The sequence below is a fragment of the Streptomyces sp. NPDC008092 genome, from assembly GCF_042957285.1.
Classification (GTDB): domain Bacteria; phylum Actinomycetota; class Actinomycetes; order Streptomycetales; family Streptomycetaceae; genus Streptomyces.
The window spans coordinates 453,812-510,153 of record NZ_JBIBHY010000007.1; the positions used below are offsets into that span (position 1 = coordinate 453,812).

53 protein-coding genes (2 of these 53 running past the window's edge) are annotated in these 56,342 nt (G+C 71.7%); 33 read left to right on the top strand and 20 right to left on the bottom strand.

The annotated features are described in order from the left end of the window. On the top strand, window positions 1-69 hold the 3' end of the coding sequence (locus ACFZB3_RS25025; protein ID WP_391378623.1) for a glycoside hydrolase family 38 C-terminal domain-containing protein. The gene continues 2,943 nt to the left of window position 1, outside the view; the window shows 69 of its 3,012 coding nt (coding positions 2,944-3,012); its start codon lies off the left edge, out of view; the stop codon is at window positions 67-69. Window positions 70-157: 88 nt separating this feature from the next. Here the strand turns inward: ACFZB3_RS25025 and ACFZB3_RS25030 are convergent, their stop codons facing one another. Then, the gene (locus ACFZB3_RS25030) at window positions 158-1,024 is read right to left on the bottom strand and encodes an NAD-dependent protein deacetylase of SIR2 family (protein ID WP_391378627.1); all 867 of its coding nucleotides are present in this window, start codon (window positions 1,022-1,024) and stop codon (window positions 158-160) included. A 38-nt stretch (window positions 1,025-1,062) separates the two neighbouring features. On the opposite strand from ACFZB3_RS25030, the gene ACFZB3_RS25035 reads away from it, so the two are divergent. Next, window positions 1,063-1,989 (top strand): helix-turn-helix domain-containing protein, encoded by a 927-nt coding sequence (locus tag ACFZB3_RS25035; RefSeq protein WP_391378884.1) that lies wholly within the window; start codon window positions 1,063-1,065, stop codon window positions 1,987-1,989. Here ACFZB3_RS25035 and ACFZB3_RS25040 read toward each other — a convergent pair. From ACFZB3_RS25040 to ACFZB3_RS25060, 5 genes are all read right to left on the bottom strand, one after another. Next, entirely contained in the window at window positions 1,959-2,090 is a 132-nt protein-coding gene (locus ACFZB3_RS25040; RefSeq protein WP_391378628.1) for a hypothetical protein, read from the bottom strand. The two genes, ACFZB3_RS25035 and ACFZB3_RS25040, sit on opposite strands and share 31 nt — an antisense overlap. Before the next feature lie 74 nt (window positions 2,091-2,164). Beyond that, a complete protein-coding gene (locus tag ACFZB3_RS25045) occupies window positions 2,165-3,145 on the bottom strand; it encodes a macro domain-containing protein (RefSeq protein WP_391378630.1) in 981 nt (326 codons plus the stop codon). 90 nt (window positions 3,146-3,235) lie between these two features. Continuing rightward, on the bottom strand, window positions 3,236-3,385 hold the full coding sequence (locus ACFZB3_RS25050) for a hypothetical protein (RefSeq protein ID WP_391378632.1): 150 nt from the start codon (window positions 3,383-3,385) through the stop codon (window positions 3,236-3,238). A 166-nt stretch (window positions 3,386-3,551) separates the two neighbouring features. Beyond that, entirely contained in the window at window positions 3,552-4,667 is a 1,116-nt protein-coding gene (locus ACFZB3_RS25055; protein ID WP_391378634.1) for an alcohol dehydrogenase catalytic domain-containing protein, read from the bottom strand. 203 nt (window positions 4,668-4,870) lie between these two features. Further along, window positions 4,871-5,572, bottom strand: a complete 702-nt coding sequence (locus tag ACFZB3_RS25060) for an FCD domain-containing protein (protein ID WP_391378636.1) — start codon at window positions 5,570-5,572, stop codon at window positions 4,871-4,873. A 175-nt stretch (window positions 5,573-5,747) separates the two neighbouring features. On the opposite strand from ACFZB3_RS25060, the gene ACFZB3_RS25065 reads away from it, so the two are divergent. Genes ACFZB3_RS25065 through ACFZB3_RS25100 form a run of 8 tightly spaced genes read left to right on the top strand, consistent with a single transcriptional unit; the run spans window position 5,748 to window position 13,602 of the window. Continuing rightward, window positions 5,748-6,818, top strand: coding sequence for a substrate-binding domain-containing protein (locus ACFZB3_RS25065; protein WP_391378638.1), 1,071 nt, complete (start codon window positions 5,748-5,750; stop codon window positions 6,816-6,818). Further along, window positions 6,815-8,329 carry an ATP-binding cassette domain-containing protein gene (locus ACFZB3_RS25070; RefSeq protein WP_391378640.1) on the top strand — a complete coding sequence of 505 codons (1,515 nt, stop codon included), beginning with the start codon at window positions 6,815-6,817 and terminating at the stop codon, window positions 8,327-8,329. Before ACFZB3_RS25065 ends, ACFZB3_RS25070 begins: the two co-directional genes overlap by 4 nt. Next, a complete protein-coding gene (locus ACFZB3_RS25075; protein ID WP_391378642.1) occupies window positions 8,322-9,347 on the top strand; it encodes an ABC transporter permease in 1,026 nt (341 codons plus the stop codon). Before ACFZB3_RS25070 ends, ACFZB3_RS25075 begins: the two co-directional genes overlap by 8 nt. A gap of 41 nt (window positions 9,348-9,388) precedes the next feature. Continuing rightward, complete coding sequence (locus ACFZB3_RS25080; protein WP_391378644.1) at window positions 9,389-10,729, top strand: enolase C-terminal domain-like protein; 1,341 nt, start codon at window positions 9,389-9,391, stop codon at window positions 10,727-10,729. Continuing rightward, entirely contained in the window at window positions 10,726-11,481 is a 756-nt protein-coding gene (locus ACFZB3_RS25085; RefSeq protein ID WP_391378645.1) for an SDR family oxidoreductase, read from the top strand. The genes ACFZB3_RS25080 and ACFZB3_RS25085 overlap by 4 nt, the downstream gene beginning before the upstream one ends. Beyond that, the gene (locus tag ACFZB3_RS25090) at window positions 11,478-12,464 is read left to right on the top strand and encodes an aldo/keto reductase (protein ID WP_391378647.1); all 987 of its coding nucleotides are present in this window, start codon (window positions 11,478-11,480) and stop codon (window positions 12,462-12,464) included. The genes ACFZB3_RS25085 and ACFZB3_RS25090 overlap by 4 nt, the downstream gene beginning before the upstream one ends. Beyond that, on the top strand, window positions 12,461-12,775 hold the full coding sequence (locus tag ACFZB3_RS25095) for an L-rhamnose mutarotase (protein WP_391378648.1): 315 nt from the start codon (window positions 12,461-12,463) through the stop codon (window positions 12,773-12,775). Before ACFZB3_RS25090 ends, ACFZB3_RS25095 begins: the two co-directional genes overlap by 4 nt. Next, window positions 12,772-13,602 carry an amidohydrolase family protein gene (locus ACFZB3_RS25100; RefSeq protein ID WP_391378651.1) on the top strand — a complete coding sequence of 277 codons (831 nt, stop codon included), beginning with the start codon at window positions 12,772-12,774 and terminating at the stop codon, window positions 13,600-13,602. Before ACFZB3_RS25095 ends, ACFZB3_RS25100 begins: the two co-directional genes overlap by 4 nt. On the opposite strand, the gene ACFZB3_RS25105 is transcribed toward ACFZB3_RS25100, so the two are convergent. After that, window positions 13,590-15,011 (bottom strand): lipase maturation factor family protein, encoded by a 1,422-nt coding sequence (locus ACFZB3_RS25105; protein ID WP_391378653.1) that lies wholly within the window; start codon window positions 15,009-15,011, stop codon window positions 13,590-13,592. The two genes, ACFZB3_RS25100 and ACFZB3_RS25105, sit on opposite strands and share 13 nt — an antisense overlap. 157 nt (window positions 15,012-15,168) lie before the next feature. Between ACFZB3_RS25105 and ACFZB3_RS25110 the strand changes: the two genes are divergently transcribed. Further along, window positions 15,169-17,268, top strand: coding sequence for a SpoIIE family protein phosphatase (locus tag ACFZB3_RS25110; RefSeq protein WP_391378655.1), 2,100 nt, complete (start codon window positions 15,169-15,171; stop codon window positions 17,266-17,268). A gap of 133 nt (window positions 17,269-17,401) precedes the next feature. Next, entirely contained in the window at window positions 17,402-18,265 is an 864-nt protein-coding gene (locus ACFZB3_RS25115; protein WP_391378657.1) for a DNA-formamidopyrimidine glycosylase family protein, read from the top strand. Between the two features lie 7 nt (window positions 18,266-18,272). On the opposite strand, the gene ACFZB3_RS25120 is transcribed toward ACFZB3_RS25115, so the two are convergent. The 3 genes from ACFZB3_RS25120 to ACFZB3_RS25130 form a co-directional block, all read right to left on the bottom strand. Then, on the bottom strand, window positions 18,273-18,929 hold the full coding sequence (locus ACFZB3_RS25120) for a zf-HC2 domain-containing protein (protein ID WP_391378660.1): 657 nt from the start codon (window positions 18,927-18,929) through the stop codon (window positions 18,273-18,275). Window positions 18,930-19,078: 149 nt separating this feature from the next. Then, window positions 19,079-19,594: a hypothetical protein gene (locus ACFZB3_RS25125; RefSeq protein WP_391378662.1), complete on the bottom strand. Its 516-nt coding sequence runs from the start codon at window positions 19,592-19,594 to the stop codon at window positions 19,079-19,081. A gap of 144 nt (window positions 19,595-19,738) precedes the next feature. Beyond that, complete coding sequence (locus tag ACFZB3_RS25130) at window positions 19,739-20,287, bottom strand: sigma-70 family RNA polymerase sigma factor (RefSeq protein WP_384033617.1); 549 nt, start codon at window positions 20,285-20,287, stop codon at window positions 19,739-19,741. A gap of 221 nt (window positions 20,288-20,508) precedes the next feature. On the opposite strand from ACFZB3_RS25130, the gene ACFZB3_RS25135 reads away from it, so the two are divergent. Further along, window positions 20,509-21,657 carry a CapA family protein gene (locus tag ACFZB3_RS25135; protein WP_391378664.1) on the top strand — a complete coding sequence of 383 codons (1,149 nt, stop codon included), beginning with the start codon at window positions 20,509-20,511 and terminating at the stop codon, window positions 21,655-21,657. A 27-nt stretch (window positions 21,658-21,684) separates the two neighbouring features. On the opposite strand, the gene ACFZB3_RS25140 is transcribed toward ACFZB3_RS25135, so the two are convergent. Then, window positions 21,685-22,158 (bottom strand): MarR family transcriptional regulator, encoded by a 474-nt coding sequence (locus ACFZB3_RS25140; RefSeq protein WP_391378667.1) that lies wholly within the window; start codon window positions 22,156-22,158, stop codon window positions 21,685-21,687. A 98-nt stretch (window positions 22,159-22,256) separates the two neighbouring features. Between ACFZB3_RS25140 and ACFZB3_RS25145 the strand changes: the two genes are divergently transcribed. After that, window positions 22,257-23,165: an alpha/beta fold hydrolase gene (locus tag ACFZB3_RS25145; RefSeq protein ID WP_391378669.1), complete on the top strand. Its 909-nt coding sequence runs from the start codon at window positions 22,257-22,259 to the stop codon at window positions 23,163-23,165. Between the two features lie 30 nt (window positions 23,166-23,195). Here the strand turns inward: ACFZB3_RS25145 and ACFZB3_RS25150 are convergent, their stop codons facing one another. Then, window positions 23,196-24,608, bottom strand: coding sequence for an amino acid permease (locus ACFZB3_RS25150; protein WP_391378672.1), 1,413 nt, complete (start codon window positions 24,606-24,608; stop codon window positions 23,196-23,198). A 60-nt stretch (window positions 24,609-24,668) separates the two neighbouring features. Next, window positions 24,669-25,619, bottom strand: a complete 951-nt coding sequence (locus ACFZB3_RS25155; protein WP_391378886.1) for a LysR family transcriptional regulator — start codon at window positions 25,617-25,619, stop codon at window positions 24,669-24,671. Between the two features lie 102 nt (window positions 25,620-25,721). Between ACFZB3_RS25155 and ACFZB3_RS25160 the strand changes: the two genes are divergently transcribed. Then, complete coding sequence (locus ACFZB3_RS25160) at window positions 25,722-26,969, top strand: MFS transporter (protein WP_391378674.1); 1,248 nt, start codon at window positions 25,722-25,724, stop codon at window positions 26,967-26,969. Here ACFZB3_RS25160 and ACFZB3_RS25165 read toward each other — a convergent pair. Next, entirely contained in the window at window positions 26,905-27,360 is a 456-nt protein-coding gene (locus ACFZB3_RS25165; RefSeq protein ID WP_391378676.1) for a universal stress protein, read from the bottom strand. The two genes, ACFZB3_RS25160 and ACFZB3_RS25165, sit on opposite strands and share 65 nt — an antisense overlap. 215 nt (window positions 27,361-27,575) lie before the next feature. On the opposite strand from ACFZB3_RS25165, the gene lysX reads away from it, so the two are divergent. Continuing rightward, a complete protein-coding gene (lysX, locus tag ACFZB3_RS25170) occupies window positions 27,576-30,851 on the top strand; it encodes a bifunctional lysylphosphatidylglycerol synthetase/lysine--tRNA ligase LysX (RefSeq protein ID WP_391378678.1) in 3,276 nt (1,091 codons plus the stop codon). 117 nt (window positions 30,852-30,968) lie between these two features. After that, complete coding sequence (locus ACFZB3_RS25175; RefSeq protein ID WP_391378679.1) at window positions 30,969-31,802, top strand: polysaccharide deacetylase family protein; 834 nt, start codon at window positions 30,969-30,971, stop codon at window positions 31,800-31,802. Window positions 31,803-31,830: 28 nt separating this feature from the next. Here the strand turns inward: ACFZB3_RS25175 and ACFZB3_RS25180 are convergent, their stop codons facing one another. Then, window positions 31,831-32,505, bottom strand: a complete 675-nt coding sequence (locus tag ACFZB3_RS25180; RefSeq protein WP_391378681.1) for a class F sortase — start codon at window positions 32,503-32,505, stop codon at window positions 31,831-31,833. Window positions 32,506-32,840: 335 nt separating this feature from the next. Between ACFZB3_RS25180 and ACFZB3_RS25185 the strand changes: the two genes are divergently transcribed. Next, on the top strand, window positions 32,841-33,671 hold the full coding sequence (locus ACFZB3_RS25185; protein ID WP_391378683.1) for a hypothetical protein: 831 nt from the start codon (window positions 32,841-32,843) through the stop codon (window positions 33,669-33,671). A 65-nt stretch (window positions 33,672-33,736) separates the two neighbouring features. On the opposite strand, the gene ACFZB3_RS25190 is transcribed toward ACFZB3_RS25185, so the two are convergent. From ACFZB3_RS25190 to ACFZB3_RS25200, 3 genes are all read right to left on the bottom strand, one after another. Next, window positions 33,737-34,516 (bottom strand): hypothetical protein, encoded by a 780-nt coding sequence (locus ACFZB3_RS25190; protein ID WP_391378685.1) that lies wholly within the window; start codon window positions 34,514-34,516, stop codon window positions 33,737-33,739. Window positions 34,517-34,722: 206 nt separating this feature from the next. Then, a complete protein-coding gene (locus ACFZB3_RS25195; RefSeq protein ID WP_391378687.1) occupies window positions 34,723-35,487 on the bottom strand; it encodes a DUF4239 domain-containing protein in 765 nt (254 codons plus the stop codon). A 31-nt stretch (window positions 35,488-35,518) separates the two neighbouring features. After that, window positions 35,519-35,647 carry a hypothetical protein gene (locus tag ACFZB3_RS25200; protein WP_385678741.1) on the bottom strand — a complete coding sequence of 43 codons (129 nt, stop codon included), beginning with the start codon at window positions 35,645-35,647 and terminating at the stop codon, window positions 35,519-35,521. Between the two features lie 22 nt (window positions 35,648-35,669). Here ACFZB3_RS25200 and ACFZB3_RS25205 point away from each other — a divergent pair, with 22 nt between their 5' ends. The 4 genes from ACFZB3_RS25205 (at window position 35,670) to ACFZB3_RS25220 (ending at window position 40,685) form a co-directional block, all read left to right on the top strand. Then, entirely contained in the window at window positions 35,670-35,993 is a 324-nt protein-coding gene (locus ACFZB3_RS25205) for a hypothetical protein (protein WP_391378689.1), read from the top strand. A gap of 411 nt (window positions 35,994-36,404) precedes the next feature. Further along, entirely contained in the window at window positions 36,405-37,370 is a 966-nt protein-coding gene (locus tag ACFZB3_RS25210; protein WP_391378691.1) for an SCO0930 family lipoprotein, read from the top strand. 361 nt (window positions 37,371-37,731) lie between these two features. Continuing rightward, window positions 37,732-38,544: an SAM-dependent methyltransferase gene (locus ACFZB3_RS25215; protein WP_391378693.1), complete on the top strand. Its 813-nt coding sequence runs from the start codon at window positions 37,732-37,734 to the stop codon at window positions 38,542-38,544. Next, window positions 38,541-40,685, top strand: coding sequence for an EAL domain-containing protein (locus ACFZB3_RS25220; protein WP_391378694.1), 2,145 nt, complete (start codon window positions 38,541-38,543; stop codon window positions 40,683-40,685). The genes ACFZB3_RS25215 and ACFZB3_RS25220 overlap by 4 nt, the downstream gene beginning before the upstream one ends. A 26-nt stretch (window positions 40,686-40,711) precedes the next feature. Here ACFZB3_RS25220 and ACFZB3_RS25225 read toward each other — a convergent pair whose 3' ends face one another. Further along, a complete protein-coding gene (locus tag ACFZB3_RS25225; RefSeq protein ID WP_391378888.1) occupies window positions 40,712-41,035 on the bottom strand; it encodes an L-rhamnose mutarotase in 324 nt (107 codons plus the stop codon). Between the two features lie 244 nt (window positions 41,036-41,279). Between ACFZB3_RS25225 and ACFZB3_RS25230 the strand changes: the two genes are divergently transcribed. The 6 genes from ACFZB3_RS25230 (at window position 41,280) to ACFZB3_RS25255 (ending at window position 50,022) form a co-directional block, all read left to right on the top strand. Beyond that, the gene (locus ACFZB3_RS25230; protein WP_391378696.1) at window positions 41,280-42,098 is read left to right on the top strand and encodes an FCD domain-containing protein; all 819 of its coding nucleotides are present in this window, start codon (window positions 41,280-41,282) and stop codon (window positions 42,096-42,098) included. A 270-nt stretch (window positions 42,099-42,368) separates the two neighbouring features. Beyond that, window positions 42,369-45,626: a discoidin domain-containing protein gene (locus ACFZB3_RS25235; protein ID WP_391378698.1), complete on the top strand. Its 3,258-nt coding sequence runs from the start codon at window positions 42,369-42,371 to the stop codon at window positions 45,624-45,626. Window positions 45,627-45,679: 53 nt separating this feature from the next. After that, window positions 45,680-46,777, top strand: coding sequence for an enolase C-terminal domain-like protein (locus tag ACFZB3_RS25240; RefSeq protein WP_391378701.1), 1,098 nt, complete (start codon window positions 45,680-45,682; stop codon window positions 46,775-46,777). Window positions 46,778-46,802: 25 nt separating this feature from the next. Continuing rightward, window positions 46,803-48,179: an extracellular solute-binding protein gene (locus tag ACFZB3_RS25245; RefSeq protein WP_391378703.1), complete on the top strand. Its 1,377-nt coding sequence runs from the start codon at window positions 46,803-46,805 to the stop codon at window positions 48,177-48,179. Next, complete coding sequence (locus tag ACFZB3_RS25250; protein ID WP_391378705.1) at window positions 48,176-49,108, top strand: ABC transporter permease subunit; 933 nt, start codon at window positions 48,176-48,178, stop codon at window positions 49,106-49,108. Before ACFZB3_RS25245 ends, ACFZB3_RS25250 begins: the two co-directional genes overlap by 4 nt. After that, on the top strand, window positions 49,105-50,022 hold the full coding sequence (locus tag ACFZB3_RS25255; protein WP_391378708.1) for an ABC transporter permease subunit: 918 nt from the start codon (window positions 49,105-49,107) through the stop codon (window positions 50,020-50,022). Before ACFZB3_RS25250 ends, ACFZB3_RS25255 begins: the two co-directional genes overlap by 4 nt. A gap of 82 nt (window positions 50,023-50,104) precedes the next feature. On the opposite strand, the gene ACFZB3_RS25260 is transcribed toward ACFZB3_RS25255, so the two are convergent. Next, entirely contained in the window at window positions 50,105-50,989 is an 885-nt protein-coding gene (locus ACFZB3_RS25260; protein WP_391378710.1) for a LysR substrate-binding domain-containing protein, read from the bottom strand. 119 nt (window positions 50,990-51,108) lie between these two features. On the opposite strand from ACFZB3_RS25260, the gene ACFZB3_RS25265 reads away from it, so the two are divergent. From ACFZB3_RS25265 to ACFZB3_RS25285, 5 genes are all read left to right on the top strand, one after another. Beyond that, a complete protein-coding gene (locus ACFZB3_RS25265; RefSeq protein WP_391378890.1) occupies window positions 51,109-51,780 on the top strand; it encodes a succinate dehydrogenase in 672 nt (223 codons plus the stop codon). A gap of 1 nt (window position 51,781) precedes the next feature. Continuing rightward, the gene (locus tag ACFZB3_RS25270; RefSeq protein ID WP_391378712.1) at window positions 51,782-53,731 is read left to right on the top strand and encodes a fumarate reductase/succinate dehydrogenase flavoprotein subunit; all 1,950 of its coding nucleotides are present in this window, start codon (window positions 51,782-51,784) and stop codon (window positions 53,729-53,731) included. Then, the gene (locus tag ACFZB3_RS25275) at window positions 53,728-54,477 is read left to right on the top strand and encodes a succinate dehydrogenase/fumarate reductase iron-sulfur subunit (RefSeq protein WP_391378715.1); all 750 of its coding nucleotides are present in this window, start codon (window positions 53,728-53,730) and stop codon (window positions 54,475-54,477) included. Before ACFZB3_RS25270 ends, ACFZB3_RS25275 begins: the two co-directional genes overlap by 4 nt. Before the next feature lie 381 nt (window positions 54,478-54,858). Continuing rightward, window positions 54,859-55,623, top strand: coding sequence for a GNAT family N-acyltransferase (locus tag ACFZB3_RS25280; RefSeq protein WP_391378892.1), 765 nt, complete (start codon window positions 54,859-54,861; stop codon window positions 55,621-55,623). Beyond that, on the top strand, window positions 55,623-56,342 hold the 5' portion of the coding sequence (locus ACFZB3_RS25285) for a 1-acyl-sn-glycerol-3-phosphate acyltransferase (protein WP_391378717.1). It continues 144 nt past the right edge of the window; 720 of the gene's 864 nt are visible here — the first part of the coding sequence; its start codon is at window positions 55,623-55,625; the stop codon falls past the right edge of the window. The genes ACFZB3_RS25280 and ACFZB3_RS25285 overlap by 1 nt, the downstream gene beginning before the upstream one ends.

The window sequence follows — 56,342 nt, forward strand, 5'->3', positions numbered from 1 at the left end:
GCGGGTGACGCGGTGTCGCTGCGGCTGCGGCCCTTCGAGCTGGTGACCCTGCGGTTCCGGCGAGCCTGAGACGACGGAGCGCACGGCCGGCGGGGTCTGCCGGCCGTGCGCTCCGGACCCGCCGGGCTCTCCTTGCCGTGCCGCCGTGCCCCGCGGCTCAGGGGAGGAGCGCGTCGAGGACCGGGCCCGCTCCGCAGGGCAGGGACAGCGCACGGTCGCCGAGGTCGGACGGCACGTCGGGATGGTCGGGGTTCACCCGCACCAGCCGGGCCCGCGGGATACGGCGCACCAGGTTCTCCATCGGCAGCCGGATCACGCCCGGGGTGTTGAAGCCCGCGCCCGTCTCCAGGACGAGCAGCCTGCTGTCCGCGGGCACCGCGCCGAGCCACTCGGACAGCCGTTGCCCCGCGGGAAGGTAGGCGTCGTCGACGAATTCGGGGCCGACCCGGACATTGGGGAAGACGGCGGCACCGCAGCGAGGGCAGCGCGGCAGCGCGGCCGGGTCGGTCACCCGCCCGCTCTCCCGGTCGTACGCCGCGAGGATCCGGTCGAAGTACGGCTTGCTGGGCCAGGTCTCGCGTGTGCAGGGAACCGTGCACTGGAGGCGGCCGTAGTCGCCCTGGGGAGTGAAGACGCGGTCCGCGGCGAAACCGTTGCGGGCGAAGAGGGCGTCGACGTTCGACGTCATGACCCAGTGGTCGCGGTCGCCGACCAGTGCCCGCAGCCGCTGGTAGAGGTCGTTGGGGCCCGGACCGTGGCGGATGTCGTCGATGTGGACGGCCCAGTAGCCCCACATCATGTCGGCCGGCAGCGGGACGCCCAGCAGGTAGCGCGACCGCAGTCCCAGCCGGTGCAGCGCCGGCAGCAGCTCCCGGAACCGCTCGGCGTCCCCGTAGTCGTAGCCGGCGGCCGCGCTGAGCCCGGCGCCCGCCGCGACCAGGACCCGGTCGGCCTCGCCCAGCCAGGAACGCAGCGTCTCGACCGCCTGCGGCGCGGAGGTGTGGGTGTTGGTCGTGGAACTCACGATTCCTCGGTTCCTTCCGGTTAGCCTGATGGCTGATGATGATGGTCAAAAAGCGACACGCCGCCCCACGGGAGATCCCCGAGCTTCCGTTCGCCGCGCCCGCGGGCACCCCCGCCGGTGCCGAGGTCCTGTCGCTGGCCGAGCTGCGCGGCCGCGTGTCACCGGCCGCCCTCGCCCGGCCCCAGCGCCCCGACTTCCACCAGCTGCTCACCCTCACCTCGGGCGAGCTCCGGCAGACCGTGGACTTCACGGACCACACCCTGCGGCCGGGTTCCTGGCTGTGGGTGCGTCCCGGGCGGGTGCAGCAGTGGGGGGACCTCACGCACGCGGACGGCGCGCTGATCCTGTTCCGGCAGGACATGCTGGACGCCGCCACCGCGGCGGCCGCCCGGGTCGACGACCCGTACGCGCCCGTCGTCTGCACCCCGGGCACCGGCGACGCACCGGCGCTGGAGCTGGCCGCCGAGCATCTGCGGCACGAGTTCCGGGCGTTCGGGCAGCTGCCGCTGGAGGCGTACATGGCGGTCCTGCGCCATCTGCTGGCGGTGCTGGTGCTGCGGCTGGCCCATCTGACGGTTCCGGCCGGCGGCCCGGCGTCGGAGCCCGACGAGATCTGTCTCCGCTTCCGTGACGCCGTCGAGCGCAACTTCACCCGCACCCGGCGGGTGGAGGACTACGCCCGGATCCTCGGCTATTCGGCACGCACGCTGGCCCGGGCCACGCTGAACGGCGCCGGGCTGAGCGCGAAGGAGTTCGTCGACCGCCGTGTCGTACTGGAGGCCAAGCGGCTGCTGGCGCACAGCGACCGGACCGCCGCCCAGATCTCGGACCAGCTCGGTTTCGTGAACCCCTCGCAGTTCAGCAAGTACTTCCTGCATCGCGTCGGCCGGTCCCCGATCGACTTCCGCGACACGGTCCGCGGCCGCCAGGCTCCTCATGAGCCGACGGGCGGTCCGAACGGGTAGCGGGCGTACCGGGCGTACCGGGCCGCGAGGGTCGTCCAACGGGTGCTGGAGAACGCGGACACGTCCTTGCCGTCGATCAGCGTGTCACGGGTGCCGGGCATGGTGGGTTTCCTTCGGTACGGGGGTACGGGAGGCGCACGGTGGCCTCGGTGTGCCGAGGCCACCGGGTCGGGGGTCAGGTGGCTGTGCCGAGGGCTCTGCGGTAGGCCGTTTCGTCGTCGGCCCGGAACACGGTGAACACGATCCGGTCGAACCGTCCGGGGTGTGCGGCGAGCCAGTCGGCGACGGTGCGCAGGGCGACCAGGGCGGCCTCGTCCTTGGGGTATCCGAAGACGCCGGTGCTCACGGCGCAGAAGGCCAGGGTGCGGACCGTCCCCACCTCGGCGGCGAGGTCGAGGCAGGCCCGGTAGGAGGCGGCCAGCGCCGCCGCGTCCCCGGTACGGGGCCTGCCGTCGGTGATCGGGCCGACGGTGTGCAGGACGTGACGCGCGGGCAGGTGATGGCCCCGGGTGATCTTGGCGGTTCCGGTGGGTTCGGCGGCGCCCTGGAGCGCCATGACGGTCGCGCAGTCGTCCCGCAGCCGGGGTCCGGCGGCGCTGTGGATGGCGTTGTCGATGCAGGGATGGAACGGCCGGAAGCAGCCGAGCAGCGCGCTGTTGGCGGCGTTGACGATCGCGTCCGCCGCGAGCGTGGTGATGTCGCCCCGCCACAGCGCGGTGTGCGGCGCCGCCCGGTACCGGGTACGGGGGAACTCCTCGCCGATCGAGGGGAGTTGCGCCACCGCGACGGCGGGCCGCAGCCGGCGTTCGGCACCGAGTACGGCGTCGAGCAGCCCGGCGGCGGCGCCGGGCAGCGGACCGGGCGGACGGACCGTGAGGAGGGCCCGCAGGAGTTGCCGGGCGGTGGTCGCGTCGGCCGTGCCGGGATCGGGCGGGGAGCCGGCGCGCACCCCGAGACGTGGCACGGCCGGGTCGCCGCCGAGCAGGCGCAGCACGGTGCGCACGTGGTCGTCCAGCAGGTCGGCGGGTGCCGGGGCCGCCGCCGGACGGAACGGCTCGTCGAGGCCTATCGCCTCCCGGTAGGCGGCCAGCGGCAGTGCGCGGGGCGAGCCGCCGCGCGCGACGAGGCCGTGGGACGGGAACTGCGAGTCGGCCATGGAAGGCTCCGGCGAGATGGTCGGGGGAGTTGCGGAACGGATGTCGGAGAAGGGGCTCGGCGAAGGGGGCGCCGGGTGCCCGGGGGAGGATCAGGCCAGACCGGTCTGCTGGTTGAAGCTCTGGTTGTCCGGCAGGGGCTCGGTGAACGTGCCCTTCAGCACGCCGGTGACCGCGGTCGGGCCCGGCGCGCCGAGCGTGGCCGTACCGGTGCTGCGCAGAAGAGAGCGACGATCCAGCATGTGGGGTTCCTTGAACGAGGAGGTGCCTGGGACGGACCTGCCGATGACGCCACCGGCAGTCGGAAGCGGTGTGTTCAAACTACGGTGTGGTCAACGGGCGTTCCGGCTCAAATCCCGACTTCTCATGGTCAGAAACCGACATGCGCTGAACGGGAGGCGGACACCGTCACGAGCGCATGCGCAGCACCGGCTTGACGACTTCTCCGCTCACCGCGTCGGCGGCGGCGTCGTTGATCTCGTCGGGCGGGTAGAAGCGGATCATCCGGTCGTAGGGCAGGCGCCCCGCCCGGTACAGGCCGACCAGGGTCGGGACGAAGCCCAGCAGGTCGCTGTCGCCCTCGGTGACACCCCGGACGATGCGGCCGTTGAGCAGGAAGTTGACGTCGAAGGTGCCGTCGGTGCCGAGCGGCGGAGCCCCGACCACGGCCACGGTTCCCCGCACGGCGAGCGAGTCGGTGGCCTGCCGCAGCAGAGCGGGAACGCCGCTGCTCTCCAGCGCGTGGGTCACGCCCCGCCCCGCCGTGATCTCCTTCAGCCGGGCGGGTACGTCCTCCTGCGCGCCGTCGACGACATCGGTCGCCCCCAGCTCCCGGGCGAGGGCGAGACGCGAGGGCACGATGTCGACGGCGACGACCCGGGCGGCCGGGGTCAGCGCGGCCGCCATGACCGCGGACAGCCCCACCGCCCCCGCGCCGAAGACGGCGACCGTGTCCCCTGGGCCGGGTCGCAGTTCGTTGAGCACGGCGCCCGCGCCGGTCTGCACACCGCAGCCGATGGGGGCGAGCAGCGCCAACTCGTCCTCGTCGGCGGCCTCGACCGGTACGACACTGCGCTCGTCGGCCACGCAGTGGCGGGCGAAGGAGGACTGGCCGAAGAAGCGCCCGCCCAGCGGGCTGCCGTCGGCGGCGCGGATCGGCGTGCTGCCGTCGGGCCGGGCACCGCCGAAATTGCGCGGGACGAACGTGTCGCAGTAGCCGGGACGGCCGTGCGCGCAGGCACCGCACCGGCCGCAGGAACTGAAGGAGAGCAGCACCTTGTCACCGACGCCGACCCGGGTGACGCCCGAGCCGACGGCCGCCACGACGCCGGCCCCCTCGTGGCCGAGGACGGCGGGCAGCGGGGTGTGGAGCTTCTCGTCCCGGACGGCGAGGTCGGTATGGCAGATGCCCGCGGCCACGACCCGCACGAGGACCTCGTCCGGCCGGGGGTCCTCCAGCCGGACCTGCTGCCAGACGAACCTCCCCGAGCCGGGATGGACCACCGCTGCTCGCGTCTCGGTCATGGTCGCGCCTTCCTGCCGGTGCCCGCGTGGGAGGCGGCGGATCACCCCGGGTGCCGCGCCGCGCTCCCAACCTAGGAGCCGGGTCGGCGGAAGAGCTGACGCAAACGTGACGCCCTATGGTCAGAATCAGACAGCGTGGGCGGCCGGGGCCGGCCGGCCGCAGCGGCGGACGCCGGCCGGGCCGCACCGCACGGGACGACCGCTCAGGCGCCCAGCTGACTCCGCAGCCACTCCTCCACCTCGCCCACATGCGCGGCCGCCGCGGCCCGCGCCGCCTCCGGATCCCGGGCGACGAGGGCCCGGTGGATGGCCGCGTGCTCCCGCCGGGTCCGCGCGAACGCCCCCTCCTCCTCGTAGCCCCGCCACACCCGCGCCCGGAACGTCCGCGACGACAGCCCCTCCAGGATCGCGGCCATCGTGTCGTTCCCCGCGGCGCCCGCGATCACCCGGTGGAAGGCGAGGTCGTGCGCGAGGATCTCCTCGGGATCGTCCGTCGCGTTCATGGCCGTGAGGTGCTTCTCCACCTCGGCCAGCTGGTCGGGCGTGATCCGCGCCGCGGCGAGCGCCGTCGCCGTCGACTCCAGGACCCGCCGCACCTCCAGCAGTTCCACCAGCTGCGGCCCACGAGAGAGGTCGGCGACGACACCGAACGTCTCCAGCAGGTCACCCGCCTCCAGCTGGGTGACGTAGATGCCGGAGCCGTGCCGGGCCTCCAGGACGCCGAGGACCGTCAGCGCGCGGATCGCCTCGCGCATGGAGCTGCGGGACATGCCCAGCTGGGCGGCGAGGTCCCGTTCCGTCGGCAGCCGCTGCCCCGGCTCCAGCCGGCCCTCCGCGATCATCGCCTTGATCCGCTCGATGGCGCGCTGCGTCACCGTGCCCTTCTGTGGTGCCGTCTCGTCCACACCGCTCCTCCTGTCGCCGGTGCGCCGAAGTCTAACCAGCGAGGTGGTCCGACCACTATGGCTCGTTCGACGGTCCATCGACGGAAAATAAGCGTCCGTGGGGTGTTGAATCCGCCGAGTGGTCTGATAAGTATGCGGGCATCTGCTCGAACACGCTCGATGAGGAGCTGCCAAGATGCCCGGCAGAACACTGAGGAAGCGGAACAGGTCCCGGATCATCGCCGCGACGGCCGTGGCCGTCGGAGCCTCCCTCCTGCTCGCCGCCTGCGGCAGCACGAAGGACACCGGCAGCGGCAGTGCCGGAGGCGGCGGCACCGGCAAGGTCGGGGTGATCCTGCCCCTGCTGACCTCGCCGTTCTGGCAGTCGTACAACGACTATGTGCCCAAGATGGCGAAGACCGAGGGCGTGGACACGCTGAAGACGGTCAACTCCAACAGCGACCCCTCGCAGCAGATCACCGACATCAACAACGAGCTGAACCAGGGCGTGAAGGGGCTGGTCGTGGCCCCGCTGGACAGTGCCGCCATCGAGGCGGGCCTCGACCAGGCCGAACGCAAGGGCGTACCGGTGGTCGCCGTGGACGTCGCGCCCGACAAGGGCAAGGTCGCCATGGTCGTACGCGCCGACAACGTCGCCTACGGCGAGAAGGCCTGCGACTACCTCGGCCAGCACGTCACCAGCGGCAAGGTCGTGCAGATCATGGGCGACCTGGCCTCGGTCAACGGCCGGGACCGCTCCGAGGCGTTCCGGTCCTGCGTGAAGAAGAAGTACCCGAAGCTCAAGGTCCTGGAGATCCCCGCCAAGTGGGAGTCCGACACGGCCGCCGCCCAGCTGGGCACCCTGCTCAACGCCAACCCCGACATCAAGGGCATCTACATGCAGGCCGGCGGCGTCTACCTCGCCCCGACCCTGCAGACCCTGAAGTCCAAGGGCATGCTCAAGACGGCCGGGCAGAGCGGGCACATAGTGATCGTCTCCAACGACGGCATCCCGCAGGAGTTCGACGCCATCCGCAAGGGCGAGATCGACGCGACCGTCTCCCAGCCCGCCGACGCCTACGCCAAGTACGGCATGTACTACATCAAGGCGGCGATGGAGGGGAAGACGTTCAAGCCCGGTCCGACCGACCACGACTCCACGATCGTCAAGCTGTCGAGCGGGATCCTTGAGGACCAACTGCCCGCGCCCCTGGTCACCAAGGACAACGTGGACGACCCGAAGCTGTGGGGCAACACGGTCAAATGATCACGCCACTCGTTGAGGCCCGGGACATCGTCAAGCGGTACGGCCCCACCGTCGCCCTCGCCGACGGCCGGCTCACCGTGCTGCCGGGCGAGTCCCACGCCCTCGTCGGCCGCAACGGCGCCGGCAAGTCCACCCTGGTCAACGTCCTCACCGGCCTGCAGGCCCCGGACGAGGGCACGGTCCGCTTCGACGGCGAACCCGCGCCCCCGCTCGCCGACCGGGACGCCTGGCGGCGCAGGGTCGCCTGCGTCTACCAGAAGCCGACCGTCGTACCGGAGCTGACGGTCGCCGAGAACCTCTTCATCAACCGGCAGCCCCTGCACCGGGGTTTCATCAGCTGGCGGCGGCTCCGCAGGGAAGCCGCCGCGCTCCTCGGCACCTGGGACGTCCGGGTCGACCCCGAGGCGCGCACCGCCGACCTCAAGGTCGAGGACCGCCAGATGGTGGAGATCGCAAGGGCGTTGAGCTTCGGCGCCCGGTTCATCGTCCTCGACGAGCCGACCGCCCAGCTCGACAACCGGGAGATCGAGCGGCTGTTCAGCCGGATGCGGGCGCTCCAGGACTCGGGCGTGACCTTCCTGTTCATCTCGCACCACCTCCAGGAGGTCTACGAGGTCTGCCAGACGGTCACCGTGCTCCGCGACGCCCGCTGGATCATCACCGCCCCCGTCGCCGACCTGCCCAGGGCCGCCCTGGTGGAGGCGATGGCGGGGGAGGCGGTGACCGGACAGGCGCAGGGACCGCGGGACGCGGTGGCCACGGGGGCGCCTGTCGTGCTCAGCACCAGCGGGCTCACCTCCGAGTCGTACGACCGCATCGACCTCACCGTCCGCAGCGGCGAGGTCGTCGGCCTCGCCGGCACCAGCGGCAGCGGCAAGATCGAACTCGCCGAGACCATCGCCGGGTTGCGGACCCCGACGGGTGGGACCGCCCAACTGCAGGAGACGCGGCTACCGTTCGGCGACGTGCGGGCCGCGCTGAAGGCCGGTGTCGGTTTCGTGCCCCGGGACCGGCACGACCAGGGCCTGGTCTCCGGCATGAGCATCGGCGACAACGCCACCATGACCGTCCTCGACCGTCTCGGCCGCGGCGGGTTCGTCGGCACGGAACGCAAGCGCGGCCTCGCCACCGCGTTGATCGAACGCCTCGACATCCACGCCGAGGGCCCCGAACAGCCCGTCTCCGACCTCTCGGGCGGCAACGCGCAGAAGGTCGTCATGGCCCGCGCGCTCGCCTCCGACCCCCGGCTCCTCGTCCTGGTCAACCCCACCGCGGGCGTCGACGTGAAGTCCAAGGAGTCCCTGCTGGCCCGCGTGGACAGCGCCCGTGAGGACGGCACCGCCGTACTGGTCGTCTCCGACGAACTCGACGACCTGCGCCGCTGCGACCGCGTCCTCGTCCTCTTCCACGGCCGGATCGTCGCCGAACACCCGGCCGGCTGGCACGACCACGAGCTGATCGCCTCCATAGAAGGAGTGGACTCCATGCCCGAAGGAGTGGACCATGGCTGAGACCAAGGCCCCGCCGCTCACCCCGGTGCGCTCCCCGGACCCGCGCACGGCCCGTACCGTCATCCTGCGCCGGGCCCGTGAACTCGCCCTCGTCCCGGCCCTGTTGCTGCTGATGGTGCTCGGCGCGGTGGTCAACGACTCGTTCCTCACCGAGCGCAACCTGATCTCCATCCTCGGCGCCTCCGCCGCCCTCGCGATGGTGGTGCTCGCCGAGTCGCTGGTCCTGATCACCGGCAAGTTCGACCTCTCCCTGGAGTCGGTCGTCGGCATCGCGCCCGCCGTCGGCGCCCTGCTGGTGCTGCCGTCGGCCGAGTCCGGCTGGGGCACGGAGTTCCCGGCCGCCCTCGCCATGGTGGCGATCCTGGTCGTCGGCGCGGCCGTCGGCGCCTTCAACGGGATCCTGGTCGTCAAGTTCAAGCTCAACGCGTTCATCGTGACGCTCGCGATGCTGATCGTGCTGCGCGGTGTGCTGGTCGGCGCCACCAAGGGCAAGACCCTGTTCGGGATGCCCGACAGCTTCTTCACCCTGGCCACCTCCACCTTCCTCAGCGTCCCGATGTCGGTGTGGCTGGCCGCGGTCGCCTTCGCGGTGACCGGGTTCGTGCTGAAGTACCACCGGGTCGGCCGCGCCCTGTACGCCATCGGCGGCAACGCCGACGCGGCCCGGGCCGCCGGCATCCGCGTCGACCGGGTGATGCTCGGGGTGTTCATGGTGGCCGGGGTCCTCGCCTCCGTCGGCGGGATCATGCAGACCGGGTACGTGGGCGCGATCAGCGCCAACCAGGGCAACAACATGATCTTCACGGTGTTCGCGGCGGCGGTGATCGGCGGCATCAGCCTGGACGGCGGCAAGGGCACCATGTTCGGCGCCCTGACCGGCGTACTCCTGCTGGGTGTGGTGCAGAACCTGCTCACCCTGGCGCAGGTGCCGTCGTTCTGGATCCAGGCCATCTACGGCGGCATCATCCTCGTCGCCCTCATGATCGCCCGTGTCACCACGGGACGGGCCCAGGACTGACCGGCCCGCGTCCCGCACTCCCCCCGACGGAAAGGCAATCCGTGTCCCCGAGCCCCGCCCGCGTCACCGCGGTCGACACCCGCGACATCCGCTTCCCCACCTCGCGCGAGCTGGACGGCTCCGACGCGATGAACCCGGACCCCGACTACTCGGCGGCCTATGTCGTGCTGCGCACCGACGCGGGCGACGGGCACGAGGGGCACGGGTTCACGTTCACCATCGGGCGGGGCAACGACGTCCAGGTCGCCGCGATCGACGCGCTGCGGAACCATGTGCTCGGCCGCCCGGTCGACGAGATCTGCGACGACCCGGGATCCGTCTACCGGGACCTGATCGGCGACAGCCAGCTGCGCTGGCTCGGTCCCGAGAAGGGCGTGATGCACATGGCGATCGGCGCGGTGGTCAACGCCGTCTGGGACCTCGCCGCCCGCCGCGCCGGAAAGCCGCTGTGGCAGCTGCTCGCCGACGCCGAACCCGAGTGGATCGTCCGCCAGATCGACTTCCGCTACCTCACCGACGCCCTCACCCCGGAGGACGCCCTCGCCATCCTGCGCCGGGGCCGGGACGGTGCCGAGGAACGGCGGGCCCGCCTCCTCGATCGCGGCTTCCCCGCCTACACCACCTCCGCGGGCTGGCTCGGCTACGACGACGAGAAGCTCACCCGGCTCGCCGCCCAGGCGGTCGCCGACGGCTTCCGGCAGATCAAGCTGAAGGTCGGCGCCGACCTGGAGGACGACATCCGGCGCTGCCGGGTCGCCCGGCAGGTCGTCGGCCCGGACATCCGGATGGCCATCGACGCCAACCAGCGCTGGAACGTCGACGAGGCGATCCGCTGGACCAAGGCCCTCGCCGGGTTCGACCCGTACTGGATCGAGGAGCCCACCAGCCCCGACGACATCCTCGGCCACGCGGCGGTCCGCCGGGCCGTCGCCCCGGTCAAGGTCGCCACCGGCGAGCACGTCCAGAACCGGATCGTCTTCAAGCAGCTGCTCCAGGCGGGCGCCCTGGACATCGTCCAGATCGACGCGGCCCGGGTCGGCGGCGTCAACGAGAACCTCGCCATCCTGCTGCTGGCCGCGAAGTTCGGCGTCCCGGTCTGCCCGCACGCGGGCGGCGTCGGACTGTGCGAACTCGTCCAGCACCTCTCGATGTTCGACTACCTGGCCGTCTCCGGCACCACCGAGGACCGGGTCATCGAGTACGTCGACCATCTGCACGACCACTTCCTCGACCCGGTGGTGATCCGCGAAGGTCACTACACGGCACCCACCGCACCGGGCTTCTCGGCCGCCATGCGACCGGAGTCCGTCGCGGAGTACACCTATCCCGGCGGCACCTTCTGGGCCGCCGACCCCGAAACGCAGAAGGGACGGGCGGCATGACCGACTTCGAGGGTCTGAGGGCCCTGGTCACCGGCGGCGCCTCCGGCATCGGGCGGGCCACCGCCGAACTCCTCGCCGAGCGCGGCGCCCAGGTCGCCGTCCTCGACCTCGACCCGTCCGCCGTCGAGAAGCCGCTGCTCGGCTTCCGGGCCGACGTCACTGACGACACCTCGGTGCGGACGGCCGTGGAGAGCGCCGTGGAGGCCCTCGGCGGCCTCGACATCCTCGTCAACAACGCCGGCATCGGCGCCCAGGGCACGGTCGAGGACAACGACGACGACGAATGGCGCCGCGTCTTCGACGTCAACGTCCTCGGCATGGTCCGCGCCGCCCGCGCCGCCCTCCCGCACCTGCGCCGCTCCGAGCACGCGGCCATCGTCAACACCTGCTCCATCGCCGCCACCGCGGGCCTGCCGCAGCGCGCCCTGTACAGCGCCACCAAGGGCGCCGTGTACTCCCTGACGCTGGCCATGGCCGCCGACCACGTCCGCGAGGGCGTCCGCGTCAACTGCGTCAACCCCGGTACGGCGGACACCCCGTGGATCGGCCGGCTCCTCGACAAGGCGTCCGACCCGGCCGCCGAGCGCGCCGCCCTGGAGGCCCGCCAGCCCGCCGGCCGGCTGGTCTCGGCCGCCGAGGTCGCCGGCGCCATCGCCTACCTGGCGAGCCCGCTGTCCGGCGCCACCACCGGCACCTCCCTCGCCGTCGACGGCGGCATGCAGGGCCTCAGGCTGCGGCCGGTGGGCCAGTGAACGCCCTCGGCCGCAGCGGCGTCCGGGTCGGCCCGCTGGGCCTCGGCGCCGCCGTGATCGGCAACCTCTACACCGAACTCCCCGACCAGCAGGCGTACGAGACCGTCACCGCCGCCTGGCAGCAGGGCATCCGCTACTTCGACACCGCCCCGCACTACGGCCTCGGGCTGTCGGAGCGGCGGCTGGGCGCGGCCCTGCGCCAGTACGACCGGGACGCGTACACCCTCTCCACCAAGGTCGGCCGCCGGCTGGAGCCGGGGCCAGGGGACGGCGACGACCTCGCCCACGGCTTCGCCGTGCCCGACACCCTGCGCCGGGTCTGGGACTTCACCGAGGACGGCATCCGCCGCACCCTGGAGTCCAGCCTGGAGCGGCTCGGCCTCGACCGGGTCGACGTCGTCTACCTGCACGACCCCGACGACCACGCCGAACAGGCCTTCCACGAGGGCTACCCGGCCCTGGAGAAGCTCCGCGCCGAGGGGATCGTGGGCGCGATCGGCGCCGGCATGAACCAGACGGCCATGCTCACCCGGTTCGTCCGCGACACCGACGTCGACGTGGTGCTGTGCGCGGGCCGCTACACCCTCCTCGACCAGAGCGCCCTCGCCGACCTGCTCCCGGCCGCCGAGGAGCGCGGCACCTCGGTGGTGATCGGCGGCGCCTTCAACTCCGGCCTGCTGGCCGACCCGAAGCCGGACGCCACCTACAACTACGCTCAGGTGTCCGCCGAGTTGCTCTCCCGCGCCCTGCGCCTCAAGGCGCTCGCGGAGGAACACGGCACCACCCTGCGCGCCACCGCCCTCGCCTTCTGCGCGGCCCACCCGGCCGTGGCGAGCGTCCTGGTCGGCGCCCGCTCGGCGGCCGAGATCACGGACGGGGCGAAGCAGTTCGCCACGCACGTCCCCGCCGCCTTCTGGCAGGAGCTGCACGCCACCGGCCTGCTGCCCGCCGACGTCCCCGTACCCGCGGAGGACCGGCCATGAGAGTCGCCCTGCACACCAGGGTCCGGGCCGACCGCGTCCCCGAGTACGAGGCCGCCCACCGCGAGGTGCCCGCCGAACTCACCGACGCCATCCGGGCCGCCGGCGCCACCTCCTGGACCATCTGGCGCAGCGGCACCGACCTGTTCCACGTCCTGGACTGCGCCGACTACGGCCGCCTCCTCGCCGAGCTGGAGAAGCTCCCGGTCAACGTGGCCTGGCAGGCCCGGATGGCCGACCTTCTCGACGTCGTCCACGACTACTCCGAGGCGGGCTCGCAGGCCGGCCTGCCCGTCGTATGGGAGCTGCCATGACGATCGACGCCCACCACCACGTCTGGGACCTCTCGGTACGCGACCAGGACTGGATCGCCGGACCCGAACTCCAGCCGCTCCGAAGGAACTTCACCGTCGAGGACCTGGAACCCGAGGCGGCGGCGGCCGGGGTCACCCGCACGGTCCTCGTCCAGACGATCACGGTCCCCGAGGAGACCCCCGAGTTCCTCGCCCTCGCCGACGCCCACGACCTGATCGCCGGAGTCGTCGGCTGGACCGACCTCACCCGCCCCGACGTCGCCGAGGAACTCGCCCGCCTTGGCGAACTCCCCGGTGGCTCCTACCTGAAGGGCATCCGCCACCAGGTCCAGGGCGAACCCGACCCGGAGTGGCTGCTGCGCCCGGACGTCGGCCGGGGCCTGACCGCGCTCGCCGACGCCGGCCTGGTCTACGACCTGATCGTCCAGCCCCACCAGCTCCCGGCCGCCGTCAAGGCCGCCGAGACCCACCCGGACCTCACCTTCGTCCTGGACCACCTGGGCAAGCCCCCCATCGCCGCCGGCACCCGCGAACCCTGGGCCTCCGCCGTCCGTGCCCTCGCCGCCCTCCCCCACACCGTCTGCAAGCTCTCCGGCATGGTCACCGAGGCCGACCCCGCCTCCTGGACCGTCGACGACCTGCGCCCGTACGCCGACACGGTCCTGGACGCCTTCGGCCCCGACCGCCTGATGTTCGGCTCGGACTGGCCGGTGTGCGTGCTGGCCGGGAGCTACGGCGAAGTCTTCGAGGCGGCGACCGAGCTGATCGCACCGGCCGACCGCATTGCCGTCTTCGAGGCCACCGCCACCCGCGTCTACGGCCTCTGAGCGGCCCCGGCCAGCCGCGTCGGCGGCAGGAACTCCCGTACGTACGTCCGCTCCCAGCACGCGCCCGTCTCCCGGAGCTCCCGCCAGGTGGTGTAGCGGTAGCGGAAGAGGCGGGCGCGGACGAAGTGCGGGGGGCGGTCGGGCGGGAAGGGGGAGCGGCGCAGCAGGCGCAGGGTGTCGCGGTCGTTCTCCAGGAGGCGTTCCACCAGGCCGCCGAACCAGTCGCCGGCGTACGCGGGGGAGAGGGCGGCGAACCACATCAGCCAGTCCAGGCGGAGGTGGTAGGGCGCGAACTGGCGCGGCCAGTACCGGGGATCGCCGGGCTTGCCCCTGAACTCGTACTCCCGCCAGTCCGCGTCCTCGTGCGGCACGGCGTCCAGGGTGCCCTCGACCACCACCTCGTACCGGATCCGGCTGACGCTGCCGAAGGCGCCGTAGGTGTTCACCAGGTGGAGCGGGTCGAAGGAGCGGTTCATGACCTGGCGGCGGGAGACCATGTTCAGCACCGGGTGGTAGCTCAGGTAGAGGAGCAGCGCGGCTACCGCGAGGACGACCACCTCGTACCAGAGCGGGGTGGGCGGTGCGACGGTGCGGTCCGTGGGCAGGCGGAGGGCGGACAGGGCCAGCACGACGGTGATCCAGTTCAGCCAGGAGAAGTTGCCGGAGACCACCAGCCACAGCTGGGTGAGGATCATCAGGGACGCGGCCGCCGTCGCGATCGGCTGCGGGGTGAACAGCAGGACGGGGACCAGCAGCTGGGTGACGTGGTTCGCGGCCACCTCGGCCTTGTGCACCGGCCCCGGCAGGTGGTGGAAGAACCAGCTCAGCGGGCCCGGCATCGGCTGGGTCTCGTGGTGGTAGTGCAGGCAGGTCAGCTTGCGCCAGCAGGCGTCCCCGCGCATCTTGATCAGGCCCGCCCCGAACTCCACCCGGAACAGGATCCAGCGCAGCAGGAAGAGCACGACGACCGGCGGGGCCACCTCGTCGTTGCCCAGGAAGACGGCCAGGAAACCGGTCTCCAGGAGCAGCGACTCCCAGCCGAACGCGTACCAGGTCTGGCCGACGTTGACGATGGACAGGTACAGCGCCCAGGGGACCAGCCACAGCACCATCCCGGCCCACAGCGGGAGTTCGGAGTCCGCGCCCGCCAGCAGCGCCGCCGACACCGCGCAGCCCGTCCAGGCGCAGCCCGCGAAGAGGCGGTCCGAGTAGCGCAGCTGGAACAGGCTCGGCGCCCGCCGGAAGGGGACGCGGGCGACGTACCGCGGGATCGGCAGCATTCCGCGCTCGCCCAGCAGGGCCCGGAACTGGAGCGCCGCCGTCAGGAACGCGACGAGGTACACACCGGCCAGAGCCCGCTGGAAGACCAGCCGGCTCACCCAGTACCCGGGGTCGGTGAACCAGTCCACGGCCGTGCGCTCCTGCCTCTCTCCAGTGTCCCGCCCCCGGACCGGCAGGGGCCTGTCACCCTGTGTACCGCGCATCCCCGCTTGCGTAACCCGAGCGAGTGAAGCAGACAATAGGGGAGGAATTGCCCGCAAGGGGTTCCCCTGGCATGGTGGCCCCATGGCTGACCGGGGAGCGAGCGCTCCGTCACTCCCGGACGACTGGCCCGCCCATCTGGACCACCCGATCCTGGCGCTCAACCACATGGGCACCTTCGACTGGGACCTCGACGCCGGCCTGTTCCACATGGACACCCAGGCGTACGAGGTGTTCGACCTGACCCCCGAGGAGTACGACGGCCGCCCCGAGTCCCTCGCCGTCCGGGTGCCCCCGGCCGAGTCCAGCAGGCTGGACGCGGTGGTGTCGCAGGCCATCAAGGACGGCAGCGAGAACTACGGGACGTACTTCCGCATCCGGCGCCGCGACGGCACTCCGCGCTGGACCCACACCCAGGGCTACATCCGGCGCGACGAGACGGGCCGCCCGCGCCGGGTCGTCGGGATCGTCCGGGACGCCACCCACGAGCTGGAGGACAGTGAGGCCCGCAACCTGCGGGACGCCCAGGGGCAGGCACTGCGCCGGCAGACCGGCGTCGTCCAGGTGGTCACCGCAGCCCTCGCGCACGCCAGCAGCGTCCAGGAGGTCATCGACGTCCTCAAGGACACCCAGGGCATCCCCAACCTGGGCGCCACCAGCCTGGTCATGGGCCTGGTCGAGGCCGGCCGGATCCGGCTGGTCGCCGAGGGACCGGACGGCAGCTTCGTGCCCGGCACCCGGATCACCCGGATAGACGAGCCGTACCCCATGGGCGAGGTGGTGCGGACCCTCAGCCCGTGCTTCATCGAGTCGCCGGAGGAGTTCGCCGAGGGCTACCCGATACTGTGGCCGCACATCACCGACCTGCACATCACCTCGGCCGCCTACCTGCCCCTGATCGCCCAGGCCCGCCCGATCGGCGCCATGGGCCTGCTCTACAACGACCGGCTCGGCTTCTCCAGCGAGGAACGCGCCGTCCTGGTCGCCCTCGGCAGCAGCATCGCGCAGAGCCTGCAGCGGGCCATGCTCTTCGAGCAGGAGAAGGACCTCGCCCAGGGCCTCCAGCAGGCCATGCTGCCGCGCACCATCCCCAGCGTGCCCGGGGCCGACGTCGCCGTCCGCTACCGCTCCGCGGCCGCCGGCGGCTCCCTGGGCCGGGACATCGGCGGCGACTGGTACGACCTCATCCCGCTGCCCGGCGGCCGGGTCGGCGCGGTCATCGGCGACGTCCAGGGCCACGACACGCACGCGGCGGCCGTCATGGGCCAGCTGCGCATCGTGCTGCGCGCCTACGCCGCCGAGGGCCACGCCCCGGCCACCGTGATGGCCCGCGCCTCCGTCTTCCTCGACGAGCTCGACACCGACCGCTTCGCCACCTGCCTGTACGCCGAGGCCGACCTGGCCACCGGCGTCGTCCAGGTGGTCCGTGCCGGGCACATCGACCCCCTGGTCCGCGCCGCCGACGGCGACTGCCGCCGGGTCCCGGTCGAGGGCGGGCTGCCACTCGGCCTGTCCGCCGAGTTCCAGAGCCTGGAGTACCCGGTCTCCACCCTGGAGCTCGACCCCGGCGAGACACTGCTGCTGTGCACCGACGGGCTCGTCGAACAGCCCGGCGCCGACCTCGGGGACGGCATGCGGGCCCTGGCCGAGCAGGTCGCCAAGGGGCCGGAGGACGTGCGTGACCTCGCCGACCTGCTGATCGAGATCGCCGACGAACGGGGCGGCGACGACGACGTGGCCCTGCTCCTGCTGCGCCGCCGCGGCTCCGACACCGCGCAGGCCGTCGGCCGCCTCCAGCAGCACGTGGCCTCCGGCGACCCGGAGGCGCTCGCCCTGGCCCGGCACATGGTCCGCGCCGCCGTCCGCGCCTGGGGCGCCGGGGACCGCGCCGACGAGATCGAACTGGTCGCCGACGAGCTGATCACCAACGCGCTGATGCACACCGAGGGCTCCGCGATCGTCACCCTGAGGGTCCTCGGCGGCAGCGACCGCCGGCTCCGCGTCGAGGTCGAGGACTCCTCCAGTGCCCTGCCACGCCGCCGCGAGGCGGGCGCGGACGGGGTCTCCGGGCGGGGCCTGCTGCTCGTCGACGAGATCGCCGACGTGTGGGGCGTGGAGGCCCGCGGCGGCGGCAAGGCGGTCTGGTGCGAGTTCCGCATGCCGGAGAAACCGGACGAGACCTGATCCCTGGCTGAGCTGCAGCGCCCCGAAGGGGCGCGAGGAACTGCGCGACCAGCCCCCACCGCGCGGCACCCGCAGGACGACCCGATGCGGCACTTCCGGCGGAGCCCAGCGCAGCGGATGGCACTCTGGACGCATGCCCGAACTGCCCGAGGTCGAAGCGCTCAGGGAATTCCTGACCGAGCACCTGGTCGGCCGTGAGGTCGTGCGCGTGCTGCCGGTCGCCATCAGCGTCCTGAAGACGTACGACCCGCCGGTCGGCGCCTTCGAGGGCAGCGAGGTCGTCGCCGTGCACCGGCACGGCAAGTTCCTGGACATCGAGGGCGACCGCGGACTGCGGTTCGTGACCCACCTGGCCCGTGCGGGCTGGCTCCAGTGGAAGGACCGGCTGCCGGACGGCCTGCCCCGCCCCGGGAAGGGCCCGCTGGCCCTCAGGGCGGCCCTGGAGACCGGCGCGGGCTTCGACCTCACGGAGGCCGGCACCCAGAAGAAGCTGGCCGTGTACGTCGTCCGCGACCCGCAGGACGTCCCCGGGATCGCCCGGCTCGGCCCCGACCCGCTCGCCGCCGACTTCGACGAGGCCCGCCTGACGGCCCTGCTGACGGACGAGCGACGGCAGCTGAAGGGCGCCCTGCGTGACCAGAGCCTGATCGCCGGGGTGGGCAACGCCTACAGCGACGAGATCCTGCACGCGGCGAAGATGTCCCCGTTCAAGCTGGCCGCGTCCCTCACGCCCGAGGAGACGCACCGGCTGTACGAGGCGCTGCGCACCACCCTCACCGAGGCGGTGGAGCGCTCCCACGGCCTGGCGGCGGGGCGGCTCAAGGCCGAGAAGAAGAGCGGGCTGCGCGTGCACGGCCGGACCGGCGAGGCCTGCCCGGTCTGCGGCGACACCATCCGCGAGGTCTCCTTCAGCGACTCCTCGCTGCAGTACTGCCCGACCTGCCAGACCGGCGGCAAGCCGCTCGCGGACCGCCGGATGTCCCGGCTGCTCAGGTAGCCGGCGCTCACTCGGGGTCCAGGGTCACCAGGCGCTGCCCGGACGCGTCGCGCACCTCGTAGCGGTCGATCTCGTCGGGGTGCATCGAGGAGCCGCCCGTCATGGTGCTCACCCGGTCGTCGTGGTCGCGCTCCGCCCAGGTGGTCACGATCTGCTCGGAGCCGTCGTCGCCGACGGCGATCAGGCGGCAGGAGCGCGGCCCGTCCGGGTCCTTCACCTCCAGCTCGATCGTGCTGCCGGAGTCCGTGTCCTGCGACTTCACCTGGGCCCAGATGCCGGACTGCGCGTCGGTGGCCGCGGTGACCTGTACGGCCGGGGCGGCGTCGTGGCCGACGTAGGCCGCGATGCCGGGGCCGGCGACCGCGAACACCACCGAGGCGGCGAGGCCGTACAGCAGCTTGCGGCGCTTGGCCCGGTGCCGGGTCGCGACCTCGGCGAGCAGCCGGTCGAGCAGCCGGGGGCCGGGCTGGGCCATGGGGTGCACGAAGCGCGGCGTGGCCCGGCGGTACAGCATCAACTGCCGTGCCGCGGGGCCGAACTCGGTCACGTGTGCCGTACAGCTCGGGCACTCCATGAGATGGTCCTCGAAGCGGAAGGCCTCCGCCTCGTCCAGCACGCCGAGCGCGTACGCGCCGACGTCGCGATGCCTTTCCAGGGACCTCATGCCGAATCCTCGTGCCGATGGGTGCGGGTGGGGGTTACTCGTTGTTCCTTGCTCCCACCCGTACGCAGTCGGCAGCCGTTTCACTCAAGCCACGTACAGAATCGTAATCAACGGATTCGGAGCGGCCGGGCCCGCGGATTGGTCCTGAATCAAAAAAGATGGATCGCGAGGTGTCCGAGGGGCAGACCGAGCCGCCAGGCGGGGGTCCACACCTTCGGTCCGTCGTCCTCGCCGAAGACCGAGGCGCCGCCCGGCACCGCGTCCAGATCGGGCGCGAGCAGTTCGGTCTCCTCCAGCCAGCGCCAGGCGGCCGCGGCCAGATCCAGGTCCGGTGACGGCCCGCCCGACTCGGCGGTCTCGGCCGTCACCACAGCCATACGTTCGCCGACCCAGTCCTGCCACGGCTGGTCGTACGCCGTGAGCGAAAGCCAGTTCTCCAACTGGGACACGACCCGGATGCCCGACAGTTCGCCGTCCGTGTCGGAGAGGAAGATGGTCAGCGCCAGCGCGTCACGGCCGGCCCGGAACTCGAAGGACGTCGGTGGCATGAGATCGCCGGTGCGCAGCAGCTCGTCGGCGATGTACTCGGCGTACAACCAGGCCATCGGGACCGCCAGTTCCCCGCTCCCGGCCCCGCCCGTGCTCTCTTGACCTCTGTGCAGCATCCCGTCCTGCCTTCCTCCGGTGCGCGCGTGGCCCCGACCCCGGGTCCGTCCCTCTCCCGGTGCGGAACACGGATGAAGACAGCTGATTGCTCAAACATGGTCCTCAGCAAGGCGCTTTACCGAGGTTTGACCTGGCTTACGGTTTCATCGCAGGTCGGGTGCATAACCGGGCAGAACCCGGCGCAGGGCGCGCAGCGCGTAGTACGCCCGTGATTTCACGGTACCGGGTGGAATCCCCAGGGTCTCGGCGGCTTCCGCAACACTCGCCCCCTGGAAATACACCAGCACCAGGACTTCACGGTGTTCCGGAGTGAGAGTCTTCACAGCCTCCCGGACGTCGAGCGCCGCGGCGGCGCGTTCGGCGTGGTCGCCGGCGGCCCGGGTGTTCTCCAGGACGGCGTCGTGCACCTCGGCGGGCCGTGCCTGCCGGGCCCGGCGTGCGTCGATGGCGAGCCGCCGGCCGACCGTCAGCAGCCACGGCAGCACGGAGTCGAAGGCGTCGGCGCGCAGCGCCTCGGGATGCTGCCAGGCGCGTACCAGGGTCTCCTGGACGAGGTCCTCGGCCCGCTGCCGGTCTCCGTCGCTGAGCCGGAGCAGCAGCGCGAAGAGCGGCCGGCCGTGGTCGCGCTGGAGTGCGACGAGCTCGTGCTCGGCGGTCGTCGTCCCGTGGGGAAGGGTGGTTCCGGCCGTCATGGCCGTATGGCATCGCAGGGCCCGGCCGGGGGACAGGGGGTGCACAGGCATGTGCGGCGGACGGTCGATCGCGTCGGCGAACGGTGCGACGAACGGTCCGTCACACCCCTTACCCGACCCGGATGGGTCAATCGGGGCGCCTGAGTTGTTTGCGGTCGCCCTCACCTTCGTACCCATTGATCTGTAAATCGGACAAGGCTTGCGACTCTGGGGTGCTCCTGATGATCAATCGCAGACGCCAGGCGGCCCTGGCCCTGACCGCCCTGCTCGCCGCCGCTGCCGCCTGTCAGAACCACGTGCGGGAGGAGAACGCCGCCCCGCCCCCGCACCCGGCACCGGCCGTGCCCGCCACCGGCTTCACCCTCGTCGCCTCCGGTGACGTCATGCCCCTGAACTCGGCGAGCGACCACGCGAACTTCGACGCGGGCGGCAACGGCTACGACTTCCGGCCGATGCTGGCCGGCGTCGGACCCGTCGTCTCCCGCGCCGACCTGGCGCTCTGTCACCTGGCGACCGTCACCGCCGCGGACGGCGGCCACGCCGGCCTCACCTCACCGCCGCAGCTCGCCGACGCCCTCGCCGCCACCGGCTACGACGGCTGCTCCACCGCCTCCGACCGGGCCCTCGACGACGGCGCCGCCGGTATCCAGCGCACCCTCGACGCCCTGGACCGGGTGGGCCTGCACCACTCCGGCACCGCCCGCACCCAGGCCGAGGCCGGCACCCTCACCCTGATGAACGCGGGCCGGGCCCGGGTGGCCCAGCTCTCCTACACCTACGACGTCAACGGCAACTCCCTGCCGCCCGGCCAGCCCTGGGCGGTCGGCCTCCTCGACGAGAACCGCATCCTCGCCGACGCCCGCGCCGCCCGGCAGGCCGGCGCCGACGTGGTCGTCGTCTCCCTGCACTGGGGCACCGAGGGCAAGGACGCCCCCGACCAGCAGCAGCTCACCCTCGCCCAACGGCTCACCGCCGCACGCACCGGCGGCCGCCCCGACATCGACCTGATCCTCGGCACCCACGCGCACATCCCCCAGGCGTACGAGAAGGTCAACGGCACCTGGGTGGTCTACGGGCTCGGCGACCAGCTGGCCGGCGACATGAACAACAGTCAGGGCCGGCCGGACCCGCGCGGCAACCGGTCCACCCTGGCCCGCTTCACCTTCACCCCGCCCGCCGGTCCCGGCGGCCGCTGGGAGGTCGCCAGGGCCGAGTTCATCCCCCAGCTCTACGACGTCGACGCCGGCCGGGTCGTCGACCTCAACGCGGCCATCGGCCAGGGCGCCGACTTCACCGCCGCCCGGGACGCCATCCGCGACGTCGTGCTCAGCCGCGGCGCCGCCAAGGACGGGCTGGTCATGGGGGAGTAGCGGAGGTCCCACCACTCCACCCGGCGTTCACTCCACGTCGACGTGGTCGAACGTCACCAGCAGCTGCTTCAGCACCCGCACGCACGCCGTGATCTCGGCGCCGGTCAGGTCGCCGCCGACCTGCCGGTTCAGGGCGTGCTCGCGGGCGAGGACCGCCGTGACGGTCGCCCGGCCCTCGGCCGTGAGCCGGATCAGGGAGGAACGCTGGTGCGCCGGGTTGGGGGTCACCTCGGCCCAGCCGCGGGCCACCGCGTCGTTCACCATGCGCTGCACGAACTGCCTGCTCAGCGCCATGATCCGGCCCATCTGGGGGACCGTCATGGGCTCGTACCGGCGCAGCAGGTCGAGCACCGAGCGCACGCCGACCGAGGCCCCCTCGATCTGCTCGCCCTGCTCGATCTTGCGGAAGGCGCGCCGGTAGAGCGGGCCGATCAGATCGAACACCTCGGTGATGCGCTCGCCCAGCTCGTCGGGGGCGAGGGGCTTGTCCATGTCGTTCACCCGGCCATCATGCACCGCGCCGTGACGGCAACCGAGGTGTCAAAGGCATCATGACAACCAGGTTGTCAAAGTCTCCCGAAGATGACACCTTGGTTGTCATGAATGCTGCTGCGGACGTCCGCTTCTTCCCGTCCTCCGACGGCGACCTCGCCTACCTCGACACCGGCTCCGGCGACCCGGTGGTCCTGCTCCACTCCGGGTACGTCGACCACCGCTTCTGGCACCGGCAGATCCCGGCGCTGGCCGCCGGGTACCGGGTGATCGCCCCGGACGTGCGCGGCCACGGCTCCTCCGCCAACGCGAGCAGGCACTTCCGCTGGGCCGACGATCTGGCGGAGCTGCTGCGCCACCTGGACGCGGGGCCCGCCGTCCTCGTCGGCCTGTCCATGGGCGGGGTGATCGCCACCGACACGGTGCTGGAACACCCCGAGCTGGTCCGCGCGGTGGTCACCTGCGGTGCGGCGACCGGCGACTTCCGGTACACCGACTGCTGGCACAAGGGACTCCAGTCCGACTACGCCCGCACCCTGGGCGCCGGCGACATCGAGGGCTGGCTCGACGCCTTCCTGCGGGGCGTGGCGGGCGAGCGCCGGGCGGTCGCCGACCTGGACCCGGACATCCCGCGCCGACTGCGGGAGATGGCCCTGCGTACGATCTCCAAGCACACCCCCGGCGAGCCGGACCGGCATGTCCCGGTGACCGACTCCTGGCCCCGGGTGGCCAGGATCGACGTGCCGGTGCTCACGATCAACGGCAGCCTCGAACCCGCCGACCTGCTCACCGCCGCCCAACGCCTCGCCCACGAGGTCCGGAACGGCCGCGCGGAGGTCGTCGAAGGGGTCGGCCACTACCCGAACCTGGAGAAGCCCGAGGAGTTCAACGCCCTCCTGCTCGCCTTCCTCCGCGGCCTCCAAACGGGCTCGTCGAAGTCCGCCGGGCTTCGGGAGCGCCCCGTAGGGGGCGCGGGGAACTGCGCGACCAGCCACGACGGTGCCGCAGTCGGGTGACGGCATTTCGCGGCGCTCCCAGCGAAGCGCTCAGCGTCCGGCCAGCCGCGACCTCTTGTACGAGTAGCCGAAGTAGATCACGCACCCGATCACGAACCAGACCGCGAACCGCACCCAGGTCTCCCACTTCAGGAACGTGATCAGCCAGACCGAGAAGACGACACCCAGCGCGGGCACGAACGGCATCCACGGCGTACGGAAGGTGCGCGGCAGCTCCGGCTGCCGGTAGCGCAGCACGATCACCGCGGCGCACACCACCACGAACGCCAGCAGGATGCCGATGTTGGTGAGTTCGGCGGCCTCGCCGATCGGCACGAACCCGGCGAGCAGGGCCGAGGCCGCCCCGACGATCCAGGTCACCCGGGTCGGCACGTGCCGCGTCGGGTGCGTCTTCGCGAACCATGCGGGCAGCAGCCCGTCCCGCGACATGCTGAACCAGACGCGGGTCACACCCAGCATGAACGTGAACATGACGGTCAGGATGCCGATGATCGCGCCCACCGCGATCACGTCCGCGAGACCGCTCAGCCCCACCGACTTGAACGCCGTCGAGAAGCCGCTCTCCGGGTCGATGTCCTGGTAGTTCTGCATGCCCGTCAGGACCAGACAGGCCGCCACGTACAGCACCATCGAGATCGCCAGCGAGTAGATGATCGCCTTCGGCATGTGCCGCTGGGCGTCCTTCGACTCCTCGGCCGCCGTCGACATCGCGTCGTACCCGAAGACCGCGAAGAACACGGTCGCCGCTCCGGTGAACGCGCCGCTGACGCCGAACGGGAAGAAGGGGTGGTAGTTCGCCGAGCTGATGTGGAAGACGCCGACGCCGATCACCAGCAGCACCACCAGCACCTTCAGCGCCACCACGAAGGTCTCGAAGCGGGCGGCGCTGCGGATGCCCCGGTTGAGCAGACAGGCGATGAGGAGGCAGAGCACGGCGGCGAACAGGTCGACCCGGTGGCCGGACCCGGTGCCGGGCGCGCCGAGCATCCAGTGCGGCAGGTTCGCGCCCATCTCCTCGACCAGGAAGCCGAAGTACCCGGAGATGCCGATCGCGACCACCGCCACGATCGCCGTGTACTCCAGGAGCAGGTCCCAGCCGATGAACCAGCCCGCGAACTCGCCGAGCACCGCGTAGCCGTACGTGTACGCCGACCCCGCCTTCGGGATCAGCCCGGCGAACTCGGCGTACGACAGCGCGGCGCAGGCGCTCGCCAGACCGGCGATGAGGAACGAGACCAGCACGGCGGGTCCGGCCGTCTCGTTGGCGACCGTGCCGGCGAGGGTGAAGATGCCCGCGCCGATGATGCCGCCCACGCCGATCGCGGTCAGTTGCCACAGCCCCAGCGACCGGTCCAGCCGGGGTCCCTCGGTGACCTCGGTCTCCTCGAAGTGTTCGATGGGTTTGCGACGGAGAATTCCTTCACCCATGCGGAGCTTGGCCATGTGCCTCACCTCTTCGCTGATCGCGAACGGCTGACGGCCGATCATGATGGCCCAGGGGCGTCAGGGACGGAAGACGCCACGCACGGTCTCGGCCCAGCCCGGCGTCCAGGTGCGGGCGGCGGTGCGCGGCGGGCGGGTGTCAGCGAGGTGGGTGCGCAGCGCGGTCAGCGCCGGGTGCGGGTTGGCGGCGGCCCACAGCAGCGAGTGCGGGTAGAGGGGGGTCGGGTCCACCAGCGGGATCCGGCGCAGGTCGTGGCCGTCGGGCCAGGTCAGCCCCGTCCGCTCGCTGACGAGGGTCGCCAGGGTGTCGGAGCCCGCGAGCGTGTCCTGCAACGCCCCGCTGAAGTTGGGGCCCGAGGAGTCGATGGCGAGCCCGAACCCGGCCGCGAGGGAGGCGTAGTACGCGGCCCACTCGGTGCCGTCCACGATCCCCGGGATCCAGATCCGGTGCCCGGCCAGCTCCCCGGGTGTCACCGAGGCCCGGTCGGCCAGGGCGTGCCCCGGGCCGGTGAGCAGCTCGACCGGCTCGTCGTACACCCGGGCGGCCTCCACGCCCCTGGGCAGCGGCCGGCCGGGCATGGCGACGGCCCGGAAGGACGCGTCGATCGCACCGGAGCGCAGGGCGGTGAGTGCCGAGTCCACGTCGAAGAGGGTGACGACGTCCAGGGGGAGGTCCGGGTGCGCCTCGTGGAAGCCGCGCAGCAGCGCCGCCGGGGCGAGCCGGGCGCCGACCACGTCGACCCGCAGGGGGCGCCGGCCCCGCCGTACGGAGGCGGCCGCCCGCTCCTCGGCCAGCAGCAGCTCCCGGGCGTACGGCAGGAAGGTGCGGCCGTCGACGGTCGGCTCGGCGCCCCGGGCGGTCCGGGTGAACAGCCGCACCCCCAGCTCCTTCTCCAGCGCCGCGATCCGCTTGGACACCGCCTGCTGGGTGACCGCGAGGACGGCCGCGGCCTCCTGGAACTGCCCGCAGTCGGCCACGGCGACGAAGGTGCGCACGGCGGTGAGGTCCACGTCCACACCGTACAACCGCTGGTTGTGGCAGCGGGCCCGGGGGTTGTTTGATTCGGCGGCCACCTGCGGGTTCTCATGTCCCGGGTCAACGGGAGGTTGTGCATGGGGCGGCGGTTCGGGTGGCTGTGGGCCGCGTACTCGGTGAGTGCGCTCGGCACCTATCTCGCCTTCGACGCGTTCTCGGTGATCGCGGTCATCGCGCTGCACGCGGGGTCCGCCGAGGTGGCGCTGATCGCGGCGATCGGGCCCGCCGTGGGCGCGGTGGCGGCGGTGCCGCTCGGTCCGTGGGTGGAGTTCCGGCGCAAACGGCCGGTGATGGTGGCGATGGACCTGGTCAGGTTCGCCGCGCTGCTCACCGTCCCGGCCGCGTACGCCCTCGGCGCCCTGGGCCTGGGCCAGCTGCTGCTGGTCTCGGTGGTCGTCGCGGCCGCCGACATCACCTTCGGCGCGGCCTCCGGCGCCTTCCTGAAGTCCCTCGTCCCGGCCGACCGGCTGCTCACCGCGAACGCCCGGTTCGAGTCCACCAACTGGACCGCGCTGGTCCTCGGCCCGCCCCTCGGCGGCGCCGCGATCGGCCTGTTCGGCCCCGTGACGACCGTCGCGGCGAACGCGGTCAGCTTCCTGCTGTCGGCGCTCGGCATCCGGGCCGTCGGCGGCGGCGAGCCCCGCCCCGCCCCCAGGGACACACAGCGCCTGCGCGCCGCCGACCTGCTCGACGGCTGGCGGTACATCCTCACCAGCCCGGCCCTGCGGCCCCTCTTCTTCAACAGCCTCGCGGGCAACGCCCTGATCATGGTCGCCGCGCCACCGCTGGCCGTCCTCATGCTCGGCCGGCTCGGCTTCGCCCCCTGGCAGTACGGCCTCGCCTTCGCGGTGCCGTGCCTGGGCGGCCTCCTCGGCGCCCGGCTGGCCCGGCCGCTGGTCGCCCGGTACGGGCAGTGGCGGGTACTGCGCACCGCGAGCGCCCTGCGCGCCGTCTGGCCCCTCGGGCTGGCGTTCGTCGGGCCCGGGCTGCCCGGACTGCTGCTGGTGATGGTCCTGGAGTTCGGGGTGATCACCTGCTCGGCCGTCTACAGCCCCGTGTACGCCACCCGCCGCCTGGAGCACACCCCCGACGACCGGGTCGCCCGCACCCTGTCCGCCTGGTCGGTCACCGGCAAGGCCACCACGGCCGCCATGACCGCCCTGTGGGGCCTGCTGGCGAGCCTCACCGGCCCGCGCACCGCGATCGCCGCCGCCGGGATCCTGCTCCTCGCGACCCCGCTGCTGCTCCGCCGGGAGACCGCTACGGCACGACCGTCACCGGCCACCGTCCCGCCTTCACCAGACGGATCGCGACCGAGCCGATGAACCGGTGGCCGGCCTGCTCGGAGGCGCCCACCACGACCGCGTCGGCCTTCAGCTCGTCGGCCGCCTTCACCATGCCGCTGTAGGCGTCGCCGCGGAAGGTGTGGAACTCCCAGCGCACCTCGAATATCCCCTTGAGCCGCTCGGCCGCCTCCCGGATCTGCGCGACCAGCTCCTCGGCGATCTCGTCGGTGGTCTCCGCCACCGGCGCCCCGAGCACCGCGCCGGCCGCCAGCACCGGCTGGACGTACACGACGGCCAGCAGCGCGTGCTGCCGCCGGGCCAGACCGGCGGCGTAGGAGGTCGCGCGCCACGAGGAGTCCGAGCCGTCCATGCCGACCACGATGACCTTGGGGCCGTCCGTGCCCCGCTCGAACTGGTGTTGTTCCGCCACGATCCGAGGCTATCGGAATTCGCAGGTCCGGTGAGGGTCCGGGACGCGCCGACGTTCGGCCGCGGGCCGTGGGTGGTTGCTCGCGCAGTTCCCCGCGCCCCTAAAAGCAGGGGGCTGCACGGCGCCCCGTAAGGGGCGCGGGGAACTGCACGACCAGCCCCCACCGGCCCGCAGCTCGACGGGCGGGCCGAGCCAGGGCTTTCTACAGTCGGAGCATGAGCGCCGCCGTGGAGCCCGCCACGGGCAAGGAGCCGGCGGGCCCGATACGCCCGCCCCGCGGCGGGCGGCTGACCTGGGTGCCGGAGGCCTTCGGGACCTTCTTCGGCACCCTCGCCCTGCTGTGCGCCCTGCTCTCCGTCATCGCCCCGCTGCGCGTACTGCTCCGCCCGGTCGTGCACTTCCTCAACGCCGTCCTGGTGCCCGTCAGCCCCAACCTGGCCTACGCGGTCTTCCTGTTCCTGCTCGGCGGCGCCACCGCCGCCCGCAAGAAGGTCGCCTGGTGGCTGGTGGTGATCTACCTCGGCCTGCTGGTGCTGGCCGACGTCCTGACCGTCGCCTTCGGCTTCGGCTGGTACCCGTTCAGCTCACTGGTGGTCTGCGGACTCGCCCTGGCCCTCCTGATCGTGGCCCGCCGGGAGTTCTACGCCGCCTCCCGCCGAGCCGCCGTACGCCGGGCCCTCGGCGTCCTGCTGATCGGCCTGCTGGTGGCGATCCTGGCCGGCTGGGGCCTGGTCTCGCTCTTCCCCGGCTCGCTCCCGCACGGCCAGCACCTGGCCTGGGCCGCCGACCGGGTCTGCGGCGGCCTGGTCTCCGGCGGCAGCTACGGCGGCCGCCCGCCCCGCTTCGTCGCCTTCCTGCTCGGCCTCTTCGGCGCCCTCGCCCTGCTCAACGCCGCCGCCACCCTGTTCCGTTCGCAGCGCCTGGAAGCCGCCCTGCACGGCGACGAGGAGGCCCGCATCCGCGCCCTCCTCAAGGCCTACGGCGACCGGGACTCCCTCGGCTACTTCGCCACCCGCCGCGACAAGGCCGTGGTCTTCTCGCCCAGCGGCAAGGCCGCCGTCACCTACCGGGTCGAGGCCGGCGTCTGCCTGGCCAGCGGCGACCCCGTCGGCGACCCCGAGGCCTGGCCGCACGCCATCGCCGCCTGGCTGGACGTGGCCCGCCGGCACGCCTGGGTGCCCGCGGTGATGGGCGCCTCCGAGGACGGCGCCAAGGCCTACGTCCGCGCCGGCCTCGGCGCCCTCCAGCTCGGCGACGAGGCGATCCTGCACGTCGCCGACTTCGACCTCGGGGGCCGCGAGATGCGGGTCACCCGGCAGGCCGTCAACCGGGTCCGGCGCACCGGCGCCGGCTGCCGCATCCACCGCCACGCCGACCTCACCGAGACGGAGATGGAGGAGGCCGTCGACCGGGCCGACGCCTGGCGCGACACCGAGACCGAGCGCGGCTTCTCCATGGCCCTGGACCGGCTCGGCGACCCCGCCGACGGCGACTGCCTGCTCGTCGAGGCGATGGCGGAGGACGGCCGGCTGCTCGCCCTGCTCTCCTTCGTGCCCTGGGGCGCCGACGGCATCTCCCTCGACCTGATGCGCCGTGACCGCACCGCCCCCAACGGCGTCATGGAGTTCATGGTCGCCGACCTGTGCGCGGCCGCCCCCAAACTGGGCGTGCGCCGCATCTCGCTGAACTTCGCGGTCTTCCGCTCGGTCTTCGAGGAGGGCGCCCGCATCGGCGCCGGACCGGTGCTGCGGCTGTGGCGCCGGCTGCTGCTGTTCTTCTCCCGCTGGTGGCAGCTGGAGGCCCTGTACCGCTCCAACGCCAAGTACCGCCCCGAGTGGTACCCGCGCTTCCTCTGCTACGGCGACGCCGGCTCCCTCGCCCGGATCGGCCTCGCCTCCGGGATCGCCGAGGGCTTCGTCTCCGTACCGTCCCTGCGCAAACTCTGGGGAAAGGGGCACCCGCAGACCGGACCGCCGCTCGTCGAGGCGACGCCGCCGTCCGCGCCGGTGCCCGGTGCCGTCGGAGCGGACGAGGCCGGGACCGGCGCACCCGGCGCCGGCCTGCCGGACCAGTTCCGGGTCCGGCGCCGCAAGCTGGACCGGCTGCGGGCGGCGGGCGTCGACCCCTACCCGGTGGCCACCGGCCCACCGCCGCGCGCCCTCGCCGGCGTCCGCGACGGCGAGACGGCCACCGTCGCCGGGCGGATCATGCTGGTCCGCGACTTCGGCGGCATCGTCTTCGTGACACTGCGCGACTGGTCCGGCGACCGCCAGCTCGCCCTCACCCGCACCGGGTCGGGACCCGCCCTCGACCGGTTCACCGCCGACACCGACATCGGCGACCAGATCACCGCCACCGGCCGCATGGGCGTCAGCGACACGGGCGAACCGACCCTCTTCGTCACCGACTGGCAGCTCACCGCCAAGTGCCTGCGCCCACTGCCCGACAAGCGCCGCGGCCTCGCCGACCCCGAGGCCAGGGTCCGCCGGCGCTACCTCGACCTCGCCACCAGCCCCGCCGCCCGCGCCGTGGTCCGCACCCGCTCCGCCGCCGTACAGGCGCTGCGCCAGGGCCTCCTGGACCGCGGCTACCTGGAGGTCGAGACCCCGGTCCTGCAGCAGATCCACGGCGGCGCCAACGCCCGCCCCTTCACCACCCACAGCAACGCCTACGACCTCGACCTGCACCTGCGCATCGCCCCCGAGCTCTACCTCAAACGGCTCTGCGTCGGCGGTCTGGAGAAAGTCTTCGAACTCGGCCGGACCTTCCGCAACGAGGGCGTCTCGCACAAGCACAACCCCGAGTTCACGATGCTGGAGGCCTACCAGGCGTACGCCGACTACGACGTGATGCTCGACCTCGCCCGCGAGCTGATCCAGGGCGCCGCGACCGCCGCCTCGGGCGCGCCGGTGGTCCGCAGGGACGGACAGGAGTACGACATCTCGGGCGCCTGGCCGGTCAGGACCGTGTACGGGGCGATCTCCGAGGTGCTGGGGGAGGAGGTCGGCCCCGGCACCGAGCTGCTGCGGCTGCACCGGCACTGCGACCGCGTCGGGGTGCCGTACACCGCCGACGACGGGCCCGGCGACGTGATCCTGGAAATGTACGAACGCCTGGTGGAGGAGCGGACCGGGCCGCCCACCTTCTACAAGGACTTCCCGACCGAGGTCTCCCCGCTCACCCGGCAGCACCGCGGCGACCCCCGGCTCGCCGAGCGCTGGGACCTGGTCGCGTTCGGCACCGAACTGGGCACCGCCTACTCCGAACTGACCGACCCCCTCGAACAGCGCCGCCGGCTCACCGCCCAGTCGCTGCTCGCGGCCGGCGGCGACCCCGAGGCGATGGAACTCGACGAGGACTTCCTGGACGCCCTCGAATACGCGCTGCCGCCCACCGGCGGACTCGGCATCGGCGTCGACCGGATGGTCATGTTCCTCACCGGTCTGACCATCCGCGAGACCCTCCCCTTCCCGCTGGTCCGCCGCCGCTGAGGATTTTTTGGTCTTTTCTTACCGAAACCTTTTGTTGCTGGTCCGTGCGGGTGTTTTCCCACCGCCGCACCGGTGTTGATGTGCTGCGCGGGAGTCCTGCCGGGCGACTGATGAGTCATGCAGAAGGATCAGTTGTTCACCCGCCGCCGGCTGCTGCTCGCCGGCGGTGCCGCGCTGGGAGCCGCGGGTACCGCGGGCATCGTGCTGGCGAGCAGCGCCGAGGAGGCGGCCGGCGGGGCCGCCCCGGCCGCGGGACCGCAGGCCCGCCCGGCGCTCAAGTCCTCCGCCTTCCGGCTCCAGCCGCTCACCGGGTACGGCCCGCCGCGCACCGCCCCGCGCAGGCTCAAGGTCCGCAAGGAACCCATCACGGAGATCTCCCGCAGCGGCAGACGCATGATGCTCACCTTCGACGACGGTCCCAACCCGAACTACACCCCGCACATCCTGGACACCCTCGCCAAGTACGACGTGCGGGCGATGTTCTTCCTGTGCGGCGAGTGCATCGTCGTGAACCGGGAACTGGTCGCGCGGATGGCCGAGGCGGGCCACGTGGTGGGCAACCACACCTGGACGCATCCCCTGCTGACCACCCTGAACCGCCGTGAGATCCGCGACGAGATGACGAGCACCAGCGACGCCATCGAGGACACCTACGGCGAACGCCCGCAGTGGTTCCGCGCCCCCTACGGCGCCTGGAACCGCGCGGCCTTCCAACTCGGCGCGGAAATGGGCATGGAGCCGATGGCCTGGACCGTCGACAGCACCGACTGGACCGAACCCGGCACCCGCACCATCGTCGACACGATCGAGAACGGCGCCGCCCCCGGCGTCGTCGTCCTTTCCCACGACGCCGGGGGCGACCGCTCGCAGAGCGTCCAGGCCCTGCGCGAGTACCTGCCCTACCTCCTGGACAACGGCTACCACCTGACCGTGCCCCGCCGCCGCACGTGAACGACCCCGCGCCCGCCCGGTGGTGGCCTCAGCGGGCCTCGACCAGGCGGGCGAAGACCACGACGTTCCCGTCGTAGCCGTTCTGCTTCGAGAAGCCGCCGCCGCAGGTGATGACACGCAACTCCGGTGCGCCCTTGGAACCGTAGACCCGGTCGCCCGGGAAGCCGGCCTTCGCGAAGACCTCGATTCCGTAGATCTCGAACACGGCCGTCCGGCCGTCCTGGCGGTCGACCTCGATGCGGTTCCCCTTCTTCAGGGAACCGAGCCCGTAGAAAACCGCCGGGCCCTTCGTGTTGTCGACATGGCCCACGACGACGGCCGTGCCCTTTTCCCCGGGCGAGACGCCCCCGGTGAACCATCCGGCCAGGTTCGGGTCGTCCGGCGGCGGCGCCGCGATCCAGCCGTCCGTGTCCAGACCCACCGGCATCACCGGCGCGTCGACCCGGATCGCCGGGATCCTGATCCGGTCCGCCGTGGCGAACGGCAGCGCGGCGGGCGCCGTGGCGAAGGTGCCCGGAATCGTGGTACGGCTGTCCGGGGCGGCGGCCGAGGCCGGCTGCGGCGGACCGACGTCGAACTCTCCCGAACCGTTCCGAATGAGTGCCAGACCGGTCAGCAGAACGAGCGCTATCACGCCCCAGGGGGCACGCTTCCTCCGCCGCTCCTCCTCCTCGGCCAGCTCGGAAAGTTCAGACGCAGACATTCGCCATCCCCTCTCGACGCGGCCGCCTTCGGGTCCGTATCGCGCATGGGAAAAAGCTAAGTCCCCCGCGCGGGTGCGGCGACGGGGCGACGGGCGAACGGGTGGCCCGCAGGTATTCCGGTGCGCCATCCGAGTTGCCGTTCTCAGGATTTTTCTGACAGTCCGTGACCTGCAGCAATATCCGATTGTGCGCTTTTCGCGCGGCGTGTCCCCTCACCAGGACGGACCATTCTCGAAATGCGGGCGTGTTCTGGGCATCTGAGGGTCTATTCGGGAGGTGCTTTCTCGCCGATCCACCGGGGACCGTTCCCGGGGTGCCTTCCGCGGAGGAAGAGATGCGAAACTCACGTGCGCTGGCGGCCGCGTGCACCGTGGTCGCCGTTCTCGGTGCCGCCGCCCCCGTGGCCGTCGCCGACGGCCTGGGCAACCCCGGCGGCCCGCCCAACACCCAGGCCCCGGTCGTCGGCGGGACGGGCGTCGCCCCCGGGACCGGGGTCGGCGGCGTCGGCGCTGTCGGCGGGGTCGGCGGTGTCGGCGGTATCGGCGGCGTCGCAGGTGTCGGAGTGGCTCCCGGGGTCGCGATCCCCGGCGTCGTGGTTCCCGGATACGGGGTGGGCGGGTTCGGCGGCGACGGGCGCTTCAACGGAGGTTACGGCGGGCGGGGCGGTGAAGGCTTCGACGAAGGGTTCGGCGGCCGGGGCGACGGCCGGGGCGACGGTGTGCGCAACATCGTCGTCCAGCCCCGCTCGGTCCGGAGAGGCGATCAGCTGACCGTTACCGTCAACGGCTGCCGCCGCGGCGACATGCGGTCCGGCGCCTTCGGGACGGCGCCTCTGACCCCGTTCGGCGGGGACATGGCGCGCGGTGTCGCCCGCATCCGCCAGAACGCCCGATCCGGTCCGTACGACCTCACCGTCAGCTGCGACGACCGGTTCCTGACCCGGCAGAACGCCTTCACCGTGCTCGGCGACGGGCAAAGCGGCTCCGAGTCCGACGGGTGGGACGACGACGACCGCCAGCTCGGCGGGGTGAAGGCCGGGCTCGGAGGCAGCATCTCCAGCGGGGCCACGCAGGCCGACATGGCGATCGGCGGCGGCCTGGTGGGCGCGTCCGTGCTGGCCGGCTGCGGGTTCTGGCTGCGCCGCCGGAGCGAGAAGCGGTTCTGACCGAGCGTGCCTGTGCCCCGGTCCCGCGGCGGACCGGGACACAGGCCGGGCCGGCCGCACCGCGATCAGGCGCCGTCCTCGCCGGCGTGTCTGCGCGAGCGCCGGTACGCCGTACCGACCGACCCCGCGACGAGTGCCGCGCCGAGACCGATCTCCTTGAGGTCGAACCCGTCGACGCTGCCGCCCTCACCGGCCTGCACACCCCGCCCGGGCGGCAGGGGCTGCGGGTTGAGCTCCTCGCGGCTTCCGGAACCACCGCTGTCCGTGCGGCCGTCGGTGCCGGCGTCGGCACTGCCGTCGCCCGCGCCGTCGCCGGGCGCGTCGGTGCTCTCGTCCGTGCGACCGCTGCTGTGCGCGCCCGTACCGCTGTCGGAGACCCCGTCCGCGTGTCCGGCCGTACCACCGTCCGTACCGCCATCGGTGCGGCCGCTCGCCGCACTGTGCTCGTCCGTCTGCCCGTCACCGTGTCCGGCCGCCGTGCTGCTCGCGATGGCCAGCTGGGTCGACACGCTGGACCCGTCGCAGCTGAACGTCACCCGGTACGAAGCCTGCGACTTCGCCGTCCGGTCGACCGTGGCCGTCACCGAGTCCCGCTCCGACGGGATGCGGACCGTGTCGAACACACCCGAGGTGACCGTCGCGGCGCCCCGGCAGCCGCTGCCGCGGTCCAGGTGCAGACTCACCCGCCCGCCCGCCGCGACGGTGGTGGGCGTGACCCGGAAGCCGAAGTGGGTGCCCTCGTCCCGGCCCGCGTCGCTGGTGTCGCTCGCGAGGATGACCGGAGCGGAGAGGGCGAGGCCGCCGAGGCCCAGCAGTGCGGCCGAAGCAACGCGTATCCCGCGCATGGTGGTTCCTCCGGTCCCCGAGGAGCGGCTTGCGGACCTGTTCCGCCAGTGCCGGGAATGCACCTCGATGATCGGAACGCTAGAAACCTCCGCACATGCGCGCGAACGCTGTAGAGCGAACGGGGGAGAAGAGTGGGCCGTCCGGGGGACATCGGCGGCGTGGCGTGGTGCGGTGCGGTGTCCCCGGGACGACCCCTGCCCCTCGACTACCCCTTGATGTGCGGGAAGAGGTTCAGGAACGGCTGCGCCGTCGCCGTGATGCCCCGGCTGTACGGTTCGTCGAAGTCCCAGATCAGGAACAGCATGAAGGTGATGGTCGCGGAGAACAGACCGGCGAGGACCAGCTCGCGCCGGGTGCGCCTGATCTGCAGCGCGAAGACCATGCCGATGGTGATCGCCGCCCCGGCCAGCAGCCCGATCCACACCACGTTCGGCATGGTCGCCCCGGTCGAGTCGGACCGGGCGCTGCGCGCCTGGTCGAGCGCGGCCACCTGGTCCACCAGCGGCTGGTAGGCCTGCGCCTGGAAGTCGGTCTTCGGCTCGTAGTCGGTGACGTCCTGACGGATCTGCGCGAGCAGTTCGGCACCGTGCTGGGAGAGCCGGCCGTGGTCGGCCATCTCCTTCCACTCCTTGTCGACGACCTGGGCCACGTAGGCGTCGACGTCCGCCCGGATCCGGTCACGCGTGTCGGGCGGATACACCCGCACCCGTTCGTAGATCTCGTGCAGCGCCTGCGCCTCCGCCTGCACATGGTCCTGGGCGGCGCTGCGGGCCTCCCACACCCCGGCCACCGCCAGACCGAGGACGATGGCGTAGATGACGCCGATCCACATGGTCATGTACTCGATGACGTCCGGCGTCTCGGAGGGATCCTCGTCCTCCGCCGCCCTCTTGTCCCGGACGAGGGTGATGATGACGACCACGGCGACGGCCGCGAGCATCGCGAGGACGAGAACAAGCCAATCCGGCAACGGAAGCCTCCAGGAATCAGTGGGCCGGCCGTCAGCGCGCGCGGAACGCGGCGACGGCGATGATCGCGGGTACGGCGATGAGCAGGACGTAGGTGACCGGGGAGGTGCGGTTCGGGGCCGCCGTACCGGTCGACTGGACGTGGTACGGCGGATAGGTCACCGGGGTCGGTGAGGGCCGGGGGGTGGGCTTCGGCGGCGGGGTGGGCGTCGGCGTCGGCTTCGGCCTGGGGCGCGGTGCCGGTGGTGGGGTGGGGGTGGGCGTGGGTTTCGGGGCCGGCGCGCGCCGGGGTGGTGGCGGTGGCGCCGGACGCGGCGCCGGCGGGGTGGTGCGCGGCGGCTTGGGCGTCGGCGTGGGGCTGGGTTTCGGAGTGGGCTTCGGGGTCGGGGTCGGGGTGGGCGTCGGAGTGGGCGTGGGTGTCGGGGTCGGCGTGGGGCAGGGCGGCGGGGTGGGTGTCGGACACGGCGGGGGAGTGGGCCAGGAGCCCCCGGCGACGGCCACCGCGTGAATGCCGTCGGGGCCCGTCGAGGCGGAGGCGCAGGCGTCGGCCGACGCCGTGCCGACCGGGCAGCCCGCCAGGGCCCACGTCAGCGTCAGCAGGGCCAATACCCTTGGGACGGGCGCGAGTCTGGTCGCTTCGGGTGCATGCACGACGGAGATCATGGGGCGTCGAGCGCCGTCGCACGCCGGAGTACCGGGTGATTGGCCCGAACGGGCGACATGTGGCGTAAACCGGTTTGAATCACACCGTTGCGCGAATGGCTCGAAGCGTACGCCCGTGCGGGACGCGGTCCACGGCCACAGTGTGCCGAAAGAAATTTGTGCGCCCGTTGAACACTTCGGCCCCCGGCATCCGTACCTGGTGTCGTGCGGCGGCGCAGAGGCGCTGCAATAACCAGGCGATTATGGGGAGTTGACGATGAAGACCTCGTGGAGGAGCGCCTCGCTGGTGGCCACGGCCGCGGGGGTGATGGTGTTCGCGACGGCGTGCGGTTCGAACAACGCGACCACTCCGTCCTCGGCGGCCCAGAACGTCGGCGCCACGGCGCCGGCCGGCATCGGCAGCATCACCAACCCCTCCGCCTCCACCGGCGCGGGCAACGGCTACGGCGCCGACGGCAGCCAGGCCTCCAGCTCCCCGGCCGCGGTCGCCCCCGCAGGCAAGCTGACCGTTGCCAGCAACCCCGACCTGGGCAAGGTGCTGACCGACGGCAGCGGCCTCACCCTCTACCGTTTCGACGCGGACACCGCCAATCCCCCCAAGTCGAACTGCGACGGCGACTGCGCCACCGCCTGGCCGCCGGTGCCCGCCGACGACGCCACGGCCGGTGAGGGCATCGACAAGTCGCTGCTCGGCGAGGTCACCCGCTCCGACGGCACCAAGCAGCTGACCGTCGCCGGCTGGCCGGTCTACCGCTACGCCAAGGACGTCAACGCCGGTGACGTCAACGGCCAGGGCGTGGGCGGCAAGTGGTTCGCCGCCGCCCCCGACGGCAAGAAGGCCACGCTGGCCTCGCTGCCCGGTCTGTCGGTGCGCAAGGACGCCAAGCTCGGCGACATCATCGTCGACAAGAACGGCATGACGGTCTACCGCTTCATCAAGGACAAGGCGTGGCCCAAGGTCGTCTCGAACTGCACCGGTGACTGCCTGGTGAAGTGGCCGGCCGTCGCCGAGGTCGCCTCCAGCGACACCAAGGGCATCGTGAAGAAGGGCCTGATGGGCTTCACCCGCCCCGACAACGGCGCGAAGCAGCAGACGGTCAACTGCTGGCCCATCTACACCTTCTCCGGGGACGCGAAGGCCGGTGACACCAACGGCCAGGGCGTCGGCGGCACGTGGTACGCCGTCTCGCCGGAAGGAAAGCTGGTCGGCGCGCCGAGCTAGCAGGGATCACCTCCCCAGGGTTGATCGCCCCGCCCGAGTCCACATTCGCGCATCGCGGAAGGGAGGGCAGCGGCCAGCGAGAGTCCCAGGAAGACGACACAACGGCGCACGACCGCCCGCCCCCTCCACACCGCACGGAGGGGGCGGGCTCTTTGGCGTACGTGCGCGGCTCCGCCGCGTGGGTGCGGGCCACCACGAACGACCCGCACCCGGCGCAATGCCCGAACGCCCTCAAACCGAACACTGAATTCCCAGGCAGTGACCAGGAACGGACGGTCAATTTCCGTTTCGGCTCGCCCTGTTCGCAGGCGATCAGTAGCCTCAGCTCGAACACCGGATCGCCTCAGCCTTGGAGAGATACATGGAGCGTCCCGCCTGGGCCCCACGGAGCATCGACATCTCGGTGCCGAGCGTTTCGCGTATCTACGACTACTACCTGGGCGGTTCGCACAATTTCGAGGTCGACCGGGAAGCGGCCCGCAAGGCGATGACCCACCTGCCGGGACTGCCGAAGATCATGCAGGCCAACCGCGCCTTCATGCGCCGCGCCGTCCGCCACGCCGTGGGCGCCGGCATCGACCAGTTCCTGGACATCGGCTCCGGCATCCCCACCTTCGGCAACGTCCACGAGGTCGCGCAGGCGGCGCACCCCGGCGCGCGGGTGGTGTACGTCGACCACGACCCGGTGGCCGTGGCGCACAGCAACGCCGTCCTGACGGGCAACGAGGACGCCGGCGTGGTCGCCGCCGACCTCCGCAAGCCCCAGGAGATCCTCTCCAGCCCCGAGGTGGAGCGCCTGATCGACCTGAATCGGCCAGTGGCGCTGCTTCTCGTTGCCATACTGCACTTCGTGGAAGACGCGGACGACCCGTACGGGGCAGTGGCACAGCTGCGCGACGCACTCGCGCCCGGCAGCCTGCTTGTTCTCACGCATGCCTCGTACGAGGGAATCCCGCTGCCGGCCGAGCGGGCCGAGGGGGCGGTGGACGTATACAAGGACATTCGCAACCCACTGATCATGCGCTCGCGCGACGAGGTCGCGCGGTTCTTCGAGGGGTACGACATGGTGGAACCCGGACTGGTGCCGATGCCGCACTGGCGGCCGGAGTCGGCGCCGGAGGACGAGGATCCGTATGCCTTCGCCGGGTTCGCCGGCGTGGGGATCGCGGCGTGACCGCGGAGCCGGGCGGCCCGGAGGACAGACTGCGCAGGTTCGCGACGATCTGGAGCCGGGCGGTGTTCCCGGTGACGTCGACGTCCCTGACCCGTCCCGAGTTCGAGGAGCAGTTGCTGCCGCTGGCCCGCCGGCTGAGCGAGATCCTGCTGGCGCACGGCTTCGACGCCGACGAGGCCCGGCAGGTGGGCGCCGCGCTGATCGACGCGCACTGCACCGACCCGGAGGCGCTGACCCGCTCCCTCGACTGCGTCGACGCCTACCTGGTCCTGTACTGCGGCGAGGACGGCCCCCAGGACGAGCTGCGGATGCGTTCCTCGCGGATCCAGCACGCGATGGCCGCCGGGTTCGCCCAGGCGCTGCGCGAGCGTACGCTGGCCGAGCAGGAGGCCATCGCCCAGGCCGCGTTGCGCGCCCAGGGCGTGGTCGCCCAGGCGCTGCACGCCAGCGAGGCCCGCTTCCGGGCCGTGTTCGAGGGCGCGGCGATAGGAATCGGCATCGCGGACCTCGAAGGCAACGTGCTCCAGGTCAACGGCGCGCTGCTGCGCATGTTCGGCGGCTCCGAGCAGACCCTGCGCAGCCGCAACGTCCTGGAGTGGGCGCATCCCGAGGACGCGCCGCAGACCTGGCGGCTCTACGAGGAGCTGGTGCGCGGCGAACGCGAGCACTACCACGTCGAGAAGGCCTTCAACCGCTCCGACGGCACGGTCCTGTGGACCAACCTGACCGTCTCCCTGCTCCGGGACGCGGACGGCGAACCGCAGTACCAGCTGGCCCTCATGGAGGACACCACCGAGCGCCGCCTGCTCAACCTCCGGCTGCGCTACGAGGCCACCCACGACGCGCTCACCGGCCTGCCCAACCGCACGCTGTTCTTCGAGCGCCTGGAGAAGGCCCTGTCGGCCGGCGAGGGCCAGCGGTTCGGGCTGTGTTACCTCGACCTGGACGGCTTCAAGACCGTCAACGACAGCCTCGGCCACTCGGCCGGCGACCGGCTGCTCGTGGAGGTCGCCGACCGGCTGCAGTCCTGCGCGACCGCGCCCGGCGAGATGGTCGCCCGGCTCGGCGGCGACGAGTTCGTGGCGCTGACCACCGGACCGGCCACCCAGCGCGAGGTCGACGACCTGGCCGACCGCATCATGAACGCCCTGGTCACCCCGATCAGCATCGACGGCCGCGACCTCATGGTCCGCGGCTCCATCGGCATCGTCGAGGGCCCGGCGGGCGAGCGCACCCCCGCCGAGGTGCTGCGCAGCGCCGACATCACGATGTACCGGGCCAAGTCGGCGGGCGGCAACCGCTCCGAACTCGCCGACCCGGAGGCGGACGCCCGCGCGATCACCCGCCACGGCCTGACCACGGCACTGCCCGCCGCGCTGGACCGCAACGAGTTCTTCATCGAGTACCAGCCGCTGGTCCACCTCGGCGACGGCAGCGTCCGCGGTGCCGAGGCCCTGGTCCGCTGGCTGCACCCGCAGCACGGCGTCCTCGGCCCCGACCGGTTCATCCCGCTCGCCGAACACACCGGTCTCATCGTCCCGCTGGGCCGCTGGGTCCTGGAGGAGTCGATCCGCCAGGCCCGCGAGTGGCGAGAACGCTACGGCGAGCACGACAGCGCCGGCCCGCTGCGGATCAACGTCAACCTCTCCCCGTGCCAGCTCTCCCACCCCGGCCTGGTCCAGGACACGGTGGAGATCCTGGAGCGGACCGGAGTGGCCCCCGACGCCCTCTGCCTGGAGGTCACCGAGTCCGCGCTCATCGGCGCCGACGACGACCTCCTCAAGCCCCTGCGGCGCCTCGCCGAGATGGGCGTGGACATCGCCCTGGACGACTTCGGCACCGGCTACTCGAACCTCGCGAACCTGCGCCGCCTGCCGGTGAGCATCCTCAAGCTGGACCGCTCCTTCACCCAGAGCATGCAGCAGTTCCCCGCGGACCCGGTCGACCTCAAGATCGTCGAGGGCATCGTCACCCTGGCCCACAGCCTGGACCTCGCGGTCACCGTGGAGGGCGTGGAGACGGGTGCCCAGGCCGAACAGCTCCGGATACTGGGCTGCGACACGGCCCAGGGCTGGTACTACGCCCGCCCGGGCCCACCGGAGCGCCTGCACGAGCTGGCCCTGGTGGACGCCACGGGCTGACCCGGACGTCCTGTCGGCAAGGGCCCTCAGTCGAGGTGGAAGACCTCCTCGGCGGGGGCCCACCGTTCGCCCGGGGCCGCGGTGTCCAGCGGCTGCTGACAGGGGTCGGTGAGGGTCCACCACTCGCGCGTCACCGGGTCGGCGGCGATCAGCGCGGTGTCGGCGGCGTAGTCGTTCCCCGAGTACTCGAAGTAGCTGAACAGCAGCCCGTCCCGCAGGAAGATCGAGTAGTTGCCGATGCGGGCCCGTCCGAGGGCGGCCAGCACGCCCGGCCAGGCGGCCGCGTGCAGTGCGCGGTACTCGGCCTCCTTCTCCGGGCGCAATCGGATGACGGCGGCGAAGCGCTGCACCTTGCTCACCTCTCCCTCCTGGGGCGAACGGCGAAGAATCAGTTTCATCCGTCGGGCAGGACCCTAAGGATCAGATCCTTCCCGCGCAATGGCCCGGAAGGATGTCGCTTACGGGTGGTATCACCCTGTCCCGTCAGGCAGTTGAAACGAGTTCCGTCCAACATCTTCCCTCCGTGTAGCGCGGGTGTCATAGTGACCACCGCCGATGAACCTGATTCATCCGACATCGAGGAGGGGGTGCACCGTGGCGGATCCGTCACCGGTCTCCGACGGTCCCTACCGGCCGGGGTACGAACTGGTCGCCGAACAACTGCTGGAGTACATCGCCGAGCAGAACCTGCGGCCGGGCGACCGGCTCCCCACGGAGGCGGGCCTGGCCGAGATCCTGGGCGCGACCCGCAACGTCACCCGTGAGGCGGTCAAGGTCCTGGCGGCGATCGGCCGGCTGAGCGTGCGGCGGGGCGCGGGCATCTTCGTCGCGGAGGCGTCCGGCGGACTGGTGGACGACCATCTCTCGCACTTCCGGCCGACGAGCATGGAGGACGTCCTCATGCTCCTCGACTACCGCACGGTGATCGAGTCGGAGACGGCCCGCCGGGCCGCCGGCCTCGCCAACCCCGTCGAGGTCCGCACCATCCGGGAGGGCGCGCAGAGTTCCCTGACCGCGGCCCAGGCGAACGACGGGCACGCCTTCGCCCGCGCCGACGAGGCCTTCCACGACGCGGTCGGCGCGGCCGCGCACAACGTGTTCCTGCGCTCCAGCGTCGCCGGCGTACGGCGCCTCGCGTCCCAGTCCGACGTGCTGCTCTTCCACGGCGACGCCCCCGGCTCGCTGGAGGTCGCCGCACGACAGCATCTCGCCATCGCAGAGGCGGTCGCCGCGGGGGAGGCCGATCTCGCGAGCGAGCTGATGGTGGAGCACATCGCCACCACGCAGAGCCAGTTCGAGCGGAAGATCCGCGACCGGCTGTTCAACCTCGGCGAACGGGCTGCGCCCGGGCGGCCGACGACGGACAGCGGCCCCGGGGACTCCGGCCTTCCGCCACAGACGTCGGTGTCGTAGGCCCGTCGGCGGGGCGCGGGCCGTGGGTGGTTGCTCGCGCAGTTCCTCCCCCGGCCTTCGGCCGGGGGTACCCCCAGCGCCCCTGAAGGGGCGCCAGGCGAACGCCCCTGAAAGGGGCGCGGGGAACTGCGCGACCAGCCCCCACCGGCCCGCACCCGAACGGCGAAGGCCCGCACCCCGGGAACCGGGCGGACGACCCGGTTCCGATGCTCCATCCCATCAGGCGATTGGATCTCCGTGTCTCTTCTGTCTGTGCGCAGGGGCAGAGCCGTGCCCCTGCCGAGAACCCTCATAGCCGCCCTGCCCCTCGCCCTCGCGGCGGCCCCGCTGGCCGCCACCCCGGCCCAGGCGGCCCCGAAGGCCTCCGGGCTCACCGTCTACGTCTCCCCGGCCGGCAAGGACACCGGCCGCGGTACCGCCGACCATCCGTTCAGGACCCTGGAACACGCCCGGGACTACGTGCGCGACGCCAAGGGCAGGGTCGACGGCGACGTCCATGTCCGGCTGCTGTCCGGCACCTACCGGCTCAGCCGCACCTTCGCCCTCACCGCCAAGGACTCCGGCAAGGCCGGGCAGAAGATCGTCTACGAGGCCGCACCCGGCGCGCACCCGGTGATCAGCGGCGGCAGGCAGGTCACCGGCTGGACGAAGGCCGACGCCGACGGCAAGGTCTACAAGGCCAAGCTGACCGGCCTCGACACCCGCCAGCTGTACGTGAACGGCGAGTTGAGGACCCGGGCCCGCAGCGGGAAGAACCCCTCGGGCTTCACCAAGACGTCCACCGGCTACACCTTCACCGACAGCGGCATCAGCGGCTACAAGAACCCCTCGGACCTCGAAGTCGTCAGCTCCTGGGGCTGGAAGCTGATGCGCTGCCCGGTCGAGTCGGTCTCCGGCAACACGATGACGATGCGGCAGCCGTGCTGGCACAACGCCAACCTCCAGCAGGGCCAGGAGATCCAGAACCCGACCTGGCTGGAGAACGCCCGCGAACTGCTGGACAGCCCGGGGGAGTGGTACCTCGACAAGAGCGCCGGCTACGTCTACTACATGCCCGAGCCGGGCGAGGACATGAGGACCGCGGACGTCACCGTGCCCGCCGTCCAGGACCTCGTCGACCTGAACGGCACCCGTGACCACCCCGTCGCGAACGTGTCCTTCCAGGGCCTCACCTTCTCCTACTCCACGTGGCTGGAACCGAGTTCGTCCGACGGGCTCATCGAGGGCCAGGCCGGCTTCCGGATGGTCGGCGAGGACAACCCGACCTTCGACTCCACGCGCCTGAACTGGAAGAAGACCCCGGGAGCCGTCAACGTCAGCCACGGGCAGGGCGTCGGGTTCACCGGCAACACCTTCACCCACCTCGGCGCCGTCGGCCTGAACCTGAACACCGGCACCCAGCACACCACCATCACCGGCAACGTCTTCCGCCAGATCGCCGCGACCGGCATCCAGATCGGCGGAGTCACCTGGGGCGACGCCCACCCCGACGACCCCCGCGACATCACCGAGGACACCCTGGTCGATGACAACGTCGTCACCAAGGTCGCCGACCAGTACAACGGCTCGCTGGGCATCCTGGCCGGGTACACCGACTCCACGGTGATCACCCACAACAAGGTCCACGACCTGCCCTACAGCGGCATCTCCGTCGGCTGGGGCTGGGGCCTGACCGACCAGGGCGGCAACTCGGCCTACCCGGACAACGCCGGCGTCCCGGTCTCGGACACCCCGACGATCAGCCGTGACAACGTCGTCAGCGACAACGAGATCAGCGACATCATGCAGTCGCAGGCCGACGGCGGAGCGGTCTACACGCTCAGCAGCGACCCCGGCGGCAAGGTCACCGGCAACTACATCCACGGCATCCCGGCCCCCGCCTACGGCGCCGTCTACCACGACGAGGGCAGCCGGCACTGGGAGAACACCGGCAACGCGTTCTGCGACGTCTCCTACCAGTGGCTGCTGATGAACCACGCCCAGGACAACGCGGCGACGGGCAACTTCACCACCCAGCCCGCCTTCAGCGTCCAGTACCTGAGCCAGAACAACGACGTCAGCGGCAACACCACGGTCGGCTCCTGCGACCAGCTGCCCGCCTCGATCGTGAACAACGCCGGTCTGGAGAAGGCCTACCAGCACCTCGACCCGGACCCGGCCGGCACCGACCACCAGGCGCCCACCGCCCCCGGCGACCCGACCTCGGTCACCGACTTCCCGACCGTCGCCGACCTGAGCTGGGGCGCCGCCACGGACGACACCGGAGTCACCGGCTACTCGGTCTTCCGGGACGGCAAGCTGGTCAGCGCCTCCGGCAGGACCTCCGTACGCCTCTCCGGCCTGACGGCGGGACTGACGTACACCTTCACCGTCACCGCCCGGGACGCGGCCGGCAACGAGTCCGCGCCGAGCAGGTCGCTGAAGGTCACCATGCCCGACGGCGCGGACCTGGCGCTGAAGAAGCCGGTCACCGCGTCCTCCGACTCCGAGGGCAACGTCCCGGCCAGGGCGGTCGACGGCGACCTGTCGACGCGCTGGGCACAGGGCCTCGGACTGCCCGACCCGTCCTGGATCCAGGTCGACCTCGGCGCGTCGTACGACGTGACCGGCGCCATCACCACCTTCGAGAAGAGCAGCGGCTACAAGTACCGCATCGAGGTGTCACCGGACGAGGTCCACTGGCAGACCCTCGCGGACCACACCGCCGACAACACCACCGCGCAGACCGACTACGCCGACGCCGGCACCCCGGTCACCGGCCGCTTCGTACGGCTCACCGTCACCGGCTCCAGCGGCAACGGCGGCAGCATCTACGACTTCCAGGTCTACGGCACCGCCCGCGCACCCGGCTCCGACCACACCGCCCCCGCGGCCCCCGGACAGCCCACCGCCAAGGCGCTGCTGCCCGGCCTGGTGGACGTCAGCTGGCCGGCCGCCACCGACGACACCGGCGTGACCAGCTACGTCGTCTACCAGGACGGCACGCGGATCGGTGTCACCGGCGACACGACGTACCGGGTCTCGGGCCTGAAGCCCGGGACGGAGTACTCCTTCACCGTCGTCGCCCGCGACGCCGAGCTCAACGCCTCCGACCCCAGCGCGGCGGCCGAGGTCACCACCCCGGCCGACGACGACCTGGCCCTGAACAAGACGGCGACGGCCTCCTCCGACTCGGAAGGAAACGTTCCTGCCAAGGCCTTCGACGGTGACCTGACGACCCGCTGGGCGCAGGGCCTCGGCCTGCCCGACCCGTCCTGGCTCCAGGTGGACCTCGGCAAGGACACCAGCGTCTCCGCCGTCGTCACCACCTTCGAGAAGTCGAGCGGCTACAAGTACCGCCTGGAGTACTCCACCGACGGCGCCGACTGGTCGACCTTCGAGGACCACACGGCGGACAACACCGTCGCGCAGACCGACTACTCCTTCGCCGACCAGCCCGTCACGGCCCGCTACCTGCGCCTGACCGTCACCGGCTCCAGCTGGAACGGCGGCAGCGTCTACGAACTCCAGGCGTACGGCGGCTTCTGACCCGACCGCCCCCGGGCGCCGCCGTCACCTCACCCACAGAAACGAAAGCCAGGATGAAGATCACCCATGTCGAAGTACACCGGATCGACGTTCCGGCGGCCACCCCGCCCTTCCGCTGGCGGGAGGGTCTGAGCGGCAGCGCTCCGGTCGGCGACGGCGCGGTGCTCCGCATCGGCACGGATGAGGGGGCCGAGGGCGTGGCCCTGTTCGCCCGCCCGGGAGCCTTCACCACCCTCACCGAGCTGGTGGACCGGGTCTTCCGCGAGGAACTGGTCGGGGCCGACCCGTTCCAGCGGGAGTGGCTGTGGCACCGGGTGTGGGAGCTGGACCGTATCCACGAACTCCCGCTCCCCACCCTGGGCCTGATCGACATCGCCCTGTGGGACCTGGCTGGCCGGTACCACGGCCAGCCGGTCTGGCGGCTGCTCGGCGGCTTCCGGGACGCCATCCCGGCATACGCCTCCACGTCGACGTTCGCCACCACCGAGGAGTTCCTCGACGTCGCCGACCAGTGCCTGGACCTCGGCTACCGGGGCATCAAACTGCACGCCTGGGGCGACGCCCGCCGCGACGCCGACCTCTGCCTCGCCCTGCGCGAGCACGTCGGCCCCGACGTGCCCCTGATGTACGACGGCTCGGCCGGCTTCGACCTGCCCGACGCGATCCGCCTCGGGCGGGCCCTCTCCGAGGCCGACTACCTCTGGTACGAGGAGCCGATGCGCGAGTTCAGCGTCTCCGCCTACCAGCAGCTCGCCGCGGCCGTCGACGTTCCCCTGCTGGTCGCCGAGACCTCCGACGGCGTCCACATGAACTCCGCGGACTTCATCCGGGCCGGCGCCGCCACCTTCGGCGTCCGGGCCGGCACCACCCTCCGCGGCGGCATCACCGGCGCCATGCGCACCGCCCACCTCGCCGACGCCTACCGGCTCCGCGCCGAGGTGCACGGTTCGGACATCCCCAACCACCACCTGTGCATGGCCATCTCCAACACCACCTACTACGAGTCCCTGGTGACCGCGACCACGGTCGTGCGCGAACGCCACGTGGACGACCGGGGCCTGGTCCACGCCCCCACGGGACCCGGCATCGCCCTTCCCCTCGACCTCGGCTACGGCAGCGAACTCCTGCCGTTCGTCGAACAGCCGCGCTGACCGGCAAGAACAGAAAGGCAAGACGATGAGGTCTTCCGTCTCCAGGAGAGCGGGCGTCCTGCGTACGGCCGCCGCCGCACTCTCCTTGACCACCGCGGCGCTGCTGGCCGGCTGCGCCAGCGCCGACACCACCGCCCGGTCCTCCTCCTCCGCCCAGTCGACCTTCAAGCCGGCCACGCAGAAGGACGGTTCACAGATCACGGTCTGGGCGGACTCGACCCGGCTGCCCTCCGTGCAGGCGTACCAGAAGGCCCACCCGGACGTGAAGATGGACATCGTCACGTACGACGGCGGGGCCGACGGCTCGACCTACCTCCAGTCCAAGGTGCAGCTCTTCGACCGGACCGGCAGCGGCTGGCCCGACGTGGTCTTCGGCTCGCCCACCGACGTCACCTGGGCCTCGGAGCCCACCAAGCCCGGCGCCCAGCCGTTCGCCGCCCCGCTGGACGACAAGCTCGTCCCGCAGGACACCCTGGACGGCTTCGCCAAGGGCTCCCTGACGCCCTGTCAGTTCAACGGCCACACCTACTGCCTGCGCAACGACATCGCGCAGGTCGTCCTCTGGTACAACAAGTCCCTCATGGACAAGTGGGGTTACCAGGTCCCCACCACCTGGGAGGAGTACGAGGCCCTCGGCAAGCAGGTCGCCAATGAGCACCCCGGTTACCTCGTCGGCTCGGTCGGCGACACCAACTCCCACGAGTCGTACTTCTGGTCGGGCCAGTGCCCGGCGTTCGACCTGGTGAAGCCGGACACCCTGCGCACCGATCTGCAGGACCCGAACTGCACCCGCACGGCAAAGCTCCTGGACGGCCTGATCGACGCCAAGGCCGTCACCACCAAGGGCTTCTTCAGCCAGGGCTTCGCCAAGGACAGCGGCAGCAAGGTCCTGATGGCGTACGGCCCGTCGTGGTACGGCCAGTACCTCTTCAAGGCCGCCTTCAAGACCCCGGCCAAGCAGATCGCCGCGGCATCCCCGCTCACCTGGAAGGGCGAGACGCAGGCGGCCACCGGCAACGTCGGCGGCGGGGTCTGGATGGTGTCCTCGCACAGCGCCAACCTCAAGGCCTCCACGGACCTGGTCAGCTGGCTGACCACGTCCGACGAGAACCAGGCGTCCGCGCCCACCTACCCCGCCTACACCAAGGCAGCCCAGGCCTGGCTGAAGAACCCGGCCAACAGCGACTACTTCGCCAACGACGTCAGCACGGCGTTCCAGCAGGCGGCGGACGAGGTGTGGACCGGCTGGTCCAACACCAAGTTCTCCGACGCCACCGCCTGGTCCAGCGTCGTCCTGCCCGCCCTGACCGCGGGCAAGAGCCTGACCGACACGCTGCCGGCCTGGCAGAAGGAGATCGGCAACGAGGCGAAGGCGCAAGGATACAAGGTGGAGAACCAGTGACCCTGCTGGAGACCGAGCACGTCGCCGTCTCCTCCCTGCGCCGCGGCACCCCGCCGCGGCGCAGGGCCCGCGGCCGTGCGGGCTACTACTTCGTCGCCGCCTACACGCTGCTCCTGCTCGCGTTCGGCATCGTGCCGACCGCCTACTCCTTCTACCTGGCGTTCACCAACGACCGGGGCCAGTTCACCGGCCCGAACCAGTTCGTCAAGGTGGTCCAGGACTACCGCTTCGGGCCCGCCTTCGGCCACATGCTGGTCTACCTGCTGCTGTGGCTGGCCGCCCTGGTGGTCCTGGTCGTCCTCGTCGCGGTGATCCTGCGCAGCCGGGTCCGCCCCGGCACCTCCGCCCTGTTCCGCTTCCTGTACTACATCCCCGGCGCCCTCGCCGGGGTGGCCAGCGTCCTGGTCTGGCTGTTCATGCTGGATCCCGACGTCAGCCCGGTGTCCTGGCTGCTGAAGAGCATGGGCATGGAGACCTTCGCGGCCGTCCTCGCCCCCTCCAACCTGCCCCTGATCCTCATGCTCATCGCCTTCTGGACCGGCGCGGGCGGCTGGATGGTGGTGATGTACGGGGCGCTGAACAACATCCCCGACGAGGTCCTCGAAGCCGCCCGGATGGACGGCGCGGGCCCCTGGCGGACCGCCTGGCACATCCAGATCCCGATGATCCGGCAGTGGATCGTCTACATGACCATCATGGCGTTCGCGACCGGCACCCAGCTGTTCGTCGAGCCCCAGCTGCTCCAGACGGCCAGCCTCGGCCGGGTCAGCCCGACCTGGTCGCCCAACCAGCTCGCCTACGTGTACGCCTTCCAGCAGGGCGACTTCAACGGTGCCGCCGCCATCTCCGTCGTCCTGCTCGCCGTGGGACTCCTGGCCGCGGGCCTGCTGGTCGCCCGCTCGAACCTGTTCAAGTTGGATGAGTCATGACGCAATCAACTCTCCCCGCGGCAGCGCCGGTCCGGCGCGCCGTCCGGCCGTCCCGGGCCCTCTCCTTCCTGATCGTGGCCCTGCTCCTGGCCTTCCTCCTGGTGTTCTTCGTCCTGCCGGTGGTCTGGCTGCTGCTCGCCCCGTCCAAGACGGCCGGCGAGGTGGTCCGCGACAACCCGCTGTCCTTCGGCTCGTTCCACCAGATCGGCGCGGCCTGGCGGCACCTCTTCGCGTTCCAGGACGGCGCGATGCTCACCTGGCTGAAGAACTCGGCGGTCTACTCGGGCGGTTCCCTCGTCCTCACCCTCGCCGTCAGCGTCCCGGCCGGCTACGCCCTGGCCCTGACGAAGTTCAAGGGCCGCAGGACGCTCCTGGTGATCACCCTCGTCACCATGATCATGCCGCAGGCCACCCTGGTGCTGCCGGTCTTCCTGGAGCTCAACCGCTTCCACCTGATCGGCACAATCTGGTCGGTGATCCTGCCCTTCTCCTTCTACCCGTTCGGCGTGTACCTCGTGTACATCTACTTCGGCAGCAGCCTCCCCAGGGACCTGCTGTCGGCCGCGAGGATCGACGGCTGCACCGAGTGGCAGCTCTTCTCCCGCATCGCCCTGCCCCTGGCCAAGCCGGTGATCGGCCTGGTCGCCTTCTTCAGCTTCGTGGGCAACTGGAACAACTTCTTCCTGCCCTACCTGGTCCTCCCGAACAGCAGCGAGTTCCCGGTCCAGGTGGGCCTCAACCAACTCCTCACCTCCACCCCGTCGTTCAACCCGGTGGCAGGCGCGGGCCTGAACATCACCATCCCCGAACTGGCCCTGGCGATCATCATCGCGATCCTGCCGGTCCTGGTCCTGTTCCTCTTCTCGCAGCGCACGCTGGTGTCGGGGATGCTGGCGGGAGCCACCAAGGAATAGACATTGCCTGCAACGCGCCCCTTTGGGGGCGCGGGGAACTGCGCGACCAGCCCCCACGAACCCGCAGCCAAAACACAGCCCGTCACCTCTCCAGCAGCATCCTCTGAAGCTCCCTGGCAGCCCGAGGCGGCGCCACATCACTCCGGTGCGCCAACGCGATCGTCCGATGCAACCCCGGCCGAGCCAACGGAGTGACCCGCAGCCCCCGCCCCGACCGCGCCGCGACCATCCGGGGCACCACGGCCACCCCCAACCCCGCCCGCACAAACCCCAGCACCGCGTCCATCTCGCCCCCCTCAACCGCAAAGCTCGGCTCGAACCCGGCGGAGCGACACGCCGCGACGGTCAGCTCCCGCAGGTCGTACCCGTGCCGGAACATCACCAGCCGCTCCCCCTCCAGATCGGAGATCTCCACTCCGCCCCGCCCGCGCCCGGGTGCCGTCGCCTCGGGCGAGGACACCACCACGAGGTCCTCCCGCAGCAGCTCCACGGTCGTCAGCGCGGGCGACGCCGGCGGCAGCGGCAGCACGATCAGCGCCAGGTCCAGCGCCCCGCGCGCCAGCTCCCGGACAAGATCATGGGACCCGCTCTCCTCGATCAGCAGCTGGATGCCGGGGTAGCGGTCGTGGAAGGCGCGCAGCACGTCCGGCAGCAGCCCGGTGCACAGACTCGGCGTCGCCCCCAGCCGCACCCGGCCGCTGCGCAGCTGCACCAGCTCCTGCACCTCGTACCGGGCGGTGTCCGCGTCCGCGAGGATCCGCCGGGCCAGCGGCAGCAGCGCCTCGCCCGCGTCGGTGAGGGTGATGTTGCCCCTCGCGCGCAGGAACAGATCCGCCCCCAGCTCCCGCTCCAGCGCCTTGATCTGCTGGGACAGCGACGGCTGGGCGACATGGACCAGCTCGGCGGCCCGGGTGAAGTGCCGGGTCTCGGCCACGGCGACGAAGTACTGAAGCTGCTGGAACTGCATGGTGACACGATAGCTTCCGGCTATGGAATCCAGCCGGACCATGTCTTGGACCGATCGGGTGGTCCGGCCCTAGCGTCGTCCCCATGGCTCTGGCAACGCGGACGGACCGACGGCCGTCCATGGCGCGCACGATGTGGGACAGCTCCGTCGGCAAGAAGACCGTGATGGCCGTCAGCGGCCTGATCATGCTGCTCTACCTGGTCGCGCACGTGATCGGCAACCTGAAGATCTTCTTCGGGGCGGGCGAGTTCAACCACTACGCCCACTGGCTGCGCACCGTCGGCGAACCGTTCATGCACTACGAGTGGACGCTCTGGCTCATCCGGATCGTCCTGGTCGTCGCCGTGGTCGCCCACGCCACGTCCGCGTACCAGCTCAGCCGCCGCGACATCAGGGCACGCCCGAGCAAGTACGTGCACAAGAAGCCGCGGGCCTCCTACGCCACCCGCACCATGCGCTGGGGCGGGATCATCCTCGGCCTGTTCATCGTCTGGCACATCCTGGACCTGACCACCGGCACCGTGCACTCCGGCGGCTTCCAGGAGGGCCACCCGTACCAGAACGTCGTGGACACCTTCTCCACCTGGTACGGCGACGTCATCTACATCGTCGCGATGCTCGCGCTCGGCCTGCACGTGCGGCACGGCTTCTGGAGCGCCGCACAGACCCTCGGCGTCGGCAGCCGCACCCGCGACCGCGCCCTCAAGATCACGGCCGACGTCCTCGCGCTGCTGCTCACGGCCGGCTTCATCGCCGTACCCGTGGGTGTCATGACCGGAGTGGTGAGCTGACATGACCGACTACGTGAACTACCCGACCGGCGCACCCGTCTCCGACGGCAAGGCCCCCGACGGCCCGATCAGTGAGCGCTGGGACAAGCGCCGGTTCGAGGCCAAGCTGGTCAACCCCGCCAACCGGCGCAAGCACACCGTGATCGTCGTCGGCACCGGCCTGGCCGGCGGCTCCGCCGGCGCCACCCTCGCCGAACAGGGCTACCACGTCGTCCAGTTCTGCTACCAGGACTCCCCGCGCCGGGCCCACTCGATCGCCGCGCAGGGCGGGATCAACGCGGCGAAGAACTACCGCAACGACGGCGACTCCATCCACCGGCTGTTCTACGACACCGTCAAGGGCGGCGACTTCCGGGCCCGCGAGTCGAACGTCCACCGCCTCGCCCAGATCTCCGTCGAGATCATCGACCAGTGCGTGGCGCAGGGCGTGCCGTTCGCCCGCGAGTACGGCGGCCTGCTCGACACCCGGTCGTTCGGCGGCGTCCAGGTCTCCCGGACCTTCTACGCCCGCGGCCAGACGGGCCAGCAGCTGCTCCTCGGCGCCTACCAGGCGCTGAGCAGGCAGATCGCCGCCGGGAACGTCGAGATGCACCCGCGTACCGAGATGCTCGACGTGATCGTGGTCGACGGGCGGGCGCGCGGGATCGTGGCCCGGGACCTGATCACGGGCAAGATCGACACGTACTTCGCGGACGCCGTCGTCCTCGCGAGCGGCGGCTACGGCAACGTCTTCTACCTGTCGACGAACGCCATGAACTCCAACGCCACCGCGATCTGGCGGGCACACCGGCGCGGCGCCTACTTCGCCAACCCGTGCTTCACGCAGATCCACCCCACCTGCATCCCGCGCACCGGCGACCACCAGTCCAAGCTCACCCTGATGAGCGAGTCGCTCCGCAACGACGGCCGGATCTGGGTGCCCAAGGCCAAGGGCGACACCCGGCCCGCGAACCGGATCCCCGAGGACGAGCGCGACTACTACCTGGAGCGCATCTACCCGTCCTTCGGCAACCTGGTCCCGCGCGACATCGCCTCCCGCGCCGCGAAGAACGTCTGCGACGAGGGCAGGGGCGTCGGCCCCGGCGGGCAGGGTGTCTACCTGGACTTCGCCGACGCCATCGAGCGGATGGGCCGGGCGGCCGTCGAGGCCAAGTACGGCAACCTCTTCGACATGTACCAGCGGATCACCGACGAGGATCCGTACCAGGTTCCGATGCGGATCTACCCCGCCGTGCACTACACGATGGGCGGACTCTGGGTCGACTACGACCTCCAGACCACCGTCCCCGGCCTCTTCGCGGTCGGCGAGGCCAACTTCTCCGACCACGGCGCCAACCGGCTCGGCGCGAGCGCGCTGATGCAGGGCCTGGCCGACGGCTACTTCGTCCTCCCCGCCACCATCAACGACTACCTCGCCCGCCACCCCCACCAGGAGGCGGTCACGGTCGAACACCCGGTGGTCCAGGAGGTGCTGGCCGAGACCGAGGACCGGCTGAACCTGCTGCTGTCCGTCGACGGCGACCGCACCCCGGACTCCTTCCACCGTGAACTCGGCGAGCTGATGTGGGAGTTCTGCGGCATGGCCCGCACGGACGCCGGGCTGCGCAAGGCACTTGAGCGCATCCCGCAGATCCGTGAGGAGTTCTGGCGGCGGATCAAGGTGCCCGGGACCGGCGAGGAGTTCAACCAGTCCCTGGAGAAGGCCAACCGCATCGTCGACTACCTGGAGCTGGCCGAGCTGATGTGCCTCGACGCGCTGCACCGCGCCGAGTCCTGCGGCGGCCACTTCCGGGAGGAGTCCCAGACGCCGGACGGCGAGGCCGCCCGCAAGGACGACGAGTTCGCGTACGCGGCCGCCTGGGAGTTCACCGGCACCGGGGACGCCCCGGTCCTGCACAAGGAAGACCTGGTCTTCGAGTACGTCCACCCCACCCAGCGGAGCTACGCATGAAGCTCACCCTGCGCGTCTGGCGGCAGCAGAACGCCGACGCCGACGGCGCGATGTCCACGTACGAGGTGGACGGCATCTCGTCGGACATGTCGTTCCTCGAAATGCTCGACACCCTCAACGAGGAGCTGATCCTCAAGGGCGAGGACCCCGTCGCCTTCGACCACGACTGCCGCGAGGGCATCTGCGGCGCGTGCTCCCTCGTGATCAACGGGGACGCGCACGGGCCGGAGCGCACCACCACCTGCCAGCTGCACATGCGGTCCTTCGAGGACGGCGACACGATCGACATCGAGCCGTGGCGGGCGTCGGCCTTCCCGGTGATCAAGGACCTGGTGGTGGACCGGTCGGCGTTCGACCGGATCATCCAGGCCGGCGGGTACGTCACCGCGCCGACCGGGTCCGCGCCGGAGGCCCACGCCACGGCGGTGCCGAAGGCCGACGCCGACTTCGCCTTCGAGCACGCGGAGTGCATCGGGTGCGGGGCGTGTGTCGCCGCCTGCCCGAACGGGGCGGCGATGCTGTTCACGTCCGCCAAGGTGAACCACCTGAACGTGCTGCCGCAGGGGGCGCCCGAGCGGGAGACGCGGGTGCTGGACATGGTGGCGCAGATGGACGCGGAGGGGTTCGGGGGGTGCACGCTGACGGGGGAGTGTGCGACTGCTTGCCCCAAGGGGATTCCGCTGGTGTCCATCACGAGCATGAACAAGGAGTGGCTGCGGGCTACCCGGAAGGCGGGGAAGCGGTAGCGCCGTCGGGGAGTGCGGGTGCGTGGGGGCTGGTCGCGCAGTTCCTCCCCCAGCCTTCGGCCGGGGGTACCCCCAGCGCCCCTGACGGGGCGCCCCTGCGAGGGCGCTGACAAGTGAAAGACGTTCGCCGAAAGGTGCGGACGGGCGGGGTCGGGGGAGTGGTGCTCACCGGCCCCGTCTCGCATTTCAGGGTGGCCGCCGGGTCACGGTAGCGTTACCCCGGCGCGTCCCTCAGTGACCGTACGCCCTGCGACCCCCGGCATTCAGCAGTCCCACATCCACGGGTCCCGCGCATGTCACGCCGAGTCCAGCCTGCCACGGAAGAAAGCAGGTGCAGATTTCCTCAGCTTCCGCTCGGCGCAGGAGACCTCCATGACCGCCATGCCCGCCTCACCCCCCGCTCTCGCCGCCCCGCCCGGGGACTCCGGCTACCTGGTGCAGCTCGCCCGTGACGAGGACGACGTCCGGGCCGCACAGCGGCTGCGCTACCAGGTGTTCGCCGGAGAGATGGGCGCCCGGCTCGACGGGCCGGAGCCGGGACTGGACGTGGACGCCTTCGACGCGTACTGCGACCACCTCCTCATCCGCGAGGCCCTCACCGGCGAGGTCGTCGGCACCTACCGGCTGCTGCCGCCGGAGCGCGCCGCCGTCGCCGGCCGCCTGTACTCCGAGGGCGAGTTCGACCTGAGCCCGCTCGCCCCCATCCGCTCCGGCCTCGTCGAGGTCGGCCGCTCCTGCGTGCACCCCGCGCACCGCGACGGCGCCGTCATCGGCCTCATCTGGGCCGGCATAGCCCGGTACATGGTGGACCGCGGCCACGAGTGGCTGGCCGGCTGCTGCTCCGTCCCGCTCGCCGACGGCGGCGCCCTCGCCGCCGCCACCTGGGACAAGGTCCAGGCCAAGCACCTCGCACCGGAGGAGTTCCGGGTACGGCCGCTGAACCCCTGGGTCCCCGGCGTGCCGGCCCCCGAGGGCCGTACCGAGCTGCCCGCCCTGCTGCGCGGCTACATCCGCCTCGGCGCCTGGGTGTGCGGCGAGCCCGCGCACGACCCGGACTTCGGGGTCGCCGACATGTACGTGCTGCTGTCGATGCGCCGCGTCAACGCGCGCTATCTGCGGCACTTCCTCTCGCTCGTCCCGGCCTGATGAGCGTCTGGCTGCCCAGCGCGCCCTGCACCCCGGGCGCGTGCGTGGAGCGGGCGGGGTCCCTGACGACCCTGCCCCGGGCCGTGCTGCGGTTCGCCGCGGTCGTGGTCCTGATGCTCGTCGCCATCGTGCTGCTGCCGCTCGGCGGGCGGATACCCGCCGAGTGGGTGCGCCGGTTCTCCCGGACGCTGGTCCGGGCCGCCGGGGTGCAGGTCCGGATCACCGGCAGCGCCCCGGGCACCGGCGGGGTACTGCTCGTCGCCAACCACATCTCCTGGATGGACATCCCGCTGCTGGCCGCCGTCCGGCCGGCGCGGATGCTCGCCAAGAAGGAGATCCGCGAGTGGCCGGTGGCCGGCGCGCTGGTGGCCGGGGCCGGGGCCCTGTTCATCGACCGGGACCGGCTGCGCGCCCTGCCGGACACGGTCGGCCGGATCGCGGGGGCGCTGCGGGAGGGCGCCGCGGTGGTCGCCTTCCCGGAGGGCAGCACCTGGTGCGGCCGGGCCCAGGGGCGGTTCCGGCGGGCTGTGTTCCAGGCCGCGCTGGACGCCGGTGCGCCCGTGCAGCCGGTGCGGCTGCACTACCGGCTGGAAGCGGGAGCGGCCAGCACCGTGCCCGCCTATGTCGGCGCGGACACGCTGCTGGCCTCCCTTTGGCGAGTGGTGTCGACCCGCGGCCTGGTGGCCGAGGTGGACATACGACCGCTGATAGCGGCCGGC

Excerpts from the sequence above, each read along its gene's own strand:
- ACFZB3_RS25035 (WP_391378884.1), top strand. The coding sequence starts at position 1,063 with ATGATGGTCAAAAAGCGACACGCCGCCCCACGGGAGATCCCCGAGCTT.
- ACFZB3_RS25040 (WP_391378628.1), bottom strand. The coding sequence starts at position 2,090 with ATGCCCGGCACCCGTGACACGCTGATCGACGGCAAGGACGTGTCCGCG.
- ACFZB3_RS25045 (WP_391378630.1), bottom strand. The coding sequence starts at position 3,145 with ATGGCCGACTCGCAGTTCCCGTCCCACGGCCTCGTCGCGCGCGGCGGC.
- ACFZB3_RS25050 (WP_391378632.1), bottom strand. The coding sequence starts at position 3,385 with ATGCTGGATCGTCGCTCTCTTCTGCGCAGCACCGGTACGGCCACGCTC.
- ACFZB3_RS25055 (WP_391378634.1), bottom strand. The coding sequence starts at position 4,667 with ATGACCGAGACGCGAGCAGCGGTGGTCCATCCCGGCTCGGGGAGGTTC.
- ACFZB3_RS25065 (WP_391378638.1), top strand. The coding sequence starts at position 5,748 with ATGCCCGGCAGAACACTGAGGAAGCGGAACAGGTCCCGGATCATCGCC.
- ACFZB3_RS25070 (WP_391378640.1), top strand. The coding sequence starts at position 6,815 with ATGATCACGCCACTCGTTGAGGCCCGGGACATCGTCAAGCGGTACGGC.
- ACFZB3_RS25075 (WP_391378642.1), top strand. The coding sequence starts at position 8,322 with ATGGCTGAGACCAAGGCCCCGCCGCTCACCCCGGTGCGCTCCCCGGAC.
- ACFZB3_RS25085 (WP_391378645.1), top strand. The coding sequence starts at position 10,726 with ATGACCGACTTCGAGGGTCTGAGGGCCCTGGTCACCGGCGGCGCCTCC.
- ACFZB3_RS25095 (WP_391378648.1), top strand. The coding sequence starts at position 12,461 with ATGAGAGTCGCCCTGCACACCAGGGTCCGGGCCGACCGCGTCCCCGAG.
- ACFZB3_RS25100 (WP_391378651.1), top strand. The coding sequence starts at position 12,772 with ATGACGATCGACGCCCACCACCACGTCTGGGACCTCTCGGTACGCGAC.
- ACFZB3_RS25110 (WP_391378655.1), top strand. The coding sequence starts at position 15,169 with ATGGCTGACCGGGGAGCGAGCGCTCCGTCACTCCCGGACGACTGGCCC.
- ACFZB3_RS25115 (WP_391378657.1), top strand. The coding sequence starts at position 17,402 with ATGCCCGAACTGCCCGAGGTCGAAGCGCTCAGGGAATTCCTGACCGAG.
- ACFZB3_RS25120 (WP_391378660.1), bottom strand. The coding sequence starts at position 18,929 with ATGAGGTCCCTGGAAAGGCATCGCGACGTCGGCGCGTACGCGCTCGGC.
- ACFZB3_RS25125 (WP_391378662.1), bottom strand. The coding sequence starts at position 19,594 with ATGCTGCACAGAGGTCAAGAGAGCACGGGCGGGGCCGGGAGCGGGGAA.
- ACFZB3_RS25130 (WP_384033617.1), bottom strand. The coding sequence starts at position 20,287 with ATGACGGCCGGAACCACCCTTCCCCACGGGACGACGACCGCCGAGCAC.
- ACFZB3_RS25135 (WP_391378664.1), top strand. The coding sequence starts at position 20,509 with ATGATCAATCGCAGACGCCAGGCGGCCCTGGCCCTGACCGCCCTGCTC.
- ACFZB3_RS25145 (WP_391378669.1), top strand. The coding sequence starts at position 22,257 with ATGAATGCTGCTGCGGACGTCCGCTTCTTCCCGTCCTCCGACGGCGAC.
- ACFZB3_RS25150 (WP_391378672.1), bottom strand. The coding sequence starts at position 24,608 with ATGGCCAAGCTCCGCATGGGTGAAGGAATTCTCCGTCGCAAACCCATC.
- ACFZB3_RS25160 (WP_391378674.1), top strand. The coding sequence starts at position 25,722 with ATGGGGCGGCGGTTCGGGTGGCTGTGGGCCGCGTACTCGGTGAGTGCG.
- lysX (WP_391378678.1), top strand. The coding sequence starts at position 27,576 with ATGAGCGCCGCCGTGGAGCCCGCCACGGGCAAGGAGCCGGCGGGCCCG.
- ACFZB3_RS25175 (WP_391378679.1), top strand. The coding sequence starts at position 30,969 with ATGCAGAAGGATCAGTTGTTCACCCGCCGCCGGCTGCTGCTCGCCGGC.
- ACFZB3_RS25180 (WP_391378681.1), bottom strand. The coding sequence starts at position 32,505 with ATGTCTGCGTCTGAACTTTCCGAGCTGGCCGAGGAGGAGGAGCGGCGG.
- ACFZB3_RS25185 (WP_391378683.1), top strand. The coding sequence starts at position 32,841 with ATGCGAAACTCACGTGCGCTGGCGGCCGCGTGCACCGTGGTCGCCGTT.
- ACFZB3_RS25190 (WP_391378685.1), bottom strand. The coding sequence starts at position 34,516 with ATGCGCGGGATACGCGTTGCTTCGGCCGCACTGCTGGGCCTCGGCGGC.
- ACFZB3_RS25210 (WP_391378691.1), top strand. The coding sequence starts at position 36,405 with ATGAAGACCTCGTGGAGGAGCGCCTCGCTGGTGGCCACGGCCGCGGGG.
- ACFZB3_RS25215 (WP_391378693.1), top strand. The coding sequence starts at position 37,732 with ATGGAGCGTCCCGCCTGGGCCCCACGGAGCATCGACATCTCGGTGCCG.
- ACFZB3_RS25240 (WP_391378701.1), top strand. The coding sequence starts at position 45,680 with ATGAAGATCACCCATGTCGAAGTACACCGGATCGACGTTCCGGCGGCC.
- ACFZB3_RS25245 (WP_391378703.1), top strand. The coding sequence starts at position 46,803 with ATGAGGTCTTCCGTCTCCAGGAGAGCGGGCGTCCTGCGTACGGCCGCC.
- ACFZB3_RS25255 (WP_391378708.1), top strand. The coding sequence starts at position 49,105 with ATGACGCAATCAACTCTCCCCGCGGCAGCGCCGGTCCGGCGCGCCGTC.
- ACFZB3_RS25260 (WP_391378710.1), bottom strand. The coding sequence starts at position 50,989 with ATGCAGTTCCAGCAGCTTCAGTACTTCGTCGCCGTGGCCGAGACCCGG.
- ACFZB3_RS25265 (WP_391378890.1), top strand. The coding sequence starts at position 51,109 with ATGGCGCGCACGATGTGGGACAGCTCCGTCGGCAAGAAGACCGTGATG.
- ACFZB3_RS25270 (WP_391378712.1), top strand. The coding sequence starts at position 51,782 with ATGACCGACTACGTGAACTACCCGACCGGCGCACCCGTCTCCGACGGC.
- ACFZB3_RS25275 (WP_391378715.1), top strand. The coding sequence starts at position 53,728 with ATGAAGCTCACCCTGCGCGTCTGGCGGCAGCAGAACGCCGACGCCGAC.
- ACFZB3_RS25280 (WP_391378892.1), top strand. The coding sequence starts at position 54,859 with ATGCCCGCCTCACCCCCCGCTCTCGCCGCCCCGCCCGGGGACTCCGGC.